Source organism: Micromonospora sp. AMSO1212t (assembly GCF_008868145.1).
Taxonomy (GTDB): Bacteria; Actinomycetota; Actinomycetes; order Mycobacteriales; family Micromonosporaceae; genus Micromonospora; species Micromonospora tulbaghiae.
The window spans coordinates 1-49,503 of the sequence record NZ_WBKS01000031.1; the positions used below are offsets into that span (position 1 = coordinate 1).

General features: G+C 73.6%; 47 protein-coding genes and 2 pseudogenes. 23 read left to right on the forward strand and 26 right to left on the reverse strand.

All coding sequences use genetic code 11. The features are described 5' to 3' along the window. Both F8279_RS11090 and F8279_RS11095 read left to right on the forward strand, forming a co-directional pair. Nucleotides 1-207 (forward strand): annotated as a pseudogene (locus F8279_RS11090) (DUF308 domain-containing protein); the annotation flags it as partial. A gap of 174 nt (nt 208-381) precedes the next feature. Continuing rightward, nucleotides 382-1,800 carry a trehalose-6-phosphate synthase gene (locus tag F8279_RS11095; RefSeq protein WP_091421981.1) on the forward strand — a complete coding sequence of 473 codons (1,419 nt, stop codon included), beginning with the start codon at nt 382-384 and terminating at the stop codon, nt 1,798-1,800. 15 nt (nt 1,801-1,815) lie between these two features. On the opposite strand, the gene F8279_RS11100 is transcribed toward F8279_RS11095, so the two are convergent. The 6 genes from F8279_RS11100 to F8279_RS11125 form a co-directional block, all read right to left on the reverse strand. Then, nucleotides 1,816-2,640, reverse strand: coding sequence for an alpha/beta hydrolase (locus F8279_RS11100; protein WP_091420967.1), 825 nt, complete (start codon nt 2,638-2,640; stop codon nt 1,816-1,818). 114 nt (nt 2,641-2,754) lie between these two features. Then, the gene (locus F8279_RS11105) at nt 2,755-4,164 is read right to left on the reverse strand and encodes an NAD(P)/FAD-dependent oxidoreductase (protein WP_151499880.1); all 1,410 of its coding nucleotides are present in this window, start codon (nt 4,162-4,164) and stop codon (nt 2,755-2,757) included. A gap of 427 nt (nt 4,165-4,591) precedes the next feature. Next, nucleotides 4,592-5,290, reverse strand: a complete 699-nt coding sequence (locus F8279_RS11110; protein WP_091420975.1) for an endonuclease/exonuclease/phosphatase family protein — start codon at nt 5,288-5,290, stop codon at nt 4,592-4,594. A gap of 1 nt (nt 5,291) precedes the next feature. Beyond that, complete coding sequence (locus tag F8279_RS11115) at nt 5,292-6,239, reverse strand: ROK family glucokinase (protein WP_091421984.1); 948 nt, start codon at nt 6,237-6,239, stop codon at nt 5,292-5,294. A 73-nt stretch (nt 6,240-6,312) separates the two neighbouring features. Then, on the reverse strand, nt 6,313-6,948 hold the full coding sequence (locus F8279_RS11120) for a hypothetical protein (RefSeq protein WP_151499881.1): 636 nt from the start codon (nt 6,946-6,948) through the stop codon (nt 6,313-6,315). A gap of 21 nt (nt 6,949-6,969) precedes the next feature. Then, on the reverse strand, nt 6,970-7,446 hold the full coding sequence (locus F8279_RS11125; protein ID WP_091420982.1) for an SRPBCC family protein: 477 nt from the start codon (nt 7,444-7,446) through the stop codon (nt 6,970-6,972). 165 nt (nt 7,447-7,611) lie between these two features. Between F8279_RS11125 and F8279_RS11130 the strand changes: the two genes are divergently transcribed. The 5 genes from F8279_RS11130 (at nt 7,612) to F8279_RS11150 (ending at nt 14,563) form a co-directional block, all read left to right on the forward strand. Beyond that, nucleotides 7,612-9,414, forward strand: coding sequence for a long-chain fatty acid--CoA ligase (locus tag F8279_RS11130; RefSeq protein WP_151499882.1), 1,803 nt, complete (start codon nt 7,612-7,614; stop codon nt 9,412-9,414). A gap of 14 nt (nt 9,415-9,428) precedes the next feature. Further along, nucleotides 9,429-11,123: a GAF domain-containing sensor histidine kinase gene (locus F8279_RS11135; protein ID WP_091420985.1), complete on the forward strand. Its 1,695-nt coding sequence runs from the start codon at nt 9,429-9,431 to the stop codon at nt 11,121-11,123. Nucleotides 11,124-11,130: 7 nt separating this feature from the next. After that, complete coding sequence (locus F8279_RS11140; protein WP_013287678.1) at nt 11,131-11,799, forward strand: response regulator transcription factor; 669 nt, start codon at nt 11,131-11,133, stop codon at nt 11,797-11,799. Nucleotides 11,800-11,997: 198 nt separating this feature from the next. After that, a complete protein-coding gene (locus tag F8279_RS11145; RefSeq protein ID WP_151499883.1) occupies nt 11,998-12,810 on the forward strand; it encodes an SAM-dependent methyltransferase in 813 nt (270 codons plus the stop codon). 76 nt (nt 12,811-12,886) lie between these two features. Then, nucleotides 12,887-14,563 carry a bifunctional diguanylate cyclase/phosphodiesterase gene (locus F8279_RS11150; RefSeq protein WP_225853227.1) on the forward strand — a complete coding sequence of 559 codons (1,677 nt, stop codon included), beginning with the start codon at nt 12,887-12,889 and terminating at the stop codon, nt 14,561-14,563. 65 nt (nt 14,564-14,628) lie between these two features. Here the strand turns inward: F8279_RS11150 and F8279_RS11155 are convergent, their stop codons facing one another. The 4 genes from F8279_RS11155 to F8279_RS11170 form a co-directional block, all read right to left on the reverse strand. Then, complete coding sequence (locus F8279_RS11155) at nt 14,629-15,753, reverse strand: glycosyltransferase family 4 protein (protein WP_091420996.1); 1,125 nt, start codon at nt 15,751-15,753, stop codon at nt 14,629-14,631. Beyond that, entirely contained in the window at nt 15,750-17,009 is a 1,260-nt protein-coding gene (locus tag F8279_RS11160; protein ID WP_091421000.1) for a M48 family metallopeptidase, read from the reverse strand. The genes F8279_RS11155 and F8279_RS11160 overlap by 4 nt, the downstream gene beginning before the upstream one ends. A 351-nt stretch (nt 17,010-17,360) precedes the next feature. Then, nucleotides 17,361-17,594 (reverse strand): hypothetical protein, encoded by a 234-nt coding sequence (locus F8279_RS11165; protein ID WP_091421003.1) that lies wholly within the window; start codon nt 17,592-17,594, stop codon nt 17,361-17,363. Between the two features lie 130 nt (nt 17,595-17,724). Continuing rightward, on the reverse strand, nt 17,725-19,122 hold the full coding sequence (locus F8279_RS11170) for an NYN domain-containing protein (protein ID WP_151499885.1): 1,398 nt from the start codon (nt 19,120-19,122) through the stop codon (nt 17,725-17,727). Between the two features lie 127 nt (nt 19,123-19,249). Here F8279_RS11170 and F8279_RS11175 point away from each other — a divergent pair, with 127 nt between their 5' ends. The 5 genes from F8279_RS11175 (at nt 19,250) to F8279_RS11195 (ending at nt 24,700) form a co-directional block, all read left to right on the forward strand. After that, nucleotides 19,250-21,004 (forward strand): DEDD exonuclease domain-containing protein, encoded by a 1,755-nt coding sequence (locus F8279_RS11175; protein ID WP_151499886.1) that lies wholly within the window; start codon nt 19,250-19,252, stop codon nt 21,002-21,004. Nucleotides 21,005-21,133: 129 nt separating this feature from the next. Continuing rightward, nucleotides 21,134-22,921: a bifunctional (p)ppGpp synthetase/guanosine-3',5'-bis(diphosphate) 3'-pyrophosphohydrolase gene (locus tag F8279_RS11180; RefSeq protein ID WP_091421992.1), complete on the forward strand. Its 1,788-nt coding sequence runs from the start codon at nt 21,134-21,136 to the stop codon at nt 22,919-22,921. 39 nt (nt 22,922-22,960) lie between these two features. Next, nucleotides 22,961-23,488 (forward strand): NUDIX domain-containing protein, encoded by a 528-nt coding sequence (locus F8279_RS11185; protein WP_091421012.1) that lies wholly within the window; start codon nt 22,961-22,963, stop codon nt 23,486-23,488. Beyond that, the gene (locus tag F8279_RS11190; protein ID WP_151499887.1) at nt 23,485-24,360 is read left to right on the forward strand and encodes a sugar phosphate nucleotidyltransferase; all 876 of its coding nucleotides are present in this window, start codon (nt 23,485-23,487) and stop codon (nt 24,358-24,360) included. The genes F8279_RS11185 and F8279_RS11190 overlap by 4 nt, the downstream gene beginning before the upstream one ends. A gap of 52 nt (nt 24,361-24,412) precedes the next feature. Next, nucleotides 24,413-24,700 (forward strand): Lrp/AsnC family transcriptional regulator, encoded by a 288-nt coding sequence (locus tag F8279_RS11195; RefSeq protein ID WP_013287689.1) that lies wholly within the window; start codon nt 24,413-24,415, stop codon nt 24,698-24,700. 61 nt (nt 24,701-24,761) lie between these two features. Here F8279_RS11195 and F8279_RS11200 read toward each other — a convergent pair whose 3' ends face one another. From F8279_RS11200 to F8279_RS11220, 5 genes are all read right to left on the reverse strand, one after another. After that, the gene (locus tag F8279_RS11200) at nt 24,762-25,430 is read right to left on the reverse strand and encodes a DUF4142 domain-containing protein (RefSeq protein ID WP_091421019.1); all 669 of its coding nucleotides are present in this window, start codon (nt 25,428-25,430) and stop codon (nt 24,762-24,764) included. A 209-nt stretch (nt 25,431-25,639) separates the two neighbouring features. Next, on the reverse strand, nt 25,640-27,271 hold the full coding sequence (locus F8279_RS11205; RefSeq protein WP_151499888.1) for a cytochrome b N-terminal domain-containing protein: 1,632 nt from the start codon (nt 27,269-27,271) through the stop codon (nt 25,640-25,642). Next, on the reverse strand, nt 27,268-28,356 hold the full coding sequence (locus tag F8279_RS11210) for a ubiquinol-cytochrome c reductase iron-sulfur subunit (protein WP_091421026.1): 1,089 nt from the start codon (nt 28,354-28,356) through the stop codon (nt 27,268-27,270). Before F8279_RS11210 ends, F8279_RS11205 begins: the two co-directional genes overlap by 4 nt. 67 nt (nt 28,357-28,423) lie before the next feature. Continuing rightward, nucleotides 28,424-29,257 (reverse strand): cytochrome c, encoded by an 834-nt coding sequence (locus tag F8279_RS11215; RefSeq protein WP_091421029.1) that lies wholly within the window; start codon nt 29,255-29,257, stop codon nt 28,424-28,426. Between the two features lie 72 nt (nt 29,258-29,329). Continuing rightward, nucleotides 29,330-29,929, reverse strand: a complete 600-nt coding sequence (locus F8279_RS11220) for a heme-copper oxidase subunit III (protein ID WP_091421033.1) — start codon at nt 29,927-29,929, stop codon at nt 29,330-29,332. Nucleotides 29,930-30,055: 126 nt separating this feature from the next. Here F8279_RS11220 and F8279_RS11225 point away from each other — a divergent pair, with 126 nt between their 5' ends. The 4 genes from F8279_RS11225 to F8279_RS11240 all read left to right on the forward strand — a co-directional run bounded on the left by F8279_RS11225 (nt 30,056) and on the right by F8279_RS11240 (nt 32,974). Continuing rightward, the gene (locus F8279_RS11225) at nt 30,056-30,991 is read left to right on the forward strand and encodes a cytochrome c oxidase assembly protein (RefSeq protein WP_225853228.1); all 936 of its coding nucleotides are present in this window, start codon (nt 30,056-30,058) and stop codon (nt 30,989-30,991) included. A gap of 104 nt (nt 30,992-31,095) precedes the next feature. Then, nucleotides 31,096-31,494 carry a hypothetical protein gene (locus tag F8279_RS11230; protein ID WP_091421042.1) on the forward strand — a complete coding sequence of 133 codons (399 nt, stop codon included), beginning with the start codon at nt 31,096-31,098 and terminating at the stop codon, nt 31,492-31,494. Nucleotides 31,495-31,574: 80 nt separating this feature from the next. Then, complete coding sequence (gene trpD, locus F8279_RS11235) at nt 31,575-32,621, forward strand: anthranilate phosphoribosyltransferase (protein WP_091421045.1); 1,047 nt, start codon at nt 31,575-31,577, stop codon at nt 32,619-32,621. A gap of 146 nt (nt 32,622-32,767) precedes the next feature. After that, entirely contained in the window at nt 32,768-32,974 is a 207-nt protein-coding gene (locus F8279_RS11240) for a hypothetical protein (RefSeq protein WP_151499889.1), read from the forward strand. A gap of 424 nt (nt 32,975-33,398) precedes the next feature. On the opposite strand, the gene F8279_RS11245 is transcribed toward F8279_RS11240, so the two are convergent. Beyond that, complete coding sequence (locus tag F8279_RS11245; protein ID WP_091421051.1) at nt 33,399-33,827, reverse strand: cytochrome c oxidase subunit 4; 429 nt, start codon at nt 33,825-33,827, stop codon at nt 33,399-33,401. A gap of 10 nt (nt 33,828-33,837) precedes the next feature. After that, nucleotides 33,838-34,809: a cytochrome c oxidase subunit II gene (gene coxB / locus F8279_RS11250; RefSeq protein WP_151499890.1), complete on the reverse strand. Its 972-nt coding sequence runs from the start codon at nt 34,807-34,809 to the stop codon at nt 33,838-33,840. Between the two features lie 171 nt (nt 34,810-34,980). Here coxB and F8279_RS11255 point away from each other — a divergent pair, with 171 nt between their 5' ends. Continuing rightward, nucleotides 34,981-36,132 (forward strand): cysteine desulfurase family protein, encoded by a 1,152-nt coding sequence (locus tag F8279_RS11255; RefSeq protein WP_151499891.1) that lies wholly within the window; start codon nt 34,981-34,983, stop codon nt 36,130-36,132. Beyond that, nucleotides 36,129-36,353, forward strand: a complete 225-nt coding sequence (locus F8279_RS11260) for a sulfurtransferase TusA family protein (protein WP_091421062.1) — start codon at nt 36,129-36,131, stop codon at nt 36,351-36,353. Before F8279_RS11255 ends, F8279_RS11260 begins: the two co-directional genes overlap by 4 nt. On the opposite strand, the gene F8279_RS11265 is transcribed toward F8279_RS11260, so the two are convergent. The 4 genes from F8279_RS11265 to F8279_RS11280 form a co-directional block, all read right to left on the reverse strand. Continuing rightward, nucleotides 36,350-36,889, reverse strand: coding sequence for an ATP-binding protein (locus F8279_RS11265; RefSeq protein WP_151499892.1), 540 nt, complete (start codon nt 36,887-36,889; stop codon nt 36,350-36,352). The two genes, F8279_RS11260 and F8279_RS11265, sit on opposite strands and share 4 nt — an antisense overlap. After that, on the reverse strand, nt 36,886-37,860 hold the full coding sequence (locus F8279_RS11270) for a carbohydrate kinase family protein (protein WP_091421069.1): 975 nt from the start codon (nt 37,858-37,860) through the stop codon (nt 36,886-36,888). The genes F8279_RS11265 and F8279_RS11270 overlap by 4 nt, the downstream gene beginning before the upstream one ends. A 176-nt stretch (nt 37,861-38,036) precedes the next feature. Further along, nucleotides 38,037-38,405, reverse strand: coding sequence for an iron-sulfur cluster insertion protein ErpA (gene erpA / locus F8279_RS11275; protein ID WP_091421072.1), 369 nt, complete (start codon nt 38,403-38,405; stop codon nt 38,037-38,039). 140 nt (nt 38,406-38,545) lie between these two features. Beyond that, nucleotides 38,546-39,706 carry a glycerate kinase gene (locus F8279_RS11280; protein WP_151499893.1) on the reverse strand — a complete coding sequence of 387 codons (1,161 nt, stop codon included), beginning with the start codon at nt 39,704-39,706 and terminating at the stop codon, nt 38,546-38,548. Nucleotides 39,707-39,749: 43 nt separating this feature from the next. Between F8279_RS11280 and nadA the strand changes: the two genes are divergently transcribed. The 3 genes from nadA to F8279_RS11295 all read left to right on the forward strand — a co-directional run bounded on the left by nadA (nt 39,750) and on the right by F8279_RS11295 (nt 43,213). Then, nucleotides 39,750-40,925, forward strand: coding sequence for a quinolinate synthase NadA (gene nadA / locus F8279_RS11285; RefSeq protein WP_175438735.1), 1,176 nt, complete (start codon nt 39,750-39,752; stop codon nt 40,923-40,925). Nucleotides 40,926-41,139: 214 nt separating this feature from the next. Further along, the gene (gene murA, locus F8279_RS11290) at nt 41,140-42,495 is read left to right on the forward strand and encodes a UDP-N-acetylglucosamine 1-carboxyvinyltransferase (protein ID WP_091421084.1); all 1,356 of its coding nucleotides are present in this window, start codon (nt 41,140-41,142) and stop codon (nt 42,493-42,495) included. A gap of 112 nt (nt 42,496-42,607) precedes the next feature. Beyond that, nucleotides 42,608-43,213 carry a DUF3043 domain-containing protein gene (locus F8279_RS11295; RefSeq protein ID WP_091421087.1) on the forward strand — a complete coding sequence of 202 codons (606 nt, stop codon included), beginning with the start codon at nt 42,608-42,610 and terminating at the stop codon, nt 43,211-43,213. Between the two features lie 76 nt (nt 43,214-43,289). Here the strand turns inward: F8279_RS11295 and F8279_RS11300 are convergent, their stop codons facing one another. Next, the gene (locus F8279_RS11300) at nt 43,290-43,598 is read right to left on the reverse strand and encodes an AzlD domain-containing protein (protein WP_091421090.1); all 309 of its coding nucleotides are present in this window, start codon (nt 43,596-43,598) and stop codon (nt 43,290-43,292) included. After that, nucleotides 43,592-44,338 carry an AzlC family ABC transporter permease gene (locus F8279_RS11305; RefSeq protein ID WP_151499894.1) on the reverse strand — a complete coding sequence of 249 codons (747 nt, stop codon included), beginning with the start codon at nt 44,336-44,338 and terminating at the stop codon, nt 43,592-43,594. Before F8279_RS11305 ends, F8279_RS11300 begins: the two co-directional genes overlap by 7 nt. A gap of 67 nt (nt 44,339-44,405) precedes the next feature. Here F8279_RS11305 and F8279_RS11310 point away from each other — a divergent pair, with 67 nt between their 5' ends. Then, entirely contained in the window at nt 44,406-44,966 is a 561-nt protein-coding gene (locus F8279_RS11310; protein ID WP_091421096.1) for a helix-turn-helix domain-containing protein, read from the forward strand. On the opposite strand, the gene F8279_RS11315 is transcribed toward F8279_RS11310, so the two are convergent. From F8279_RS11315 to F8279_RS11325, 3 genes are read right to left on the reverse strand one after another with little or no spacing between them, the layout of a single operon-like run. Continuing rightward, complete coding sequence (locus tag F8279_RS11315) at nt 44,950-45,942, reverse strand: ATP-binding cassette domain-containing protein (protein ID WP_091421099.1); 993 nt, start codon at nt 45,940-45,942, stop codon at nt 44,950-44,952. The two genes, F8279_RS11310 and F8279_RS11315, sit on opposite strands and share 17 nt — an antisense overlap. After that, nucleotides 45,939-46,739, reverse strand: coding sequence for an ABC transporter permease (locus F8279_RS11320; RefSeq protein ID WP_151499895.1), 801 nt, complete (start codon nt 46,737-46,739; stop codon nt 45,939-45,941). Before F8279_RS11320 ends, F8279_RS11315 begins: the two co-directional genes overlap by 4 nt. Nucleotides 46,740-46,758: 19 nt before the next feature. Then, nucleotides 46,759-47,610 (reverse strand): ABC-2 family transporter protein, encoded by an 852-nt coding sequence (locus F8279_RS11325; protein ID WP_091421107.1) that lies wholly within the window; start codon nt 47,608-47,610, stop codon nt 46,759-46,761. A gap of 162 nt (nt 47,611-47,772) precedes the next feature. Here F8279_RS11325 and F8279_RS11330 point away from each other — a divergent pair. Next, nucleotides 47,773-49,503 (forward strand): annotated as a pseudogene (locus F8279_RS11330) (hypothetical protein); the annotation flags it as partial.

The following is a 49,503-nucleotide window of genomic DNA, read 5'->3' on the forward strand; positions in this document are numbered from 1 at the left end:
TTCTCCAAGTACGCGGTGCTCGGCGTGGCCTGCATAGTGCTCGGCTTCCTGCTGTTCCTGTCCCCCACCGTGGTGTCGCTGGTCGACCCGTCGGTGGTCACGCTGCTCGGCTTCACCGGCATCCTGGCCGGCTTCGTGATGCTGATCTGGCGGCTGCGCCCGGGCGACCGGGACGACCACGACCCGGACGACGGCGCCGTCGTCTGACACCGTGTCCCCGGGCGCCGCCCGGATGGCGGGACGCCGCCCGCCCTGGGCGAGGGCGTAACAAGCGTGTAACTTACAGTCAGTAGGAATAGGCCGAACGTCACGTCCCGCACCGGCTGTCCGGCTTGCGTCTCCTTCCGGGTCGCCGGTCCCCTGCTGAGCGGAATGCCCGAGATGCGACAGAGCCCCCTCGTGGTGGTGGCCAACCGCCTCCCCATCGACGACAGCGTGGCGCCGGACGGCGCCTTCGAGTGGCGCCGCAGCCCCGGCGGCCTGGTGAGCGCCCTGCACCCGCTGCTACGGCACACACCCGCGACCTGGGTGGGCTGGGCCGGCGGCACCGGTCCCGCGCCCGAGCTGCCGGACGTGGACGGCGTCCGGATGCACACCGTGCCGCTGAGCGCCGAGGACGTCCGCGACCACTACGAGGGCTTCGCCAACGCCACCCTCTGGCCGCTCTACCACGACGCCGTCGAGCAGCCGGAGTACCACCGCCGCTGGTGGGAGGCGTACCAGCGGGTCAACCAGCGCTTCGCCGAGGCCGCGGCCCAGGTGGCCGAGCCCGGCGGCCTGGTCTGGGTGCAGGACTACCACCTCCATCTGGTGCCCGGGCTGCTCCGCGAGCTGCGCCCGGACCTGCGGATCGGGTTCTTCCTGCACGTGCCGTTCCCGCCGCCGGAACTGTTCATGCAGCTGCCCCGCCGGGCCGAACTGCTGCGCGGCATGCTCGGCGCCGACCTGGTCGGCTTCCAGCGCGCCCAGGCCGCGCACAACTTCGCCCAGCTCGCCACCAAGGTGCTCGGCCTGCCCGCCACCGACCGGCGGATCGGCGTGGACGGCCGGGTGGTGCGCATCGGCGCCTTCCCGGTCGCCATCGACACCGCCGAGATGTCCGCGCTCGCCGCCCGCCCCGAGGTCGCCGAGCGGGCCCACCGGCTGCGGCAGGATCTCGGCCGGCCCGAGCAGGTGATCCTCAGCGTCGACCGGATGGACTACACCAAGGGCATCGAGCAGCGCCTCAAGGCGTACCGGGAGCTGCTCGCCAACGGCGACATCAAGGTCCGCGACACGGTGCTGATCCAGGTGGCGGTGCCCAGCCGTGACCGGGTGGCGCAGTACCAGATCCTGCGCGACCGGGTGGAACACCAGGTCGGCCGGATCAACGGCGAGTTCGGCCGGGTCGGCGAGCCGGCGATCCACTACCTCACCCAGCCGTTCGACCGCGCCGAACTGGTCGCGCTCTACCGGGTCGCGGACGTGATGGCGGTGACGCCGCTGCGCGACGGCATGAACCTGGTCGCGAAGGAGTACGTGGCGGCCCGGGTCGACGGCACCGGCGCGCTGCTGCTGAGCGAGTTCGCCGGCGCCGCCTCCGAACTGGAGCAGGCGTACCTGGTCAACCCGCACGACCTCGACGGCCTCAAGCAGGGCTTGCTGGCCGCGCTGCGCGCCGGCCCGGAGGACGTCGCGGCCCGGATGCGCGCGATGCGCGAACACCTGGCCCACAACGACATCCACGCCTGGGCGGCGTCCTACCTCAGCGCGCTGGAGGAGAGCGGAACGCTGGTCGGCCGCCGCCCCGCCACCCGGTGACCGGTGTCCCGGCGCTCACCCGAGTGCGGGCGCCGGGTCCTTGTCCAGCCAGTCCAGGATCGCGTCGATCGGCTCACGCCAGCGGGCGTCGAGCATCAGGTCGTGCCCCATGCCGGGGAACAGCAGCGGCGCCGAGGCGTACCGCCGGGCAGCGCTGGTCAGCGCCGTTGCCGGCAGCACCCGGTCGTCCGGGCTGCCGAGCACCAGCACCGGTGGGCGGCCCACCGCCGGCTCCGGCGACCGGCCGGTCAGCAGCTGCCACTGCGCCCGCCGCCCGGCCCGGCCCAGCCGGGCCAGGTGCCGCCGCGCGTCGGCGTCCGGCAGCTCCCGGCTGAACAACTGCCGCCGGTTGAGCCGCAGCCCGGCGCCGAAGACCGCCGGCACCGTGCCGACCGGGTTGCGCCGCAACGCCGTCCCGAACGTCCCCCAGCCGCCGAGCACCGGCGCCACCAGCACCGCGGCCCGCGCCGGGTAGCGGGCCATCGCGTGCGCCACGACCCGGGCGCCGGCGCCGTGCCCCACCAGCACCGCCTGCCGCGGCAGGCTCGCCGCCACCTGCGTCACGTCGTGGGTGTACGACCGCAGCGTCGCCTCCGGCGCCGGCTCGCTGTCGCCGTGCCCGCGCAGGCTCAGCGCGTACGCCGGGAAGCCGCGACCGGCGGCGTGCCCCAGCCAGTGCTCGGCGAACGCCCACGCGCCGTGCCCGAACCCGGGCACGAACAGCAGCGGCGGCTTCGCCTCGTCCCGCTCCGGCACGGCGGCGAGCACCTCTCGGCGGGCGGGCCGCTCCGGCCGGGCCCACTCCCAGGACCGGACCACCCGCACCCGCTCGGCCGTCACCGTGCCCGCCTTTCGTTCGCGACTGCGGGACTCCGCTGCGCTACGTTCCTCGCGCTCACCGTGCCCGCCTTTCGTTCGCGACTGCGGGACTCCGCTGCGCTGCGTTCCTCGCGCTCACCGGGTGCCCTCCTCCAGCTCGTGCAGCGCCCGCTGGAGCGCGCGCAGGTAGTCGGCGTGCCCGACCTCGAACCAGTGCCGGGTGCTGTCCTTGACCTTCGCCGAGTACCGCTCGCCGAGGCCGGCGCGGACCTTGCGGTCGAACGCGGCGGCCCGGTCCGGCCGGGTGGCGCGCAGCGTGAGCAGCCGGGCGAACAGCACGCTCTGCCAGTGCGAGATCGGGAAGATGCCGGAGTCCGGCTGCACCAGGCCGACCACGGCGAGCGTGGGATGACCGGCGGTGAACGCGTTGAGCCACAACCGGGGCCGCCCGGATCCGTCCTCGTCGCCGAGCACCTGCCCCTTGAGGAACTCGAAGCGCGGCAGGTAGCCGGTGGCGAAGACGACGAGTTCCGGGTCGATCCGGCGGCCGTCGGTCAGCTCCACCGCGCGGTCGTCGAAGCGGGCCACGTCCGGCACCGGTGTGACCTCGCCGTGGCCGACGTAGTAGACGAGCTGACTGTTGGCGATCGGGTGCGTCTCGTAGACCCGGTGGTCCGGCTCGGGCATGCCGAACCGGGTCAGGTCACCGACGGTCAGCCGCAGCGTCCAGTGGTAGAGCCACTGCCGTACGCGCAACGGCACCCGCAGCGCCAGCAGCGTGTCGTTGACCTGGTCGGCGGGGCGGCCGAGGACGTACTTCGGGGCGTACCAGTAGCCGCGGCGGGTGGAGTGCCAGCAGTGCGACGCCTGCTGGGCCGCCTCCACCGCGATGTCGCAGCCGGTGTTGCCGGCCCCGACCACGAGCACCCGCTTGCCGCGCAACTGCGCCGGGTCCTTGTAGGACGAGGCGTGCATGACCTCGCCGCGGAACTCCTCCAGCCCTTCGTAGCGGGGCAGCTTGGGCGACCAGTTGTGGCCGTTGGCGAGCACCACCGCGGCGTACCGGGAGGTGCGCTCGGGGCCGTAGCCGCCGGTGCTGCGCGTGGTCACGTCCCAACGGTCCCCCTCGACCGGCTCGACACGGACCACCTCGGTGCCGAACCAGACGTGCTGGCGCAGGTCGAAGTGGTCGGCGTACCGCTCGAAGTAGGACAGCAGCTGGCTGTGGTGCGGGTAGTCCGGCCAGTCGTCCGGCATCGGGAAGTCGGGGAACTGGGTGAACGGCCGGGACGAGATCAGGTGGGTGCTGGCGTACACCGGGCTGCGGTCGTGCCGCCAGTTCCAGGCGCCGCCGACGCCCGTCTCCCGCTCGTAGCAGTCCACGCCGAAGCCGGCCTCGCGCAGGTTCTTCACGGCGGTCAGGCCGCTGGCGCCGGCGCCGATGACGCAGACCGTGTCGCCCCGGTCGGAGACCGGGCGGTCGTCGCGGATCGGGACGTCCGTCCGGTCCGGATCGGGGCGGCCGGGGTCGGTGGAGGAGGACACCGCGAATTCTCCTTTGTGCGGCACGCGTGCCGGGTCGGAGCGAAATCCTGCCGAGAATGCCCGCCGTTGTCCAGCCACCGGATCCGGCGCCGCGCCCACCCGTCCGGTCCCCCTGACACAGCGTCACGCAGGGCCGGTCACCGAGCGTGGCTGGACCGGCCGCCCCGGAGGCGTACCCTCGTGTGCCCTTTGCTCTGCCGCCACGGACGCAGCACCGCCGCGGGCTGCGCTTTTGTCTCGCGGCCGTCCGGCCGGGACGCGGCCCGCCGGTCACGGCGGGTAGCTGATGCACATATGGCGGCAGAGCAAAGGCGGCGAGGGGATGGTCCTTCCGGCCGGCGGGCACCTGACCGTGTGTCACGGCCCCAGGCGGGCGTGACGCCGCTGGACCGCCGGGTCCGGGTACTCCCCCGGCGGTCCGCTCCGGTCAGGCGGTGGGCAGCAGCAGGTCGACCAGGACCGGGAAGTGGTCACTGGCCCGGCGGGCCGCCGGCGTGTCCACCACGTCGTAGTCGACCACTGCGATCCGGGGGTCGACGAACAGCGCGTCGATGCGGCGGCGCGGGTCGGAGCAGGAGAACGTGAGCCGGTCGGCCCGGTCGGCGGCGAGCGCCGTGTCGGTGAGCCCTTCGGCGAGCGTCTGCCAGGCCGGCCCGTCCGGGCCCTCGTTGATGTCCGCGCCGGCCACCACCGGTAGCGTGGACGCGGCCAGCTCCCGCTTGAACGCCGCCGCCTGGGCCGGACGCTCGGCCGGGTCGGTGGACAGGTGCGAGCCGGCCAGCAACACGTCGACGCCGCCGACGCGGCACTGCGCGTACGCGGCGCCGCGCATGTGCCGTCCCGGCGTCAGCGGGTACCGCTGGCACCTGGTGTCGACGACCCGCACGCGCAGGCTGGTCAGCAGCACGTTGCCCAGCGACGGCAGGCCACCGGCGGCCACGACCATGCCGAACGACTCGGCCAGCGCGGCGGTCTTCTGCCGCCACCGGAACCGGCGCGGGCCCTCCTGGACGATCACCACGTCCGGCGCCGCCGTCCGGACCACCTCGGCCAGCGCGGCGGTGTCGTCGCGCTGGCTGTGGATGTTGTACGACACCACCCGCAGCGGCACACCAGCATCCGTCACGTCAGATCCGCCGGGCCAGGTCGGCGGCGCCGATGACGCCCGCGGTGTTGCCCAGCTCGGCCGGGCGCACCTCGGCGACGGGCAGGCGGCTGCGCTGGGCCAGCGCGTCGGCGAACGACCGCCGGGTCGGGCCGAGCAGCAGGTCACCGGCGTCGATCACGCCGCCGCCCACCACCAGCACCTGCGGGTCGAGGATCTGCGCCATGTCGGCGAGGCTGGTGCCGAGCCAGCGGCCGACCTGGGCGAACGACTCGGTGGAGACCGGGTCGCCGCCCTTGGCCGCAGCGGTCACCATCGGGCCGGTGATCGTCTCGGCCTCGCCCCCGGCCAGCTCCAGCAGCGCGGTCGCCCGGTGCGGCTCCTGCCGGGCGGCGGCGCGGGCGAAGCGGACCAGGGCGCTGCCGCTGGCGTACTGCTCGATGCACCCCAGCCGGCCGCAGCCGCACTGGTGGCCGTCCGGCACCGTGAGCATGTGGCCCAGCTCGGCGGCGATGCCGTTGGCGCCGCGGACCAGGTCACCGCCGAGCACGATGCCGCCGCCGACACCCGTGCCGATGGTGAACATGACCATCGAGTCGTCGGCGTCGCGGGCCGCGCCGTAGCGGAACTCCGCCCAGGCGGCCACGTTCCCGTCGTTCTCCACGATCACCGGCAGGCCGGTGGCGTCGCCGACGTACGTCCGCAGCGGCTCGTCACGCCAGGCCAGGTTCGGGGCGAACAGCACGGTGGAGCGGGAGGCGTCGATCCAGCCGGCGGCGCCGATGCCGACCGCTTCCACGGCGTGACCGGCGGCCAGTTCGGTGACCACCTCGATGATGACGTCGCGGGTCTTGGCCACGTCGTCGGCGGGGGTGTCCCGTCGCGTCTGCACGAGTACCGTGCCGGCGTCGTCCACGACACCGCCGGCCACCTTCGTGCCACCGACGTCGACTCCGATGGTCAGCGTCACCGCTGCCACTCCCCTCTGCTGTGCTGCCCGGGGACCGGCCGAACCGGCCGTACGGTCCCGGGATGTCCGGTGGTCAGGCCCCGTCGCCTGGTGCGTCCTCGCCCACCTCTCCGGACGCCCGCGAGGCGGGCACCACGGGACGGCCGGCCGGTGGCCGGCTCGTCGCCGGCTCCGGCGGCCCGGCGGCGTCGGCGGCGGCACCCGAATCGGCAGCGCCCTCCCCCCGGGTGGCGGCGGACCACACGTCCTGCTCGGGTGCCGGCTGAGAATCATGCCCGGTACGGGTCGCCTCGCGCCACACGTGGTCCCCGGATCCGTCCGGCGCGGCGGCGGCGCCGTCGGCGGGGCGCTCCGGTTCGGCCGGGGTGAAGGCGCGCAGCAGGCTGGCCACCCCGGCCGCCAGGTCCCCGGCGCCGGTGGCGAGCCGCTCGGCGAATTCCGGACTCGGATCCCGCAACGCGGCGATACCGCGACAGACGGGGCACACACAGCATTCCGGCGAGCCGGTGGCGAAACCGGCGGGCGCGGGCACCTGCGGAGCAGGTCCGGCGCCCGGCGGGGTGTGACCGAGGACACCGGAGAGGATCCCACCGAGCGGACCCCAGGCACCGGAGCCCGGTGCGGCGGCGGCCATCTTCGCGCCGGCGAGCAGTGTGGCGACGAGGCGCTCGGCCTCTTCCCGGGCCGAACCCGGATCAGTGGTGCCCATGGTTCGGCTCCTCCAGCGTGACTACCGGGACGACGGTCGGGTCTCCTGCGCCGCACCGGGTGCTTCTACCCGGCGCTTGAGCTGCTTCAACGCCGCGTCCATGATCATTTTCTCGGCCTTGCGGCGGAACATGCCGAGCATCGCCACGGACAGCTCCACCTCGAGGGTGTAGGTCACCGTGGTCGTCCCGTCCGGGTTGCCCGCCAGGTCGTACGACCCGCGCTGGGAGCGCTGCATCTTCGACGGGGCGACCAGGTGCCATTCGATCCGGGAGATGTCCTCGGCGTACTCGTAGGCCAGCACGTACTCGTCGGCCATCACGCCCGCGTCGAGGGTGAACCGGACCTGGCTGGCGTAGCCGTCCTCGTACTCCTCGATCACCTCGGCCCGGCGTACCGCCTCGGCCCACTCGGGATAACTCGGGAAGTCGCAGATGACGGCCGCCACCCGGTCCGGTGACGCGCCGATGATGATCGACTGGGTGGAGGAGTCCGCCATGGGGGGAGGCTACCCGGCCGACTCCCGGCCGGTCCCGCTCCACCCGCCGGACGGCGTCCCACCAGCCGGGCGGGCAACCTCCCTGGCAGACCCCCCGGGGTGTGCGGGTAGGTTTCGACAGAGCCGACCAGGCCGGCCCCGCCGGTAGAGCACGAGGGAGTGCAGGTGCGCGAGTTCTCCGTCCCGCCGATCGTCACCGTCGGCGACGCGGCCAACCTGACCGACCCGGTCTGGGAAAACGCCGAGGTCGCCCCGGACACCGTGCAGTTCGTCCGCCCCGCCGCGGGGACGGACGCGCGCGAGGATGTCACCTGCCGCCAGTTCCGCGACGAGGTCGTGGCGGTGGCGCAGGGCCTGATCGCGGCCGGCGTCTCCCCCGGCGACCGGGTCGGCCTGATGAGCCGCACCCGCTACGAGTGGACGCTGCTCGACTACGCGATCTGGGCGGCCGGCGCGGTGACCGTGCCGATCTACGAGACCTCCAGCGCCGAGCAGGCCGCCTGGATCCTCGGCGACTCCGGCGCCGTCGCCGTCGTGGTGGAGAGCACCGCGCACGCCACCATGGTCGCCGGCGTCCGCGACCGGCTGCCCGAGCTGCGCGAGGTCTGGCAGATCGAACTGGGCGCGGTCGACGACCTGGTCGCCGCCGGCGCGTCGGTCGACCGGGCCGAGGTGGAGACCCGCCGCTCGCTGTCGAAGGCCGACGACGTCGCCACGATCATCTACACCAGCGGCACCACCGGCCGGCCCAAGGGCTGCGTACTGACCCACCGCAACATCTACTCCGACATCGCCAACGCGGTGCCGGTGCTGCCGAACCTGTTCCGCCAGGGCGCCTCCACCCTGCTGTTCCTGCCGCTCGCGCACGCCTTCGCCCGGCTCATCCAGGTCGGCGTGGTGCACGCCCGGGCCACCATGGCGCACTGCGCGGACCCCAAGAACCTGGTCGCCGAACTCCAGGACTTCAAGCCGACGTTCGTGCTCTCCGTCCCCCGGGTCTTCGAGAAGGTCTACAACGGCGCGCGGCAGAAGGCCGAGGCCGAGGGGAAGGGCAAGATCTTCGACCGCGCGGAGAAGGTCGCCATCGCGTGGAGCGAGGCCCAGGAGCTGCCCGGCGGTCCCGGCCTGGGCCTGCGCGCGCAGCACGCCCTCTTCGACAAGCTGGTCTACCGCAAGCTGCGGGCGGCGATGGGCGGCCGGTGCCGCGACGCCATCTCCGGCGGCGCGCCGCTGGGCGCGCGGCTCGGGCATTTCTTCCGCGGCGTCGGGGTGACCATCTGCGAGGGCTACGGCCTCACCGAGACCTCGCCGGCCGCCGCCGCCAACCTGCCCACCGGCACCCGGATCGGCACTGTCGGCCGCCCGCTGCCCGGCGTCACCATCCGGATCGACGACGACGGCGAGGTCCTGATCGCCGGCGACATCGTCTTCCAGGGCTACTGGCACAACGACGCGGCCACCGCCGAGGCGATCACCACCGACGGCTGGTTCCGCACCGGCGACCTCGGGAATCTCGACGAGGACGGCTACCTGAGCATCACCGGCCGGAAGAAGGAGATCATCGTGACCGCCGGCGGCAAGAACGTCGCCCCGGCGGTGCTGGAGGACCAGGTACGGGCGCACCCGCTGATCAGCCAGTGCGTGGTGGTCGGCGACCGGCAGCCGTTCATCGCCGCCCTGGTCACCATCGACGAGGAGGCGCTGCCGAAGTGGCTGGCCGGGCAGGGGCGCCCGGAGACCACGAGCATCGCCGAGCTGCGCGAGGACGCGGCGCTGCGCGCCGAGGTGCAGTCCGCGGTCGACCAGGCCAACCAGGCGGTCTCCAAGGCCGAGGCGATCAAGGTGTTCCGGATCCTGCCGCAGGACTTCACCGAGACCACCGGTGAGCTGACCCCGTCGCTCAAGGTCAAGCGTCAGGTCGTGCACAAGACGTACGCCTCGGAGATCGCCGAGATCTACCGCGGCTGACTACCATCCGTCACGTGCCCGCCTCCACATCCCGCCAGCCGTCGACACAGCCGCTCGCGGCGGCGGCTCGCGCGGTCCTCCTCGCGCTGGTCGCCACCCTGACCCTGTTCGCCACCCGCGACGCCGCCCAGCTCTGGTGGATCGCGCTGCTGGGCGTCGCCGGCCTGCCCGCCGTGCTCGCCCCACAACACCGGTTGCTCGCACCGATCAGCCGCTTCGCCGAGGTGGTGGTGCTCGGGCTGGCCGCCAGCCAGGTCGCCGCCGACACCCATCTGTCCGGCGTGACCGGCGGGCTGGGCGCCTCGGCGGTGCTGCCGTACCTCGCCGTGCCGGTCACCGTGACCGCGCTGAGCCGCCGGTTCCGCGAGGGCGCCGCGCTGCTCGCCGTGGCGGCGGCGACACTGCTGGCCAGCGCCGCGTTCACGCAGGTCGACGGCGGGCCACAGCTCGGCCAGGTCGGCTACCTCGCGGTCTGCGCCCAGTGGCTGATCCTGGCCGGTCTCGGCCTCTACACCGCGGGCACGCTCCAGCGCGTCATGCGGGTGCGCGGCGAGGGCAAACCCCAGCCGTACGCCGAGGCGACCCGCCTGCTCACCCAGCTGCGTACCGTCGCCCGCCAGCTGCCCGGCGCCACCCTGGACCCGGGCGGCATCTCCGAGCACCTGCTGGAGGAGCTGCGGGTGGTGGCCAAGACCGACCGGGGCGCGGTGCTGTCCGCCAGCGGCGGCGGCCGGCTCGTGGTGCTCGCGCAGATCGGCGCGGACCGGGTCGACTGGGAGACCACGCTCGACGCCGACTCGGCCATCGCCGACGCCTGGGCCACCCAGCAGCCGACCGTCTCGGCCCGCTCGCAGGCCCGGTCCCGGCACTCCGGCGAGGTCTCCGCGCTGATCGTCCCGCTGGTGGCGGGCGTACGCACGGTCGGCCTGGTGGTGATCGAGGCGGACACCGCCGCCGCGTACCCGCCGCCGGTGGTGTCCCGGGTGACGGCGCTGACCGGCCCGGCGGCGCTGCGGCTGGAGGCCGCGCTGCTCTTCGACGAGGTGCGCTCGCTGGCGACGAACGAGGAACGGCAGCGGCTGGCCCGGGAGATCCACGACGGGGTCGCCCAGGAACTGGTCATGGTCGGGTACGGCATCGACAACGCGCTGGCCACCGTGCACGAGGACGCCGAGGAGACCGCCGACTCGCTGCGTACGCTGCGCCAGGAGGTCACCCGGGTGATCACCGAGCTGCGGCTGAGCCTGTTCGAGCTGCGCAGCGAGGTGGACCGCCACGGCGGCCTGGCCGCCGCCATCGCCGAGTACGCCCGCACCGTCGGCGCCTCCGGCGGCCTGCGGGTGCACCTGTCGCTGGACGAGTCCACCGCCCGGCTGCCGGCCGCCACCGAGGCCGAGTTGCTGCGCATCGCACAGGAGGCGGTGACCAACGCGCGCAAGCACGCCGGCGCGTCGAACCTGTGGGTCACGTGCGAGGTGGATCCCCCGTACACCCGAATCGAAGTGTCGGATGACGGTCACGGCATCGGTGACCAGCGCCCGGACGGGCACTATGGCCTTGCGATCATGGCCGAGAGGGCGGAACGTATCCGAGGCCGGTTGGAGATCAGGCCGCGACAGCCTAGTGGGACGACTGTGGCGGTGGTGCTCGGTTCGTCGCCCCGGCGCGATAAGGTGCGCGGCAGCGCCGCAGCAGCAGAAGGGGAGTAACCCGAGGATGACCAGCAGTCCGACACCGGCCACCCGTACCAAGGTTCTCCTGGTCGACGATCACGACCTCATCCGCAAAGGGCTGCGTCACGCGTTCGAGCGCGACCGCCAGTTCGAGGTCGTGGGCGAGGCGGCGACCGCGGCGGAGGGTGTGCGCCAGGCCGGCGCGCTCCAGCCCGACGTGGTGATCATGGACCTCCGTCTGCCCGACGGCAGCGGCCTGGAGGCCACCCGCGCCCTACGCAAGTCCAGCGCGTCGATGGGCATCGTCGTGCTGACCATGTACGCCGGCGACGACCAGCTCTTCGGCGCCCTGGAGGCGGGCGCGAGCGCGTTCGTGCCGAAGACCGCCCCGGCCGACGAGGTGGTGGCCGCGGCCCGGCACGCCGCCTCCTCCCCCAGCGCGTTCACCGCGGCCGACCTGGCCGAGGCGATGAAGCGCCGGCTGGCACCGTCCGGCCCGCAGCTGTCCCCCCGTGAGGGCCAGGTGCTGCGGCTCCTCGCCGACGGCATGAGCGTGGCCGGCATCGCCAAGCAGCTGTTCGTCAGCGAGTCGACCGCCAAGACCCACATCTCGAAGCTCTACGAGAAGCTGGGCGCGGCCAACCGGGCGCAGGCCCTGATGACCGCGCTGCGGCTGGGCCTGCTGGAGGCCCCGGACGCCCCGAAGTTCTGAAGGCGTACCGCCGGAAGAGGCCCCGTCCGTCACGGACGCGGGCCTCTCGGCGTTCCCGGCCACCGCGTGGTCGCGTACGGTGAGCGGCCGGACGCATAGCGACGGTGGTCTTTGCACCGCGACGGCGGAGGGGCAGAATACCCGGGTGATCCGCGCGGCGGTGACGACCGCGTGTCGCCGACATCCGAGGGGCAGGACATGCAGCGGCCGGACTGGGCACCCGAGACGATCGACATCGAGCGCCCCAGCGTCGCCCGCATGTACGACTACTACCTCGGCGGCTCGCACAACTTCGCCGCCGACCGGGCGGCCGCCCGCGCGATGGTGGAGGCGGTGCCGGAGGCACCGCTGATGGCCCAGGCCAACCGCGCGTTCCTGCGCCGGGCGGTGCAGTACCTCGCCCAGGCCGGCGTCCGCCAGTTCCTGGACATCGGTTCCGGCATCCCGACCGTCGGCAACGTGCACGAGATCGCCCAGCGGATCGATCCGGAGTCGCGGGTGGTCTACGTCGACGTGGACCCGGTGGCGGTGGCGCACAGCCACGAGATCCTGGCCGGCAACGAGCACGCCACGGTGCTCCAGGATGACCTGCGCAACCCGGAGGCGATCCTGGCTCACCCGGAGGTCACCCGGCTGCTGGACTTCACCCGGCCGGTCGCCGTGATGATCGTGGCGGTGCTGCACTTCGTCCCGGACGCCGACCGCCCCGAGGAGGTCCTGCGGACGCTGCGCGGGGCGCTGGCGCCCGGCAGCCACCTGGTGCTCTCCCAGGCCAGCGAGGAGGGCCGCGACGGCACCGGCGAACGGGCCGAGGCGGAGCGGGTCTACCGGCGTACCGACAGCCAGCTCTGGATCCGCAGCCGGGCCGAGCTGACCGCGCTGTTCGACGGCTTCGAGCTGGTCGACCCGGGTGTGGTGTGGGTGCCGCAGTGGCGGCCGGACTCCCCCGACCAGGCGGAGAACGCCGAGCGGGCCGTCTTCATGGGCGGGGTCGGGCGGCTCGGTGGGTGACGACGCGACCCGCTGCCGGCCCGGCGTGTTCGCCCGGGCCTGGGCCAAGGCGGTGTCCGGCACCAGCTACCTGCCGATGGCGCAGGCGCAGCTGGAGGAGATGCTGCAACGGCTCACCGAGCGGCTGGCCCAGGCGCTGCGCGCCGAGCCGTTCGACCTGCGGATCGGCCAGCAGGTCGGCGCCGAGCTGGTGCAGGCGCACATCGCGTCCGCGGAAGGGCTGGGCCGCACCGTCGAGGTGATCCAGCTGCGCCTGGTCCGCGACCTCGACCTGGTCGTCGACGACGTCGAGGACCGGATGGCGCGGCTGCTCGCCACCGTCGCCACCGGGTACGCCCGCGCGCTGCGCGACCGTACGCTCGACGAGCAGGAGTCCATCCGCCGCGCCGCCATGATGGCCCGTGCGCAGGCCGAACGGGCGCTGCGCGACAGCGAGGCCCGGTTCCGGCACCAGGCCACCCACGACCCGCTCACCGGCCTGCCGAACCGCACGCTGTTCACCGAACGACTGACCGACGCGATCACCGCGCCGGGCCGGGGCGCCGACCGGGTCGGTGTGTGCTTCCTCGACCTGGACCGGTTCAAGGTGGTCAACGACTCCCTCGGCCACCAGGTCGGCGACTCGCTGCTGGTGACTGTGGCCCAGCGCCTGCACCGCGCGCTCGGCGAGCACCTGGTGGCCCGGCTCGGCGGCGACGAGTTCGTGATCCTGGTCGAGCGCACCGCCGGCACCGACGACGCGGTGAAGGTCGCCGAGGCGGCGCTCGCCGCGGTACGCGAGCCGGCGCTCGTCGACGGCCACGAGCTGACCGTGTCCGCGAGCATCGGCATCGTGGAGCGCCCGGTCGCGGGCACCTCGCCGATGGACCTGATGCGCGCGGCCGACAGCACCCTGCACTGGGCCAAGGCCGCCGGCGGGGCGCGCTGGTCGCTGTTCGACGCCGACCGCAACCGCCGCGAGCTGGCCCGGTACGCGCTGTCCGCGGCGATCCCCGCCGCGCTGGACCGGGGCGAGTTCTACCTCGACTACCAGCCGCTGACCTCGTTGCGCGACGGGCGGGTGCTCGGCATGGAGGCGCTGGTGCGCTGGCGGCACCCGGAGCTGGGTGTGCTGCGGCCGGACAGCTTCATCCCGCTGGCCGAGGAGACCGGGTTGATCGTCCGGCTGGGCAGCTGGGTGCTGGCCGAGGCGTGCCGCGAGGCGGGCACCTGGCCGGGCCCGGACGGCGACGCCCCGTTCGTCAGCGTCAACCTCGCGGTCCGGCAGTTGCACCGCACCGACCTGGTGACCGAGGTGCGCGGCGTGCTCGGGCGCACCGGCCTGCCGCCGCACCGGCTGCAACTGGAGATCACCGAGAGCACGATGATGAGCACCGTGGTCGAGCCGGTGCGCGCCCTGCGGGTGCTCGGCGACCTCGGTGTCCGGGTCGCCATCGACGACTTCGGCACCGGCTACTGCAACCTCGCGTACCTGCGGGACCTGCCGGTCGACGAGCTGAAGGTGGCGGGCGAGTTCGTGACCGGCCTGCGCGCGCCGGGCAGTGGCACCGACGAGCGGATCCTCGCCTCGCTGGTGTCGCTGGCGCACGCGCTGGACCTGACCGTCACCGCCGAGGGCGTGGAGACGGCCGACCAGGCGGACCGGCTGCGCGCGATCGGCTGCGACGCCGGGCAGGGCTGGCACTTCGGCCGTCCCGGCCCGGCCGCGCCGCACCTGGGCCGGGTGCCCGCCCACGTCGACGCGGCCCCCTGACCCGGCCGGCCCGCGGCCTTCTGAGCCTGGTCGGCCCGCGGCCTCTTGACCCGCTCGGCGCGCGGTCAGCCGGCCAGCAGGGCAGCCATGCGCTGCGCCTGCGTCTCCCAACGCCACTCCCGCTCCACCCAGGCGCGGCCGGCGGCGCCGAACTGCCGGGCCAGGTCCCGGTCGGCGAGCAGCGTGGCCACCCGGTCGGCGAGCTGGGCCACGTCCCGGCCGCCGACCACGTACCCGGTCTCCCCCTCCCGGACCGCGTCCGGCGCGCCGCCGGAGTCACCGGCCACCACCGGCAGACCGGTCGCGCTCGCCTCCAGGTAGACGATGCCGAGCCCTTCCACGTCCAGCCCACGGTTGCGGGTGCGGCACGGCATCGCGTAGACGTCACCGGCCGCGTAGTGGGCGGGCAGCTCGGCCGAGGGCACCGAGCCGGTGAAGACCACGTCGCGTTCCAGCCCGGTCTGCCGGGCCAGCTTCTCCAGCGTCGAGCGGTACGGGCCGCCGCCGACCACGAGCAGCGCGGCGTCGGGCACCCGGCGGCGGATCTCCGGCAGCGCGCGGATCAGCATGTCCTGGCCCTTGCGGGGCACCAGCCGCGACACGCACACCACCACCGGCCGGTCGGCCAGCCCGAGCCGCGACCGGACCCGCCCGCCGTCGACCTCCGGGTGATAGGCGTCCACGTCCACGCCGGGCGCGAGCCGCCGCAGCTCGGTCAGCCCGTCCAGCACGCGGGCCAGCCGCGCCCGGGTGTACTCGCCGAGGTAGGTGGTCACGTCCACGCCCCGGCCGATCCGGCGCAGCGCCGACCGGGCGCCGGGGAGCGCCGCCCAGCCGACCTCGTGCCCGTGGGTCAGCGCCACCGCCCGGCGGATCCCGGCCCGCCGCCGCAGGCCCGCGGCGAGCAGCCCCAGCGGGGCCGCCGCGCCGAACCACACGGTGTCGCAGTCGTACGCGCGGGCCAGCCGCGCCGCCCGCCGGGCGATCAGCGGGGTGGGCAGCAGCACCCGGGTCCGCTCCCGCACCACCTCGAACGGCTGGTCGGCGTCGAACTTCTCCGCCCCGCGCCAGCTCGACGCGTACACCACCACCGAGCCGGGCTGCTGGCGCACCGCGAGGTTGTGCACGAACGACTGGATGCCGCCGGGGCGCGGCGGGAAGTCGTTGGTGATCAGCAAGGTGCGGCTCATCGGCCCGGCTCCCTGGCGTAGGCGCGGGCGGCTGCCATCCGCTCGACGGTGGACGGGTGGGTCGCCGACCAGAGGCGCTCCCAGCGCGGCGGGTCGGGGTCGGCCAGGTTCACGCCGGCCAGCCGCCGCTGCATCGCCTCGAACGTCGCCGGGTCGCCGGTGAGCGCCAGCGCGTGGGCGTCGGCGCGGGCCTCGATCCGGCGCGAGACGAGCGCCTGCGCCGGGGTGGCGAGCAGGCCGGCGACCGTGACCAGCGCGATCAGCAGCGGGAACGCCCGGGGCTGGGCGATCGAGTCGACGCCGGCGAGCCGCAGCAGCGGCGTCCAGGATCCGATCAGGTAGAGCGCCACCACCGCGGCGGCGGCACCGAGCGCGCCGAGCACCGTGCCGGTCCACACGTCCCGGTCCTTGGCGTGCCCCAGCTCGTGGGCGACCACGCTCGTCACCTCGGCCGGCTCCGCCTCGCGCAGCAGCGTGTCGTAGACGACCACCCGCCGCGTCGGACCGAGTCCGGAGACGTACGCGTTGACCGCACTGGTACGCCGGGACGCGTCGGCGACGAGCACGTCGCGCACCGGTACGCCGTCCCGGGCGGCCATCGCGGTCAGCTCACTGCGCAGCGGACCCGGCTCCATCGGCGTGAACCGGTTGAACACCGGCTCGACCAGCACCGGCAGCACGAACGACAGGACCACCACCAGGGCCGCCGCGCCGGCCGCGCCGAACGCCCACCACCAGCGGGGGGCGAACCGGACCACCGTGTAGAACCCGAGCAGGACCAGCGCGCCGATCACCGCGCTGACCGCGTACGACTTGAGCAGGTCGACCGCCCAGCCGCCCCAGCTCTGGGTGCTCAGTCCGTAGCGGACCAGCACGGTGCGGCGCCAGGCCGCGAACGGCAGCGTGAGCAGGTCGGCGAGGAACATGACGGCCAGCCCGCCGAGCACGGCCTGCGCGATCCAGTGCCCGCCGAAAGGCCGACCGACCAGTTCGACCAGGCGCCCGCCCAGCGGGGTCAGCCCGAGCAGCAACGCCACCACCAGCCCGACTGCCAGCGCCGACCAGGCCGCCGGGCGCAGCGCGCCGTGGAACGCCCGGCCCCGGGTCACCTGCTCGGCCGGGAGATCCCGCAGCGCCGCGAGCTGGTCGGCGCGGGGTGCCGGCGGCCGGCTCCACGGCACCAGCAGCGCCACCGCCACGAGCAGCGCGACCACCAGGCCGCCCAGGGTCAGCAGCGCCCAGGCGCGCGGGGTCACCGACCCACCCCGCCGTCGTGCCCCGTCCGCGTCATGCCGCTCCCCTCCCGCCGTGACCGCCCATCCTATTGCCCGGCCCCGATCGCGGCCGCCATGGCCGGAGCACAGCCCGGCGACGCGGCCGGATACGACTCCGGCAGTTTCCCCGCGCGGTGGCCGACACAGCTCACACATCGAGCTGGGCGGTGGCGCCCGGGGTGGACAGGTGGCCGTGAGCGTCGGCGGGCGGGCGGCTTCGGCTGATCCTTCACGAGGCGTGCGAGCCGACCGGAGCGGCGGGTGACAGGGGAACCAAGAGCGGCGCGCGTGGAGCGCCGAGCAGACAGGCGCCCCCGGGCGGCAGCAGACGTGTCAGGCGATCCGGCGACGGGCGGTACGGCGGGGCGCCGGTGCCCGTGCCGGCGCGGGAACCGCGACGGGCGCGGGTGGCAGCACCTCCACCTCGAATCCGGCCCGCGCGAACACCTCGATCGCCCGGTGCTCGGCCGGGCCCAGGTCGGCCGGGTCTGAGTCGAGCAGTGCGGTCACCAGGCAGCCGGAGCAGCCGGCGCCGCGGTTGCCGCAGGTGTCGCAGTCGATCAGCATCAACGCCTCCTGACGGGTCGCCGGTAGCGGTCGGGGAAGGGACCACCACCGTCGGTCACCGCAAGGCTATGCCGCGGGTATGACAGAACCGGACAACGAGGCAGCAGCCGGCCTGAAAACGATCAACCGGTCAGGACCGGGCCAGGCGCCGCAGCAGCGAGTCGGCGCCCAGCGGGTACGCGCCGTGCCGGCGTACCCCGTCGGCGACCTCGCGGTCGGAGGAGACGACGACCACCGGCCGCCCGGCCGGCTCGGCGCGGACCAGCCGGCGGATCAACTCGTCCGCCGTCTCGCCCTTGCGGGAGAACAGCACCCGCACGCCGCGCGGCGCCGGGGGCAGCCCGTGGATCCGCTCGGCGCCGTCGAAGACGACAGTGACCTCGTCCCCGGTCTGCGCGGCGATCCCGCCCAGCCCGGTGATCAGCCGCTTGCGCTGCTGCTCCAGCGACATCTCACCGAAGCCGCGCTTGGTCACGTTGTAGCCGTCCACCACCAGGTGCGCCCGCGGCAGCGCGAGCAGCTGGTCGAGGCGGGCCGGGTCGTCGGTGTCGCGGGCCCGCGTCGAGGGGCCGGCCGCAGCGGCGCCCGGCTGCTCGGCGAACGCGTCGGCGACGAAGTCGGCGGGGAGCTTGTCCACCGGGTCGAGCGCCAGCTCCCGGCGCAGCCCCACAGCGGCCTGGCCGATCGTCTCCAGCAGCAGCCACAGCCGCGCGTCGTCGACCGAGCGGGCCTCCTTGGCGCTGGCCCGGGCCACCCCGGCCGCGGCCTCCGCCTCGGCCAGCCGGGCCCGGGCGCGGCGCAGCTCGGCGTCCGCGTCGGCGGCGGCGCGGGCCGCCCGCCCCCGCTCGGTGGCGAGCGTCTCGGTGGCCTTGCGCTCGCGGGCCTGGGTCTCCCGGAGGGTACGGGTCAGCTGGCGGGCCTCCTCGCGGAGCTGACCCAGCTCCTCGCGGACCCGGGCCAGTTCGTCGCGCAGCTTCTCCGCCTCGACCCGGGCCACCGCCCGGTCGTGCTCGGCGCGAGCGGCCCGCTGCTCGGCCTCGCGTACCAGTTCGGCCACGACCGCGCTGTCGGCCTCGGCGCGTACCGCCTCGCCGCTGGCCTCGATCAGGTCCCGCCAGCCGCGGGGCCGGGCCAGGTAGGCCAGGGCGGCCACCTCGACCGGGTCGGCGGCGGCCGGCGCGGTGCCCTCGACGACCGCCGCGCCCAGGTCGCCGGCGTCGACGAGCACCCGGGCCGTGATCCGCTGGCGGAACAGCGGGTCGGCGGTGAGCTGGGCGGCGATCGCGGGCGCGCCGAGGCGGGCGCGACGGTTCGGGGCGAACTTGGCGACCCGCCGCAGCGGCACCGGCACCTCGTCGGCGGGCAGGCCGGGCAGCACGGCGGCGGTCAGCGTGACGATCCGCTGCCGGACCGGCTCGGGCAGCACGGGCTCGGGCTCGACCGGTGGTGGCGCGTCCTCACCCGCGGGCACGCCGACCACCGGCTCCTCCACGGAGGAGCGGTCGTCGTACGGCTCGGTGAGGGGCATGAGGCAAGTCTCCCACCCCGAACGGGCCCACCGCCCGGTGAGTGAGCCGATCTCTCATCGTACCCCCGTGGTATCTCCTGGGACGGCAGTGACAGGAGTGTCGGACCGTGCCGCTAGCGTCCCGCGGGTGACACGAGCGGAGTACGTCCAGGAGTCGCTGGCCGGCCTGGACCCGGCGGGCAGCGGCGTCGACCCGGCGCTGCCGCTCTACGCGACCACCTTCGTGGTGGTCGACCTGGAGACCACCGGCGGCGCTCCCGACGGCGGCGGCATCACCGAGATCGGCGCGGTGAAGGTCCGCGGCGGCGAGGAACTGGGCGTGCTCGCCACGCTCGTCAACCCGGGCGTGCCGATCCCGCCGTTCATCACCGTGCTCACCGGCATCACCCAGGCCATGCTGCTGCCCGCGCCGCCGATCGAGCAGGTGCTGCCCAGCTTCCTGGAGTTCGTCACCGACGCCGTGCTCGTGGCCCACAACGCGCCGTACGACGTGGGTTTCCTCAAGGCCGCCTGCGCGAAGCACGGCTACCGCTGGCCCAACCCCCGGGTGCTGGACACGGCCGCGCTGGCCCGGCGGGTGCTCACCCGCGACGAGGTGCCCAACCGCAAGCTGGGCACGCTCGCCGCCTACTTCCGCACCGCGACCCAGCCCACCCACCGGGCGCTGGACGACGCGAAGGCCACCGTCGACGTGCTGCACGGGCTGATCGGCCGCCTCGGCGGGCACCGGGTCGACACGGTCGGCGAGGCGATCGAGTTCGCCCGCGCGGTCACGCCCACCCAGCGCCGCAAGCGGCACCTCGCCGACGGGCTGCCCAAGGTGCCGGGCGTCTACATCTTCCGCGCCGCCGACGACCGGCCGCTCTACGTCGGCACGTCCGGCGACATCGCCACCCGGGTCCGCAGCTACTTCACGGCCGCGGAGAAGCGGGCCCGGATCTCCGAGATGCTCGCCGCCGCCGAGCGCGTGGAGGCGGTCGAGTGCGCCCACTCGCTGGAGGCGGAGGTCCGCGAGCTGCGGCTGATCGCGGCGCACGCGCCGCCGTACAACCGCCGGTCGAAGTATCCGGAGCGTCAGGTGTGGCTGAAGCTCACCGACGAGGCGTACCCCCGGTTGTCGATCGTGCGTGCCCTCGCGCCCACCGACACGGCCTACCTGGGGCCGTTCCGGTCCCGGCAGGCGGCGGAGCTGGCCGCCGCGGGCTTCCACGACGCGGTGCCGCTGCGTCAGTGCACGCACCGGCTCTCCCGGCGCACCACCATGCCGGCCTGCGCGCTGGCCGAGCTGGGCCGCTGCCCGGCGCCCTGCGAGCACAAGATCACCCCCGAGGAGTACGACGACCGCGCGGCGACCCCGTTCCGCACCGCCACCAGCGACGACCCCGCAGTGGTGGTGGACGCGCTGCTCGCCCGCATCGAGGTGCTGTCGGCTGCCGAGCGGTACGAGGAGGCGGCCGTGGTACGCGGCCGGCTCGTCGCGGTGCTGCGCGCGGCGGTCCGGATGCAGCGGCTGGCCGCGTTGACCGGCATCGCCGAGCTGGCCGCCGCCCGTCCGGCCGCCGGGGGCGGCTGGGAGCTGGCGCTGATCCGGCACGGCCGGCTCGCCGGGGCCGGAGTGTCCCCGCCGGGTGTCCATCCGCGACCCACGATCGCCGCGATCCGGGCCACCGCCGAGACGGTGCTGCCCGGGCACGGTCCGGTGCCGGCCGCGACCGCCGAGGAGACCGAGCGGATCCTGTCCTGGTTGGAACGACCGGAGACCCGGCTGGTCGAGGCGACCGACGGATGGGCCTCGCCGGTGGCCGGCGCGGGGCGTTTCCGCGACCTGCTGACGAAGGCGGAGAACGGCGGATCCGCCAAACTCTCGACCGAACGCTCATGACCAACTGACCGATCGGACTACCTCGACTCCCTTAGTCTGTTAAAGGAGTGCAGACCTGCCCGATTCGCGGGCTCTGCTCCCGGTCGCCGGTTCCCGGTGGCCGAGGGCCGGGGTGAGGAGGTGTCCCAGGTGGACGTCGACGCCGGACACGGCGCCGCCCTGGGTGGCGCGCTCCCGACCCAGGGCGAACTGCCGCTCACCCGCCGCCTGCGTTCCCTGCTCACCTGGCCGACCGCGGACGGCGACCCGGTCACCACACTGGTCCGGGCCCACCGCGGCATCCACGCGAGCGCCGACGCCTCGGTGCTGCGCCGGGCCTACACGATCGCCGAGAACATGCACCGCGGCCAGTTCCGCAAGAGCGGCGAGCCGTACATCACCCACCCGCTGGCGGTGGCGCAGATCTGCGCCGACCTCGGCATGGACACCATCACGCTGGTCGCCGCCCTGCTGCACGACACGGTGGAGGACACCCGCTACACGCTCCAGGCGCTCCAGGAGGACTTCGGCCGTGAGGTCGCCCACCTGGTCGACGGCGTGACCAAGTTCGACAAGGCGTTCTACGGCAAGGCCGCCGAGGCGGAGACCGTCCGCAAAATGATCGTGGCGGCCGGCAAGGACGTCCGGGTCCTGGTGATCAAGCTGGCCGACCGCCTGCACAACATGCGTACGCTCGGCGTCCGCTCGGCCGCCTCCCGGGAGCGGATCGCCCGCAAGACCCAGGAGGTGCTGGTCCCGCTCTGCGACCGGCTGGGCATCCAGACGCTCAAACGCGAGCTGGACGACGTGGTGCTGCTGCACCTGCGGCCCGAGGAGCACGCGCGGATCGCCCGGTTCGTGCACGACCGGCCCGGCTGGGACGCCTACCTCGCCGACGTGGTCGCCCGCACCCGGGCGGCGCTGCGCCGCAACCGGGTCGACGCCGACGTCTCCCCCCGCCCCCGGCACCTCTACTCGATCTGGAAGGACACCGTCGCCGGCGACCACGCCGCCCCGTACGACCTGCCCCGCATCGCGATCGTGGTGGACGGTCCGGCGACCGACTGCTACGCCGCGCTGGGCGCCGTGCACGGGCTCTGGCGGCCGGTGCCGGGCCGGTTCAAGGACTTCATCGCCTCCCCGAAGAACAACCTCTACCGGTCCCTGCACACGAGCGTCTGCGGCCCCCAGGACCGCACGGTCGAGGTGCTGATCCGCACCACCGAGATGCACCGCTCCGCGGAGTACGGCGTGGCTGCCCACTACCGCTTCCCCCGGGCCGCGGGCCGGGGCGCGGACCGGGCGGACGAACTGGCCTGGCTGCGCCGGGTGCTCGACTGGGAACAGGAGACCGTCGACCCGACCCAGTTCATGGAGTCGCTGCGCTGCGACCTGTCCGAGGCGCAGATCCAGGTGGTCGCCGACGGGCGGCAGTTGGTGCTTCCGGCCGGGGCGACCCCGGTCGATCTCGCGTACGAGCTGGGCGCCGAGCGCGGCGACCACTGCCTGGCCGCCCGGATCAACGGCCGGCTGGCGCCGCTCTCCTCCGAACTGGAGGAGGGCGACGTGGTGGAGATCTTCACCGAGAACGACGCGGAGAGCGGCTTCGAGGCGGACGCGGCCCCGCGCGGCCCGCGCCGGGAGTGGCTGGGCTTCGTGAAGTCCCCGCACGCCCAGATGCAGATCAACCGCTGGTTCGCCGAGCACACCGAGCCGGGCATCTCGATCGCCGACAAGGTCCGGCTCGGCCGGGCCTCGATCGGCCTGGCGTTGCGCAAGCACAACCGGGGCCTGGCCAGCGACCTGCCACTGCTGCGGCTGTCCGAGGAACTGGGCTACCCCGACCTGGAGACGCTGTTGGTGGCGGTCTTCGACCGCACGGTCGAGCCGGACACCGTGGTCCAGCAGTTGATCGATCTGGTCGACCACCGGCAGTAGACGGAGCCGGCCCGCGCCGGGACCACTAGCCTGGACGGCATGATCCCCCGCGCACGTGCCACCGGACGGGCCCTCGGCTACAAGCTCTTCTACCGGCTGCCGGTCCCGCTGCGGCGACGGCTGGTCCGGCTGGCCGTGCCGAAGTACATCGTCGGCGCGGTCACGCTGCTCCGGGACGCGGAGGCCACCGGCGCGGGCCGGATCCTGCTGCTGCGCCAGCCGCCGGGCTACAGCTGGACGCTGCCGGCCGGGCTGCTGCAACGCGGCGAGGCCCCGGTGGTGGGCGCGGCCCGCGAGCTGTACGAGGAGTCCGGCGTCCGCCTGTCCCCCGACGTGCTGCGCCCGGCGGTGCCGAACGCGGTGGTGCACGCCAAGGGCTGGGTCGACGTGGTCTTCGAGGCGGAGGTGCCGGCGTCGACCACCGAACTGAAGGTGGACGGCGCCGAGGTCCTCGAGGCCGCCTTCCATCCGCTCGACGACCTGCCCCGGCTCAGCCGCGCCACCGCCAACCTGCTCGGGTATTACGGCATCGGCCCGCGCGCCGGCGAGAACCGACCGGCCGCGTGAGCACCCCGCACGCGGGCACTCCGGCCGCGGGTGTCGAGGTGTGCGCGGTGGTGCTGGCCGCGGGTGAGGGCACCCGGCTGCGCCCGCTCACCGAGCGGGTGCCGAAGGCGCTCTGCCCGGTCGGGAACGTCCCCCTGCTGGACCGCGCGCTGGCCCGGCTGGCCGGGCTCGGCCTGACCGGCCCGCAGCGGGTCGCGGTGAACGCCTGCTACCTGGGTGACCAGGTGGTCGCGCGGGTGGGCGGACGGGCCCACCTGTCGGTCGAGCCGGACGCTCCGCTGGGCACCGCCGGGGGCGTGGGCCGGCTGCGGGACTGGATCGCCGGCCGGGGCGTGCTCGTGGGCAACGCCGACGCGTACCTGGCCGACCCGCAGGCACCCCCCGGCCCGGACATCGCCGCGCTGCTGGACGGCTGGGACGGGCACGGCGTACGCCTGCTCGGCCGGCCCGCCGACGACCCGGACGCCCCCGGCACCTTCGACGGCCACGACTTCGTGGGTTTCTCGCTGCTGCCGTGGCGGCTGGTCCGCGACCTGCCGGCCACGTTCGGCGACCTGGTCCGGGCGGTGTGGCGCCCGGCGGAGGCGGCCGGCGCGCTGACAGTGGTGCCGTACCGGGGCACGTTCTACGACACCGGCACCCCGGCCGACTACCTGGCGGCCAACCTGCACGCGGCCGGCCCGGGAGGGCTGGTGGACCCGGCCGCGACGGTGGACGGCCGGGTCACGGCCTCGGTGGTCGGCGCGGGCGCGCGGGTGCACGGCGACGTCGACCGGTCCGTGGTGTGGCCGGGCGCGACCGTCGCGGCCGGGGAGCGCCTGCGTGAGGTGATCCGGGCCGGGGACGACCTGACCGTCCCGGCGGCGCGGTGAGGGGCTCGGGCTCTAGCATGGGCCTCGTCGCCGACGAACGGAGAACCGTCCCGTGATCACCGCGATCGTGCTGATCGACTGCGCCACCGACTCCATCCCCGAGGTGGCCGAGACCCTGGCCAACCTGCCCGGCGTCAGCGAGGTCTACTCGGTGGCCGGGCACGTCGACCTGATCGCCATGGTCCGGGTCCGGGAGTTCGAGCAGATCGCGCAGGTCATCGCCGGCAGCATCTCGAAGGTGCCGGGTGTGCTCAACACCGAGTCGCACATCGCGTTCCGCGCCTACTCCCAGCACGACCTGGAGGAGGCGTTCGCGATCGGGCTCGCGAACGCCGACTGACACGAGCCGGTGACCGGCCCGCCCTCGCGGGCGGACCGGCCACCGTCGACCGTGCGGTACGTCAGCTCTGGCTGGGCACCGGGGTCTCCGTGGTGCCCGGAGCGGGCTCCTCGGTCTCGGTGCCGCCCGGAGCCGGCGACTCGGTGCCACCCGGGGACGTGGTGCCGCCCGGGCTGGGCGTGCCGCTGGCGCTGGTCTGCGGAACCGGGACACCCAGCGTCTGGGCCAGGGCCACGAGCGCGTCGTAGTGCGCCTGCAGGACCGGCAGCGCGTCCTGGGCGATCTGCACCACCGACTGCTCCGAGCCCTGCGAGATCTCGGTCTGGGTGGCCTGGATCGCCTGCACGTGACCGGCGAGCTGCGCGGTCACCCACGCCTTGTCGAACTCGGCCCCGTTCAGGTTGTTCAGCTTGTCGAGGACCTTCTGCTGGTCGGCGGTCGGATCGGCCGGCAACTGGACGTTGAGCTGCTGCGCGGTCGACTGCACCGTCTGGTCCAGCTGGGTGTGGTCCGTCACGAACATCTTGCCCAGGTCCTTGACCTGCTGGTTCTGGCCCTTCTGCTGGGCCAGGTTACCGGCGGTGATCTCGAACAGGTTGACCTGGTGCACCGCCTGCAGGTACTGCGTGTCCTGCGTCGACGGCTGCGCCGCAGCCTGCGACGCGGCGGCGGGCGCCAGCCCCACGACCACCAGCGCGGCCAGCAGGCCCAGGCGTTTGATTCCCAACATTCGTTCCTCCCCCATGAGACGTCGGACCGCACGGATACCCGGCTGACCGGGGTTATTCCTGCGATTCCACCCGTCCGTGTCGGGGGCGACGGCCGTCGGCGCACCGGTCGCCCGGCGTGAGCGGGGGGCAACGGGACGACCGGGCGGAAACGGCAGTGGCGCCCGCCGGAAGATCCGGCGGGCGCCACTGTCAGTCGTACCGGGGAGGGTCAGCGACGGCTCTCGCCGCTGCCGATCTCCTCCCGCTCCGGCCGGGCCTCGACCGGCGGGTGTCCCGGCGAGACCGGCGCCTCGGCCGGCTTCTCGATCGGGTAGAAGAAGCCCCGGATGGCCGGGCCGAGGGCACCGAGCCGGTTCATCTTCTTCGGCACCACCCAGCCGACGTAGTCCAGCGCCGGCGGGTGACCGTCGTGGCCCTCCGCCGAGGTGAGCGGCTGGTGGACCTCGACGAACCGGCCGTCGGGCAGCCGCTTGATGATGCCGGTCTCCACGCCGTGGGCCAGCACCTCCCGGTCGTGCTGCTGCAGACCCAGGCAGATCCGGTACGTGATGTAGTACGCGATCGGCGGCAGGAGCAGCAGGCCGATCCGGCCACCCCAGGTCATCGCGTTCAGGCTGATGTGGAACTTGTCCGCGATGACGTCGTTGGCGCCGGAGAGGGTCAGCACGACGTAGAAGGCGAGCGCCATGGCGCCCACGGCGGTCCGGGCCGGAACGTCCCGGGGCCGCTGGAGCAGGTTGTGGTGCTTGTAGTCCTTGAGGCGGCGCGCCTCCAGGAACGGGTACATCGTCGACAGGCCGACCAGGATTCCGGGTAGCACCACCGTCGGCCAGAACAACGGTGGAATCACGTACCCGTTGCCGATCGGGATGTGGATCTCCCAGCCCGGCATGAGCCGGGTCGAGCCGTCGAGGAACATGACGTACCAGTCGGGCTGGCTGGCCGCCGAGACCACCCATGCCTCGTACGGGCCGAACAGCCAGATCGGGTTGATCTGGAACAGGCCACCCATCAGCGCGATCACGCCGAAGACGACCATGAAGAAGCCGCCCTGCTTGAGCGCGTAGCGCGGGAACATCCGCTCGCCGACCACGTTCTCGTTGGTCCGGCCGGGGCCGGGCCACTGGGTGTGCTTCTGCTTGAACACCAGGCCGAGGTGCACGCTGATCAGCGCCACCAGCAGGCCCGGGACGAGCAGCACGTGGGCGATGAAGAAGCGGCTGATGATGATGGTGCCGGGGAACTCCCCGCCGAAGATCGACGAGCTGACCCAGGAACCGATCACCGGGATCGACAGGATGATCGCGGAGGCGATCCGCAGACCGGTGCCGGACAGGCCGTCGTCCGGCAGCGAGTAGCCGGTGAAGCCGGCCAGGAAGCCGACCCAGAACAGCAGCGAGCCGATGATCCAGTTGGTCTCACGCGGCTTGCGGAACGCCCCGGTGAAGAAGACCCGCAGCATGTGGACCACGATCGCGGCCATGAACAGCAGGGCCGACCAGTGGTGCATCTGCCGCATGATCAGACCACCCCGGACATCGAACGAGATGTCCAGGCTGGAGGCGTAGGCGGCCGACATCGGGGTGCCCCGCAGCGGCGCGTAGCTGCCGTTGTAGATGACCTCGGTCATCGCCGGCTCGAAGAAGAACGTCAGGAAGACGCCGGTGAGCAGCAGGACGATGAACGAGAACAGCGCGATCTCGCCGAGCAGGAACGACCAGTGGTCGGGGAAGACCTTGTTCAGCAGCTTGCGCAGGGGCGTGGCCACCTGGAAGCGGTCGTCCACCGCCCGCGCGCTCTTGGCCGGCAGCGCGGCCGCATCAAACTTTCGGCGCTTCATGGCCGCTCCCAGAAGTCGGGACCGATGGTCTCGGTGTAGTCGGACTTCGCCACGAAGAAGCCCTCCTCGTCCACCTCGATCGGCAGCTGCGGCAGCGGCCGGTTCGCCGGGCCGAAGATCGGCTTGGCGTTGTCGGTGATGAGGAACTGGGACTGGTGGCAGGGGCAGAGCAGCCGGTTGGTCTGCTGCTCGTAGAGGCTGGCCGGGCAGCCGGCGTGCGTGCAGATCTTGGAGAACGCGACGTAGTTGCCCCACATGTAGTCGCCGTGGCCCTTGCGCTCGTTCGCGGCGCGCGACTTCTGCGCGTCGTCCTCCCGCAGGTGGATGAGCAGGGTGGGCGAGTCGGCGTGCAGGTTGCTGACGCCGCCGTCGATGCCCGGGAACACGGTGAGCTGGCCGCCGACGCTGACGTCGGCCGGGCGGATCGGGCGGCCGTCCTCACGGATGAGCCGGATCTTCTTGCCGCCCTCGGCCGGCTGGAAGCCGGTGGTGAACATCTGGTTGTTCTTGTGCGGCTGCTCGATCAGGCCACCGATCAGCGGGGCCGCGGCCACCGCGCCCACCGGCGCAAGGCCGGCGAGCAGCGAGATGCCGAGCAGCGGCCGGCGGCGTACGCCCATCTCGTCGGCCAGGTAGAGCATGGTCTCGCCGGTGATCTTGCGACCCTCCGGGTCGTCGGCCTGGTCGTGCCGGTCCTGGATCGAGACCTCCTTGGGCAGCAGCTTCTTGCCCCAGGTCAGGATGCCGAAGCCGATGCCCAGCAGCGCCAGGCCCAGCGTCACGCCGAGCAGCGGCGTGTAGAGCTTGTCGCCACCGGTACCCGGCTCCCACTGCCACGGCCACCAGATGTAGACCACCAGGAAGGCGGTCGCGAAGACGCCGGTCAGCAGGAACATCAGGGCGACCGTACGGGTCAGCCGGCGCTCGGCCTTGCTGCCCGGGACCACCTGCGGCTCGTAGTGGACGATCTCGATGTCGTCGCGCCGCGCGCCCTCCTGGACGATGTCGAACCGGGAGAGCCGGGGGTCGTTCACGTCGAGCGGCTCCGGGCCCTGCTGGGCCTGGTGCTCGGTGTGGGTGCTCATGCCGTCACCTCGCTACGGGTGACGCCGGGGGTCGGCGCCACAGCACTGGAAGCATTGATCCGTCCGGTCACGACTTGCCCGCGATCCACAGGCTCGCGAAGACCAGCGCGACGATGCCGACCAGGAAGATCGCGAGACCCTCGGTCGACGGGCCGTAGCGGCCCAGGTTGAAGCCGCCCGGGTCGCCGTCGTGCTTCAGCGTCTCCTGGATGTAGGCGATGATGTCCGCCTTCTCCTCGGGCGTGATCTGGTTGTCGCCGAACACCGGCATGTTCTGCGGGCCGCTCAGCATCGCGGCGTAGATCTGCCGGTCGCTGGCCGGCGCCAGGCTCGGCGCGTACTTGCCGGAGGACAGCGCGCCGCCGCCGCCGCTGAAGGCGTGGCACTGCGAGCAGTTGATCCGGAACAGCTCACCACCGGTGGACAGGTTGGCGCCCTCACGCAGGTCCCCGTTGGGCACCTCCGGGCCGCCGCCGAGCTCCTGGATGTACTGCCCGAGCTGGCGCACCTGCTCGTCGGTGAACTGCGGCGGCTTGCGCATGGCCTGGGCCTCCTGCCGGGCCATCGGCATGCGACCGCTGCTGACCTGGAACTCGACCGAGGCCGCTCCGACGCCGATCAGGCTCGGACCACGGCCCTCGACGCCCTGGGCGTTGCGACCGTGACAGGTCACACAGCTCACGTCGAACAGCGCCTTGCCCTCGTTGCCTGCGGCGGTCAACGGAGGGTTGTCCTGCGCCTGCACGCCGGGGGCGAAGACGGTGTAGGCACCGCCGGCCAGCATCAGCGCGGCGAACAGCCGGACCGCGGCGCCCAGCCGGCGGCGGCCCCTGCTGCGCACTACGGGCCGCCCGCGCAGCCGCGCGAGCAGACCGCGTCGGCGGTCGTTGTCAGAAGTCATGACCTGTGTCCTTAACCGGTTGGACCTTGTCTCAGGGGACGGAGCAGCGGCGCGGTTCGTGACGCGCCAAGATCACTGGAGCCAGTAGATCATGGCGTAGAGCGCGATCCACACGACGTCCACGAAGTGCCAGTAGTAGGACACGACGATCGCCGAGGTCGCCTGGGCTGGGGTGAACCGGCCCATCGTGGTACGGACCATGAAGATCACGAAGGCGATGAGACCGCCGGTCACGTGCAGACCGTGGAAGCCGGTGGTCAGGTAGAACATCGACCCGTAACCGTCTTCGTTGATCTTCACACCCTCGTGCACCAGGGTCCGGTACTCGTTCAGCTGACCGAGCACGAAGATCAGACCCATCACGAAGGTGATCGTGAACCACCGGCGCAGAGCGTGGACGTCACCGCGCTCGGCCGCGAACACGCCGATCTGGCAGGTGATCGAGGAGAGCACCAGGATCACCGTGAACGTGGTCGCGTACGGGATGTTCAGCACCTCGGTGTGCTTCTCCCACTGCTCCGGCGCAGCCGCGCGGATGGAGAAGTACATCGCGAACAGCGCCGCGAAGAACATGAGTTCGCTGGAGAGCCACACGATCGTCCCGACGCTGACCATGTTGGGTCGGGTCAGGGAGTGGATCCGGCTCTTGTCAATGGCTGGGGCCGCAGTCACGCGGTCATTATTGCCCCTGACCGGGACCGACGATCAGCGGGGTGCCAAACCGAGCCCTTCCGTGGCCCGATAGTGGAGGTCCGCTTCGCCTGACCTACCCTGAAAAGCGTGCTGCACGTCGATCAGATCCGCGCCGTCACCTCGGCTGTTCCGGCGACGCTGGCGGCGGGAGGCGAGGGCGCCCCGCCGCCGTTCACCGTGGCCCGGGTCCTCACCGAGACCCGGCTGGACAGCTGGCTCACGCTGGGCATCGTCCTGGCCGCCGGTCTCTACCTCTACGGGGTGCACCGGCTGCGGCTGCGCGGGGACCGCTGGCCGGTCATCCGTACCGTGTCGTTCCTCGGCCCCGGCCTCGGCGGCATCGCCCTGGTCACGCTCACCGGCCTCGGCGCCTACGACACGGCCCTGCTCTCGGTGCACATGGTGCAGCACATGGTGCTGTCGATGATCGCGCCGATCTTCCTGGCGCTCGGCGCGCCGGTGACGCTGGCGCTGCGCACGCTGCCCGTGCGGCCCCGGAAGCGGCTGCTCGCGATCGTGCACAGCAAGGTGATCCGGATCTACAGCTTCCCGCTTGTGGCCTTCGCCATCTTCGTGGTGAACCCGTTCGCGCTGTACTTCACCGACCTGTACGAGTTCACGCTGCGCCACGAGTGGGCGCACGAGCTGGTCCACGCGCACTTCATCGCCACCGGCTGCGTCTTCTTCTGGCCGCTGCTCGGCCTGGACCCGCTGCCCGGCCGCTGGCCGTACCCGGGGCGCGCGCTGCTCATGCTGCTCTCGGTGCCGTTCCACACCGTCCTCGGCCTCACCATCATGCAGAGCACCACGCTGTTCGGCGGCGACTGGTACCCGTCGCTCAACCTGTCCTGGTCCGACCCGTGGAACGACCAGGTGGTGGCCGGGGGCATCCTGTGGGCCGGCGGCGAGTTCGTCAGCGTCACCATGCTCGCCGTCCTGGTCGTCCAGTGGGTCAAACAGTCCGAGCGCGAGGCCCGCCGGCTCGACCGCGAGCTGGACCGCCAGGAGGCCCGCGAGCGCGCCGCCGAGGCGAGCGCCTGAGGCCCGTTCCGGGGTACGCCCCGAGCCCGCCCGGGCGGGGCGACAGGCCGGATGTGACGCCCGCTACGATCAGCGGGCAGCTACGAGGTGGGAGCCACGTCACGATGAGCGATCGTCTTTGCACCGTCCTGCTCTACAGCGACGACCCGAAGGTCCGCGACCGCATGCGGCTCGCCGTGGGCACCCGGCCGGCGCCCGGCATCGAGATCGAGTTCGTCGAGGCCGACGAGTACAACGCCTGCATCCGGCTGGTCGACGACTACGAGATCGACCTGATGCTGCTCGACGGCGAGGCGAGCCCGGGCGGCGGCATCGGCATCGCCCGCCAGATCAAGGACGACCGGGACGACGCGCCGCCCACCTGCGTGGTGCTGGCCCGCGCCGCCGACCGCTGGCTGGCCGCGTACGCCGAGGTCGACGCCACGCTGACCCACCCGCTGGACCCGGTGGTCGCCGGCAGCACCGTGGCGGAGCTGCTGCGCCGCACCCACGCCGCGGCCTGATCCCCCGGCCTTCGCGCGCCACGGCGACGCGGCCGTGGCGCGCCCCAACCGCTTTCCTCACGCCGCTCGGGAGGCCCGCCATGGGCGAACGGACCTGGCCGCTTCTGCTCAACGCGCTGCTGCGCGGCGAGGAGCTCTCCACCGCCGACACCGCGTGGGCGATGGGTGAGATCATGGCCGGCTCGGCCACCCCCGCGCAGATCGCCGGGTTCGCCGTGGCGCTGCGCACCAAGGGTGAGACCCCCGCCGAGCTGGGCGGCCTCGTCGAGGCCATGCTGACCCGCGCGGTGCCGGTGCACCTGCCCGAGGACGTGCGCGCCACCGCGCTGGACGTGGTCGGCACCGGCGGCGACCTCGCCCACACGGTGAACATCTCCACCATGGCGGCCCTGGTGGTCGCCGGGGCCGGGGTCCGCGTGGTGAAGCACGGCAACCGGGCCGCCTCCTCCTCCTGCGGCACCGCCGACGTGCTGGAGCAGCTCGGCGTACCCCTTGACCTGGCGCCCGAGCAGGTCGCCCGCTGCGTCACCGAGGCCGGCATCGGGTTCTGCTTCGCCGCCCGCTTCCACCCCGGCATGCGCCACACCGGCCCGGTCCGGCGCGAGATCGGCGTACCCACCGCGTTCAACTTCCTCGGCCCGCTGACCAACCCGGCGCGGCCCCGCGCGGGCGCGGTGGGCTGCTTCGACAAGCGGATGGCCCCGGTGATGGCCGCCGTCTTCGCGGCCCGGGGCGACTCCGCGATCGTGGTACGCGGCGAGGACGGCCTGGACGAGTTCAGCACCGGCGCTCCCACCCGGATCTGGGTGGCGCAGCAGGGCACCGTCACGGAGGCCGTGCTGGACGCGACCGAGCTCGGCGTGCCCCGGGCCACCCTGGCCGACCTGCGCGGCGGGGACGCGGTCTACAACGCCGACGTCGTGCGCCGCCTGCTGGCGGGCGAGACCGGCCCGGTGCGGGACGCGGTGCTGGTCAACGCCGCTGTGGCGCTGGCCACCCAGGGCCCGCTCGACGGCGACCTGTACGAGGTGCTCCGGGCCAACCTGGACCGGGCCGCCGAGGCGGTCGACTCGGGCGGCGCCGCGGCCGCGCTGGAGCGCTGGCTCGAGGTGGCGCGCGCCGCCTGACGGCGGCCTGGCGCGGGTGTTGTCGTACCCGCGTGCCAAACTACACGGGAGTTATTTTCCGTTTTCGGTCTTTCCGTTTTCGGTCTTCGGTCCGCCGGCCGGCGCCTCCCCGCCTCGGCCGGTGCCCGGAGCGAGAGGAGCCACCCGTGTCTGACCGCGAGCTGCACTGTGACACCTGCGAAGGCGTCGTGCTGTTCGAGGCGCCGCCGTGCGGCGACGGGCACGGCGCCGACTGCCCCGAGCTGATCTGCACCGGTTGCGGCGCTGCAGTGGTGATCGCCACGTTCACCTTCCGCGAGACCCGCCTGTCCGGCCGCCGCGCCCGCCGCCCGTCCCACCCTCAGGCCGCCTGACCTCCCCTCCCCTCCCCTGCGGCGCCTTCCCACGCCGCGCCCTCCCCTGCCGCACCGCGCCGCACTCCTTCCGCGCTGCGCCGCACCCTCCCGCATTCCTTCCGCGCTGCGCCGCCCCGCCGCGCCGCGGCATCGTGCGCGGCTATCTCTCTTCCCGCCACGTCCACCCGAGTCCGCCGCCCGTGAGAGGGAGCGGACCGCGATCCCGCCCATCGGGGCAAGCCGCGCGGTGAGCGAGATCTTGGTAAGTGGAACGGCGCTCCCGACCGCACGGGCGGTGATCATGAGGTTGACGGGGACAAAAAGGACCGCCGATGCCGTCAACTTCATGATCAACGCATGCAGCGGCGGGCCCCCCGGGGGGAAAAGCAGCAGGCCCGCGGCCCCCGGGAAGGGGGTGCGGGCCTGCGGCTGGTGCTTCGGGTCAGTGCTCGGCGGTGCGGCGGGTGCCCGAGTAGTACTCGAACAGCAGCCCGCAGGTGGCGAAGACGACCGCCACCAGGCCCAGCCCCAGCAGCCAGAACTGCCAGAACACCAGGCCGAGACCGGCGATCGCGGCGGCCAGCGCCAGACCGAACGGCCAGTAGCTGCCCGGGCTGAAGAAGCCGACCTCACCGGCGCCGTCGGCGATCTCACCATCCGGCCGGTCCTCGGGGCGCAGGTCGATACGGCGGGAGACGAACCAGAAGAAGCCGCCGCACATCGCGCAGAGCAGGAAGGACAGCAGCAGCGCCACAGTGCCGATCCACTCCACGTGACCGCCGCTGTCGGCGTACGTCCAGGCGCCGTAGAGGATCGTCGCGCCGAGGAGGAACGTGGCGATGGTCAGGAAGATCTTCCACTCGGTCTTCATGCCGGACCCCTCAGCTTCCCGCGCCGGCCGTCGCGTCGGACGGGTTGAAGTTGTTCACGTCGCGCCGGGTGTCGAACGGCTTGGTCTCGGTGGCGTACTCCGGCTCGCCGATCGCGCTGAGCGCCTCCTGGGTCGACTTGCCGGCCTTCTTGGCCGCCAGGAACTGCTCGTACTTCTCCGGCGAGACGACCCGCAGCTCGAAGTTCATGAAGGCGTGGTAGCTGCCGCACAGCTCGGCGCAGCGGCCGACGAACGCGCCCTCCTGGTCGATGCTGGAGACCTCGAACGTGTTGCGCACGTTGCCCGGCATGACGTCCCGCTTGAACAGCAGCTCCGGCACCCAGAACGAGTGGATGACGTCGCGGCTGGTCTCCTCGAAGCGGATCGAGCGGCCGCTGGGCAGCACCAGCACCGGGATGACCTCGCTGGTGCCGAGCACCGAGGCGACGGTGTTGGCGTCGCGGCCCTGGCCGTCGCGGTAGTTGAACTGCCAGTTCCACTTGAACGCGACGACCTCGACGGTGACGTCCGGGTTCTTCGACTCCTTCACCACGTCGGTCTGCACGACCGCCGTGTAGTAGAAGAGCACGGAGACCACGAGGATCGGCGCGATGGTGTAGAGGAACTCCATCGGCAGGTTGTAGCGGGTCTGCACCGGCAGCTCGTTGCCGCGCTTGCGGTAGCGGACCACGCACCAGAAGATCAGGCCCCACACGAACACGCCGACGGCGAGCGCCGCGATGCAGGACGCGATCCACAGGTCGTACATGCGGTGCGACTCGGGCGTGATGCCGCCCTGCGGCCAGCCGAACCCGCCGAACGCCTTGCCGACGTCACAGCCGGTGAGCGAGAGCAGCAGCGCCGCCGCGCCGAGACCGAGCCCGGCGATTCGACCAGCACCACGCCGCCGGCGTCCACCGGCCCCCGGGGAAGCGCTGTCCTGTACGGCCGAGCGCCGTACCTCCGAACTCCTTGCGACCACCTGGTCCTGCCTCCCTAGCGCGCCGCGGCGGTTGTTCTCCCTGACACCGACGGCAAAGGCGTCACCGACGGTCGCAGATTACTCGACCATGACCGGCCAGGCCGTCTTGGGGTCGCTGTCCACCCCCATCGGGGGGATCTTGGGCGTAACCGGGCGATAGCGTGGAGCGTCATGAGCGTCTCCCCGGTCTACCTGGACGCCGCCAGCGCGGCGCCGCTGCATCCGGTCGCACGGCAGGCGATGCTGGCCGCCCTGGACGACGGCTGGGCGGACCCGGCCCGGCTGTACTCGGCGGCCCGCCGGGCCCGACAGCTTCTCGACGCCGCGCGGGAGGCCGCCGCGCAGACGCTCGGCGTCCGTGCCGACGAGCTGTCCTTCACCCCCAGCGGTACGGCGGCAGCGCACGCCGCAGTGCTCGGCGGCCTGGCCGGGCGGCGGCGGGCCGGGGCGACGCTGGTGCACTCGGCGATCGAGCACTCGGCGGTGCTGCACGCCGCGCAGCGGCACACGGCCGCCGGCGGCGCGGCGGTGTCCGTACCCGTGGACCGGCTGGGCCGGCTGGACCTGGACGCCTGGGCGGCGGCGGTGGCCGCGCCCGGCGTGGCCACCGCGGCGCTGATCGGGGCCAGTCACGAGGTGGGCACGGTGCAGCCGGTGCCCGCGGCGGCGGAGCTGTGCGCCGAGGCGGGCGTGCCGCTGTACGTGGACGCGGCGCAGCTGGCCGGCCGGGCGCCGCTGCCGGCGGGCTGGTCGGTGCTGACCGCCAGCGCGCACAAGTGGGGCGGGCCGCCCGGCGTCGGGCTGCTCGTGGTGCGCAAGGGCACCCGCTGGGAGTCGCCGTACCCGGCCGACGAGCGGGAGTCGGGGCGTACCCCCGGGGTGGTGAACCTGCCGGCGGTGGTCGCGGCGGCGGCGAGCCTGCGCGCGGCGGCGGCCGACGCGGCGGCGGAGGCGGCCCGGCTGGGTCCGCTGGTGGACCGGATCCGGGCGCGGGTGGCGGCGGAGGTGCCGGACGTGGAGGTGGTCGGCGACCCGGTGGACCGGCTGCCGCACCTGGTGACGTTCTCCTGCCTGTACGTCGACGGCGAGGCGTTGCTGCACGCGCTGGACCGGCACGGGTTCGCGGTGTCCTCCGGCTCGTCGTGCACGTCGTCGACGTTGCGTCCGTCACACGTGCTGGAGGCGATGGGGGTGCTGTCGCACGGCAACGTGCGGGTGTCGCTGCACCGGGAGACCACCGAGGCGGACGTGGAGCGGTTCCTGGCGGAGCTGCCCGGGATCGTGGCGGACCTGCGGGCGGAGGCGGGGGTGACGGACCTGTGAGTGAGCCGGACGAGGTGCTGGACTGCCGGGGGCAGCGCTGCCCGCTACCAGTGATCAATCTCGCCCGGCTGGTGCCCGGCCTGCCGGCCGGCGCGGTGGTGCGGGTGCTCGCCGACGACCCGGCGGCGGCGGTGGACATCCCGGCGTGGTGCCGGATGCGCGGCCACGAGTTCGTCGCCGAGCGCCCGGGGCCCGCCTACGACGTCCGGGTGAGCGGCTAGCGCAGGTAGGCGAGGATGCCGGGCAGCGGGTCGGCTGCCACCGCGGTGTCGACCACCAGGCGCGGGCCGATCAGCGGCTCGTACTCGGCGCGGCGGCGCAGCGTCAGCTCCCAGGTGCCGTCCTCGGGCGGGCGCGCGTCGACCCGGCGGCGGTGCTCCGCCTCGTCGCCGCAGTGCACCTCGATCACCCGCAGCGGCACGCCCGCGCGTTCGGCCACGTCGTGCCAGAGGCCCCGGGCGCTGGCGACCGGGTTCACCGCGTCGACGACCACGCTGAGCCCGAGGCCGAGTTGCACCTCGGCCAGCCCGGCGACCGCGCCGTAGGCGGCCATGCCGGGTACGTCGCCGGTGAGGCCGTAGCGGTGCAGGGCCCGTTCGACCGGGTCGACCGGCAGCACCGGGGCGCGCAGGGCGGCACCGACGCGGGCGGCCAGGGTGGTCTTGCCCACGCCCGGCAGCCCGGCGAACGCGACGAGCACCGGACCGCCGGAGCCGGGGCGGACCTCCGGCTCCACCCCGCCGGCCGGGGCGGTCACAGCAGGTGCGGCCGGACGTCCTCGGCGGCCGCGTCACCGTACGACTCGGCGAGTCGCTTCACGAACAGGTCCCGGCGGACCTCGTACTCCTGGCCGCCGAAGTTCTCCAGCACGAGCGTGGCCAGCAGGCAGCCGACCTGGGCCGCCCGCTCCAGGCCGACGCCCCAGTCGAGCGCGGCGAAGAAACCGGCCCGGAAGCCGTCGCCGACGCCGGTCGGGTCGACCGCCTGGATCTCCCGCGCGATCGGCACCCGGATCGTGCCGATCTCCCGGCCGGCGATCTCCACGCCCTGCTTGCCCAGCGTGGTGACCCGCACCTTGACCCGGTCGAGCAGCTGCTCGTCGGTCAGGCCGGCCTTGCTCTGCAGCAGCGACTTCTCGTACTCGTTGGTCATCAGGTAGTCGGCGCCGTCGATCAGGCCGAGCACGTCCTCGCCGTCCATCCGGGCGAGCTGCTGCGACGGGTCGGCGACGAAGGAGTAGCCGCGGTCCCGGCACTCGCCGGAGTGCCGGATCATCGCGGCCGGGTCGTTGGCGCTGACCAGCACCAGGTCCAGACCGCCGAGGCGCTGCGCCACCGGGGCCAGCTCGATGTTGCGGGCCTCGCTCATCGCCCCGGCGTAGAAGGAGGCGATCTGGCACATGTCGGTGTCGGTGGTGCAGACGAAGCGTGCCGTGTGCGCGACCTCGCTGACGTGCACCGAGTCGCAGTCGACGCCGTGGCGCTCCAGCCAGGAGCGGTAGTCGGCGAAGTCGGCGCCGACCGCGCCGAGCAGCACCGGGCGCAGCCCGAGCTGGGCCATGCCGAAGGCGATGTTCGCCGCGGTGCCGCCGCGCCGGAGCACCAGTTCGTCGACGAGGAAGGACAGCGAGACCTTGTCGAGCTGGTCGGCGATGAGCTGGTCCGCGAAGCGGCCGGGGAAGCTCATCAGGTGGTCGGTCGCGATCGAGCCGGTCACGGCGATCTTCATGTCAACCCTCGGGGTCGGGAGCACGGCGCGGTCAGCCTACCGGCCCCCGCACCGGCCGGACGGCGGTCGGTCGGCAACCGGTCGATCGGCGCACATCCGGACGTCAGGCGCGGGTACGACGAAGCGGCGGGCCGCCCCACTCGGGGGCGGCCCGCCGTTTCCGGTCGGCCGTCGACTCAGCTGAAGGAGTCGCCGCAGGCGCAGGAGCTGCCGGCGTTCGGGTTGTCGATGGTGAAGCCCTGGGCGTCGATCCGGTCGGCGAAGTCGATGGTGGCGCCGGCCAGGTAGGGGGCGCTCATCCGGTCGACGACGACCTCGACACCGTCGAAGTCGGTGACGACGTCACCGTCGAGCGAGCGCTCGTCGAAGAACAGCTGGTACCGCAGGCCGGAGCAGCCACCCGGCTGCACGGCGACCCGGAGCCGCAGGTCGTCGCGGCCCTCCTGCTCGATCAGGGCCTTGACCTTCTGCGCCGCGACGTCGGTGAGGACGACGGTGCTGGGGGCCTTGGCCTCGGTCGACTCGGTCTGCGCTGGCGTGGTCACGTGGAAGTCTCCCTGCGCGGTATGAGGTCCGGACGTCCTGGCCAACGCCGCACGTCCGCCAGTGATTCCCGGTGTGGTCCGTCTTTCGATCGTACGCCGCCTCCGGCGTCACCACCCGGCGGCGTGACCAGCGCAGCCGGTCAGCGGCTCCACTGCCGCGCCAGGCGGGCGCCGAGCGCGCGCAGCCCCTCGACCGGGCGGGTCATCGCCGTGTCCACTCCCCCGTGCTCCTCGCCGCCGAAGTGCTCCACCAGGCTGTACGCGTCGGTGACACCGGCCGCTGCCGCCTCCCGCCGCCCGGTGCTCACCCGTCCCGCCAGCACCACGCAGGGCACGCCCCGGTCCCGGGCGGCGCCGGCCACGCCGGCGACCACCTTGCCGCGCAGCGACTGGTGGTCGAACGAGCCCTCACCCGTGATCACCAGATCGGCCGCGTCGAGCGCGGCGTCCAGCTTCACCGCGCGGGTGACCAGACCGATGCCCGACTCGCACCGGCCGCCCAGCGCCAGCACGGCCGCGCCGAGGCCGCCGGCCGCGCCGCCGCCCGGCAGCGCGCCCAGCCCGGGCGGGCAGCCCGGCAGCCGCTCGGTCAGCACCTCCGCCCAGCGCTGCAACGCGGCGTCGAGCAGCAGCACGTCGGCCCGGTCGGCGCCCTTCTGCGGGCCGAAGACGCTGCTCGCGCCGTGCAGCCCGAGCAGCGGATTGTCCACGTCGGTGGCGGCGACGAGCGTCACGCCGCGCAGCCGGGGCTCGCCGTCGAGCGCGGCCACCGCGGCGAGCGCCGCGCCGCCGTACGGCAGGGCCCGGCCGGCGCCGTCCAGCGGAGTGACGCCCAGCGGGACGAGCATCCCGGCGCCGCCGTCGTTGGTGGCCGAGCCGCCCAGCCCCACCACCACCGTCCGCGCGCCCGCCTCGACCGCGGCGGCCACGAGCAGCCCCAGCCCGTACGAGGTGGTCGCCTTCGGATCGCGTTCGGCGGCGGTGAGCAGGTGCAGTCCGCACGCCTGCGCGCTCTCCAGGTACGCGGTTCCGTCGCCGGTGAGCAGGATCTCACCGGCGGCCGGACGGCCCAGCGGGTCGACGGTGGGTACCGGCACCCGGCGTCCGCCGAGCGCCCCGGCGAGCACGTCGACGAACCCCGGCCCGCCGTCGGCGAGTGGCCGGAGCAGCAGATCGTCCCCGGGGGCGGCGTCACGCCATCCGTCGGCCACCGCGGCGGCCACGTCGGGGGCCGACAGCGTGCCGGCGAACTTGTCCGGGCAGAGCAGCACGCGCATGCGCAGCAGTGTGGCAGGCCACATCGGGGACGGCTGCGCCGTGGTCGCGCTGTGGGACCATGGGGGCGTGACTTCGACCTGGGTTGAGCCGTCCAACACCGCCACGGCGCTGCTGCTCCTCGGCCGCGGCAGCGACCCCGCCACCGAGCGTGGCGTGGAGTGTCCGGGTGATCTCCCCGCGCCGAGCGACCCCGGCCTGGTGGCCCGCGCCGCCGCCGCGAAGGCCGCGCTCGGCACGAAGGTGTTCGTCCTGGGCCACCACTACCAGCGCGACGAGGTGATCCAGTTCGCCGACGTGACCGGCGACTCGTTCAAGCTGGCCCGGGAGGCGGCCGCCCGGCCGGACGCGGAGTACATCGTCTTCTGCGGCGTGCACTTCATGGCCGAGAGCGCGGACATCCTCACCTCGGACGCGCAGAAGGTGATCCTGCCCGACCTCGCCGCCGGCTGCTCGATGGCCGACATGGCGGTGCTGTCGCAGGTCGAGGCCGCGTGGGACACGCTCACCGACCTGGGCATCGCGGCGGACACCGTGCCGGTGACGTACATGAACTCCTCGGCCGACATCAAGGGCTTCGTCGGTCGCAACGGCGGTGTGGTCTGCACCTCCTCGAACGCCAAGCGGGCCCTGGACTGGGCTTTCGAGCAGGGCCGCAAGGTGCTGTTCCTGCCCGACCAGCACCTCGGCCGCAACACCGCGGTGCTGGAGATGGGCTTCTCGCTGGACGACTGCGTGCTCTACGACCCGCACAAGCCGAACGGCGGGCTGGCCCCGGAGCAGCTGCGGGACGCGAAGATGATCCTGTGGCGGGGTCACTGCTCGGTGCACGGCCGCTTCACGCTCGACAGCGTCTACGACGTACGCGAGCGGGTGCCGGGCGTGAACGTGCTGGTGCACCCGGAGTGCCGCCACGAGGTGGTGAACGCCGCCGACCTGGTCGGCTCGACCGAGTTCATCATCAAGACCATCGAGGCGGCCCCGGCCGGCTCGGCGTGGGCGGTGGGCACCGAGCTGAACCTGGTACGCCGGCTCGCGCTGGCCCACCCGGACAAGCAGATCATGTTCCTCGACCGGGCGGTCTGCTACTGCTCGACGATGAACCGGATCGACCTGCCGCACCTGGTCTGGGCGCTGGAGGAACTGGTCGCCGGCCGCGTGGTCAACCAGATCACGGTCGACCCGGAGACCGCCCGGCACGCCCGGTCGGCGCTGGACCAGATGCTCGCCCTTCCGGGAGCCTGATCACCGTCGGTGACACCGCTGGCACGGAAACGCACCGGACACCCCGGTTCGTGCCCTCGCTGGCGATGTGACCGATTCCATTCCCGTCACGGAGGGCTATGCTGCCGGGGCGACGACACACGCGGCCCGTTTTCCCATGACCGCGTTCCGGGTAGCGATGAACTTCGTGCACCCATCACTAGACACGGCAACACCCAACGCGCTGGAGGTTGCGTTGACCGACGACGTCCTGGTCGTACACGGAGGCACTCCGCTTGAAGGGCGGATCCGCGTGCGCGGCGCGAAGAACCTGGTGTCCAAGGCGATGGTGGCCGCCCTGCTGGGCGACACACCCAGCCGGCTGTTCGACGTGCCCCGCATCCGTGACGTCGAGGTGGTCCGCGGTCTGCTCGGCCTGCACGGCGTCAAGGTCAGCGACGGCGACGAGGAGGGCGAGCTCGTCTTCGACCCCACGAACGTCGAGAGCGCCAGCACCGACCAGATCAACGTGCACGCCGGGTCCAGCCGGATCCCGATCCTGTTCTGCGGCCCGCTGCTGCACCGGCTCGGCCACGCCTTCATCCCCGACCTGGGCGGCTGCCACATCGGCCCGCGCCCGATCGACTTCCACCTCCAGGCGCTGCGCGAGTTCGGCGCCACTGTCGAGAAGACCCCGGAGGGCCTGCACCTGTCCGCGCCGAACGGGCTGCACGGCACGAAGTTCTCGCTGCCGTACCCGAGCGTGGGCGCCACCGAGCAGGTGCTGCTCACCGCGGTGATGGCCGAGGGTGTCACCGAGCTGCGCAACGCGGCGGTCGAGCCGGAGATCATCGACCTCATCTGCGTGCTGCAGAAGATGGGCGCGATCATCAAGGTGCACACCGACCGGGTGATCGAGATCCAGGGCGTCAAGAAGCTGCACGGCTACACCCACCGGCCGATCCCGGACCGGATCGAGGCGGCCAGCTGGGCGGCGGCGGCGCTGGCGACCCGCGGTCACGTCGAGGTGCTGGGCGCCCAGCAGGCCGACATGATGACCTTCCTGAACATCTTCCGGTCGGTCGGCGGCGAGTACGAGGTCACCGACCTGCGCCCGCCGCGCGGCGGCAGCGCGGGCCAGGAGGGCGGCATCCGGTTCTGGCACCCGGGCGGCGAGCTGAACGCGGTGGCGCTGGAGACCGACGTGCACCCCGGTTTCATGACCGACTGGCAGCAGCCGCTGGTGGTCGCGCTCACCCAGGCCCGGGGCCTGTCGATCGTCCACGAGACGGTCTACGAGCAGCGGCTCGGCTACACCGAGGCGCTGAACACGATGGGCGCCAACATCCAGGTCTACCGGGACTGCCTCGGCGGCACCCCGTGCCGCTTCGGCCGGCGCAACTTCAAGCACTCCGCGGTGATCGCCGGGCCGAGCAAGCTGCACGCGGCCGACCTGGTCATCCCGGACCTGCGGGCCGGGTTCAGCCACCTGATCGCGGCGCTCGCCGCCGAGGGCACCTCCCGGGTGTACGGCGTGGACCTGATCAACCGTGGCTACGAGGACTTCGAGGCCAAGCTGGCCGACCTCGGCGCGCACGTCGAGCGTCCCTGACCGTCCCGTTCCGCGCCGCGACAGCGCCTCTGTCGCGGCACCGCAAGACGGAAGCCGCGCCCGGTGCACCCGTGATGTGCACCGGGCGCGGCCGGTTGGCTACCCTTGCCGCGTGCCGTCGCTGTTTCGCCGCAAGTCCGCCGACCTCGTCGAGGAGTCCGTCACCACTGTGACGACCGACGAGGAGTCCGCCGACCGCCCCCGGGGCTACACGCCCAGCAAGAAGGAACTCGGGCAGGTCACACCGAAGCGCCCGGTCGCCGGTCGCCGGCCGACCGCGCCGGCCAAGCCGCTGACCAAGGAGGAGGCCCGCGCGCAGCGCCGCGCCGCCCGCGCCGAGGCCGCCGCCGAGTTCCGCCGCGAGGGCGGCCCGCGTGACCGGGGCCCGGAGCGGCTGCTGGCCCGCAACGTGGTCGACTCCCGCCGGACGATCGGCACCTGGTTCTTCGGCGGCGCGCTGATCGTGCTGTTCGGCTCCAACCAGGCCATGCCTCCGATCGTGCGGCTGCTGTCGAACGTGCTCTGGGGCGCGCTGGCGCTCGGTGTGCTGATCGACTCGGTGCTGATCTCCCGGAAGATCAAGCGGCTGGTCCGCGAGCGCTTCCCGAAGAGCACCGAGAAGCTCGGCTCGCTCTACTTCTACGCGATCATGCGGTCGATCACGTTCCGCCGGATGCGCGCGCCCGCGCCCCGGGTGAACATCGGCGACAAGGTCTGACCGGGGCGACCCGGGCCGATCGGCCCCTCCCCGCCCCGGCGGGCAGGGGCCGTTCTCGTGCGGGTCGATGCCGCTCTCAGGCCACGCCGAGCAGGCGCAGCACCGCGGTGGTGGCCGCCGCCGCGACCACTACCAGCACGAACGGTGCCCGGCGCCAGGCCAGCAGCAGGCCGACGAGCACACCGGCGGGCCGGGCGTAGCCGGCGAAGCCCCCGGCCTCGGTGAGCGCAGCGGTGGCGGCCAGCGCGGCCAGCAACGTCGCGGCGCCGACCGGCAGCAGGTGACGGGCCCACTCAGGCAGGTCCAGCCGGTCCCGCAGCAGCACCCCGGCGACGCGGAAGCCGTAGGTGCCGGCGGCCAGCGCGAGGATCACGGCGATCAGCACGAGACCTCCCCCGCCCGCACGCTCCGGCCGTCAGCCGCCTCGTCAGCGGTCTCGGACGGCGCGGCGGGTGGGCGACGGCGGGCCAGCAGGGGCAGGGCCAGCGCGGCGAGCGCGAGCAGCACCGGCAGCCCGGCCGGCAGCAACGGGGTCGCCAGCACGGCGAGGCCGGCGCCGACGAGCGCCACCCGGCGGGTCTCCCGGTCGCGCAGGCTGGGCAGCAGCAGGGCGGCCAGCCCGGCGGGGAAGGCGGCGTCGAGTCCCAGGGCGGCCGGGTCACCGGCCGCGCCACCGGCGAGCACGCCGAGCGCGGTACCGGCGTTCCAGGCCAGGAACAGAAGCACCCCGGCGAGCCAGAACGCCCGGCGCCGTTCCGGCCCGGCCGGGCGGGCCAGCGCGAACGCGGTCGCCTCGTCGGTCATCAGGTGGCTGCCGAGCAGCCGCTGCGCGCGCCGGGAGCCGAGCGCGCCGCCGAGGGCCAGACCGAACGGCAGGTGCCGGGCGTTGAGGAGCAGGCCGGCGAGAACTGCCGCGAGCGGACTGCCGGCCACGACGAGGCCCACTGCCATGAACTGGGCGCCACCGGCGTAGACGAACGCGGACATGGCGAGTGTGGCCCAGGCGGGCAGGCCGGCGGCCACCGCCACGGCGCCGAACGACGCGCCCACGGCGAGCATCGCCGCGCCGATGGCGGCGACGTCGCGGAGCACCCGGGCGTCGCCCGTTCGGTATGCCGTACGCATGTCCATTATCCTGAACGGGAGCACGCTGGTTCGTCAAACCGAACAAACCGACCGATGGAGCGAACAGATGGCGATCGACCCCGCTCCCCCACTCGCCACCATCGCCGCCGCGCTGCGCCGCGAGCGCGAACGGGCGGGCCTGACGCTCACCGAGCTGGCCCGCCGCGCCGGAATCGCCAAGTCCACCCTGTCCCAGCTGGAGTCCGGGTCCGGCAATCCCAGCGTGGAGACGCTCTGGGCGCTCGGCGTGGCACTGGACGTACCGTTCAGCCGCCTGGTCGAACCGCCCACCGCCGCCGTCCGGGTGGTCCGCGCCGGGCACGGGCCCCGGATCCGGTCCGAACACGCCGACTTCTCGGCCACCCTGCTCGCCGCCGGGGCGCCGCACGCCCGGCGGGACGTCTACGTGATGGAGCTGGAACCCGGCGCGGTACGGCTCGCCGAGGCGCACACCCCGCGCAGCGTCGAGCACGTCGTGGTCGCCGCCGGGCGGATGCGCGTCGGCCCCGAGACCGACCTGGTCGAGCTGGAACCGGGCGACTACGCCACCTTCCCCGGCGACACCCCGCACCGGTACGAGGCACTGGCCCCCGGCACCTTCGCCGTACTCGTCATGGAGCACCCGTGACCGCGGACGCGGCACCCCCGGCCGGCGCCCGGTAGAGCCGGGTCACCACCTCCTCGATGTCCGGCTCCACGATCGAGATGTCCCGCAGCGTGGTCAGGCCGGCCAGCCCGGCCACCACCTCGGCGACGCTCGCCCGTTCCAGCGCGAAGACCAGCCGCCGCCCGTCCGCCTCCACCCGCTGCACCGGCGCCCCGGGCAGCACCGGCGGCTCGGGCAGCGCCACGTCCAGCTCGGCGACCACCATCCGGCGCGAGCCGTACCGGCGGTGCAGCTCGGCGATCGACCCGTCGTGCACCACCCGCCCGTGGTCGATCACCACGAGCCGCCGGCACAGCCGCTCGATGTCGGCCAGGTCGTGCGTGGTGAGCACGAGCGTGGTGTCCCCGGCCCGGCCCAGCTCGGCCAGGAAGCCGCGCACCGCCTGCTTGCTCACCACGTCCAGGCCGATCGTCGGCTCGTCCAGGAACAGCACCTCCGGGCCGTGCAGCAGCGCCGCGGTCAGCTCGCCGCGCATTCGCTGGCCCAGCGAGAGCTGCCGTACCGGGATGTCCAGGAACCCGTCCAGGTCGAGCAGCTCCCGGCAGCGGGCCAGCCGGGCCGCGTGCGCGCCGGCCGGCACCCGGTAGACGTGCCGCAACAGGTCGAACGAGTCCCGCAGCGGCAGGTCCCACCACAGCTGCGAGCGCTGCCCGAACACCACCCCGATCCGCAGCGCCAGCCGGGTCCGGTCGGCCACCGGGCGCAACCCGCACACCCGGGCCCGCCCCGCCGACGGCGTCAGCACCCCGGTGAGCATCTTCAGCGTGGTCGACTTCCCGGCGCCGTTCGGGCCGATGTAGCCGAGCATCTCGCCGCGCTCCACCCGCAGGTCGACCCCGTCGACGGCGGTCACCGTCCGCTTCTCGCGCCGCAGCGGCCCGGCCTTCACCCGTACCGTGAACTCCTTGCGCAGCCCGTCCATCTCGATGACGCTCATGACCCCGTACTCCGGTAGTGACGGACCCCGACGCGCCAGGCCAGGGTGGCCAGCGCCGCCGCGACCACCGCGACGCCCGGCGCGGCCCAGCCCGTCCAGTGCGGCAGGCCGAGCGGGTCGGCGCGGCCCAGCAGCGCCAGCGCCGGGTGGTAACTGACGAAGGCGAACCCCATCCCGTACGCGAACAGCGCGCGGAACCACCCGCCGTAGACGGTGACCGGGTACGAGGTGAAGTCGCGCCCGCCGTACGTGACCGCGTTGGCCAGCTCACCCGAGTCGACCCAGTAGAACGACACCGTGGCGGTCAGCACGAAGACCGAGCCGAAGAAGACCACGGCGGCCAGCGGGGCGACCACCGCCAGCGCGACCCGGCCCGGCGTCCAGTCGATGCCGGCCGAGACGAGTGCGAAAAGCAGCACTGCGAGCCCGAACACGGCCCGGGACAGCTTGCGCAGCGGCAGGTCCATCAGCAGCAGCTGCGGCAGCGCCCCGAGCGGGCGTACCAGCACGGCGTCGAAGAGGCCGGTGCGCACGTACCGGGGAAGCCGTTCGATGTTGCCGACCAGCAGGTCGGCGGTGGCGAAGCCGCACGACGACAGGCCGACCACGACGAGCGTCTCGCGCAACGTGAAGCCGCCCAGCTCCCGCGTCACGCCGAAGATCACCAGGACGGTTACCACGTCGAACACGGTGGCGCCCACGTTGCCGACCAGGTCCACCACGAACGAGGTGCGGTACGCGGCCTGCGAGCGCGCCTGCGCACCGAGCAGCGCCCGGTACGCCCGTAGTTCAGCCACCCTGGACGCGCTGCCGCGCTCAGCCACCCTGCACCACCAAGCGGCGCTCGGCTCGGCGCTGCACCAGCCGGCACAGCGCCAGCAGCAGCACCGCCCAGCCGGCCTGCACCCCGACCAGCGTGAGACCGGTGGACATCGGCTCCCGCTCGACGAGCACGTCCAGCGGCACCTGGAGGATGCTGGGGAACGGGGTCGCGTACCGCAGGACCGCCTCCAGCGGGCCGGGCAGGAAGCCGAGCGGGAAGTAGAGCCCGGCCAGCACGCCGGAGCCGAGCGTCCACAGGATCATCGGGCCGCGGACGTCCTGCAACCAGTACGCGGTGGCGTTGACCAGGTAGCGGCAGCCGAAGCAGACCACCACCGCGAGCAGCGCGGAGAGCAGGAACAGCGGCACCGTGGCCCAGTGCCGGGGCACGTACACGGCGAAGAAGAACGGGCCGACCACCAGCGGCGGCACCAGCCGGGCCAGCGACGCGAACCCGGCCCGGCCCAGGTCGGTGGCGAGGTAGCTGGTCACCGGATGCACCGGCCGCAGCAGGTCCGCGGCGACCTCGCCGGTACGGATCCGGTCGGCCAGATCGGTCCAGCCCCAGATCGCGATGACCGCCAGCAGCCCCTGTCCGGCCCAGACGAACGTGGCGAGCTGCGCTCGGTCGTACCCGGCGACGGTGCCCGCCGCACCTGCCGCCGCGAGGAAGATGTAGCAGCGCAGGAAGCCGAACACGGTGTTGGTGCACAACCCCGCCACGGCGGCCTGACGGTACGTCGCGTGGCGCCGGAACCCGGCCGCCGCGATCGCGCCGAATGTCCGAAACCATGGGGTAACGTGTGCGCCGGTGGGTGGTGCCACAGTGGCGGTGACCGAGCCCACGCCGTTACCCTCCTTCCGCAGCCACGACGTGCTGGACCGGGCGACTGTACCGGCATGTCCGGCGCCCCAGCGCGAGAATTTCCAATGAGGTGACACCGCCGTGAGCGAGCGACGCGAGCCGGCCCCGGGGCCGTCCCGCGCGAGCGGCGGGAGGGGTTGCCGATGAGTGGCTGGGGCAGCTGGCGCGAGCCGGCCGAACCGGCCTGGGCCGCCGAGCCCACCCACGAGTGGCAGCCGCAGTTCCCCGGACAGCGCTACCCGGGTGACATCGGCATCGAGAACCTGACGCCGCGTCCCCGCGCCGTGGTCGGCCGGGCCGAGGTACGCCCGGTCAGCCCCGCGCCCGACGTGGACACGTACCCGGTGAGTCCGGCCGGTCCGCACGGCGCCTACCCCGTCAGCGCCGGTCCACGCGATGCGCATCCGACCAGTCCCGCCGGTCCACGCTGGGCGGGCCCGGTCAGCCCGGCAGGCCCGCACGACGCGCACCGGCCCGGCCCGGACGGGTACCCGGTCAGCCCGGCCGGCGCCCGGGACGGGTACCCGATCAGCCCGGCCGGCGCATACCCGACCAGCCCGGCCGCCCCACGCGAGGCGTACCCGATCAGTCCCGCGGTCCCGCCCGGCGTCCACCCGACCAGCCCCGCCGGGCCACGTGGCGCGCACCCGACCAGCCCCGCCGGGCCACGTGGCGCGCACCCGGACGGACCGGCAGGACCACGCGGCACGTACCTGGACGGGCCGGCCGGCTCGCGCGGGGCGTACCCGATGGGTGCCGCCGGGCCCGGCGGACAGCGCCTCGCGGGGCCGGACGAGCGGCGCGGCCATCCCGACGGCCCAGGCGCGGACGGCCGTCGGCCCCACCGCACCGGTCCGCCGCCGGAGCGGCTCGACCAACGCTGGGTACACCCCGACGGCGCGCCGCGCCGGGGCGCCCAGCCGGGCTGGATGCCGGAGCCGAACGAGAGCCCGCACCCCGCCCCCCGCCGGCCCGACCGCCCGGCGGACGGCAGGCGCGCCCCGGCCGACGGTCGTCCGGCGGCTTCCGGCGACCGATGGGGCACGCCACCCGACACTCGCCACGACCACTCCCCCGGCGGGCGTCGCGAACCCCTGCCCGACGGACGTCGCGGCCCCTTCCCGGAGCCGTCACCGAACGATCCCGGCCGTGGTCGGCGCGGTCCCGGCGTCGACCGGCGCGACGACGCGGTGCCACCGTCGGAGCGGAGCGCGGCCGGATGGAGCGATCCGGGCCGGCGTGAACCCGGCTGGTCCGAGCCGAGCCGGCGTGAACCAGGCCGGGGCGGGCCGGGCCACGACGGACGGCGTGAGCCCGGCCGTGACGGCTGGCGCGAGCCCGGCCGTGACGGCTGGCGCGAGCCCGGCCCACCTCCCCCGGCGGACCGGCGCGAGCCGGCGGGTGGCCGGTGGGACGACCGGACGCCGGGTCGCGAGGCCGCCGCGTACCCGGACACGCAGCGCCGGGCACCGGAGAACGGGCGACCCGCGCAGCAGGGCGAGCCCGACCGGTACGGCGCACAGCCGCACCGTCCGGCTGACCCGCAAGCCGCCGCCCCGGCCCGGCCGGGCGCCGACCAGCGTTGGGAGCGCCCGCCGGCCGACCGGTCCCGCCCCCACCAGGGCGAGTGGCCGATCATCGAGCCGCGCCCCCGGCCGGAACACGACGTGCACCGGCCGGACGAGCGGGACCGGCCACCCGCGGATCGGCCGGCACCCTCCCGGCACCCGATGCCGCCAGCCGACGGCCCGCGCCTCGACGCGCGCCGCCCGGCCCAGGACGGTTCCGTCCGCCCGGACTCGCGCGACGCTCGGCCTGCCGGTGCCGGCGGACAGCCCGACGGCGCCGGTCCGCGTACCCAGCCCCACGCCACC

Excerpts from the sequence above, each read along its gene's own strand:
- F8279_RS11095 (WP_091421981.1), top strand. The coding sequence starts at position 382 with ATGCGACAGAGCCCCCTCGTGGTGGTGGCCAACCGCCTCCCCATCGAC.
- F8279_RS11120 (WP_151499881.1), bottom strand. The coding sequence starts at position 6,948 with ATGGGCACCACTGATCCGGGTTCGGCCCGGGAAGAGGCCGAGCGCCTC.
- F8279_RS11125 (WP_091420982.1), bottom strand. The coding sequence starts at position 7,446 with ATGGCGGACTCCTCCACCCAGTCGATCATCATCGGCGCGTCACCGGAC.
- F8279_RS11140 (WP_013287678.1), top strand. The coding sequence starts at position 11,131 with ATGACCAGCAGTCCGACACCGGCCACCCGTACCAAGGTTCTCCTGGTC.
- F8279_RS11145 (WP_151499883.1), top strand. The coding sequence starts at position 11,998 with ATGCAGCGGCCGGACTGGGCACCCGAGACGATCGACATCGAGCGCCCC.
- F8279_RS11150 (WP_225853227.1), top strand. The coding sequence starts at position 12,887 with ATGGCGCAGGCGCAGCTGGAGGAGATGCTGCAACGGCTCACCGAGCGG.
- F8279_RS11155 (WP_091420996.1), bottom strand. The coding sequence starts at position 15,753 with ATGAGCCGCACCTTGCTGATCACCAACGACTTCCCGCCGCGCCCCGGC.
- F8279_RS11165 (WP_091421003.1), bottom strand. The coding sequence starts at position 17,594 with ATGCTGATCGACTGCGACACCTGCGGCAACCGCGGCGCCGGCTGCTCC.
- F8279_RS11170 (WP_151499885.1), bottom strand. The coding sequence starts at position 19,122 with ATGCCCCTCACCGAGCCGTACGACGACCGCTCCTCCGTGGAGGAGCCG.
- F8279_RS11185 (WP_091421012.1), top strand. The coding sequence starts at position 22,961 with ATGATCCCCCGCGCACGTGCCACCGGACGGGCCCTCGGCTACAAGCTC.
- F8279_RS11200 (WP_091421019.1), bottom strand. The coding sequence starts at position 25,430 with ATGTTGGGAATCAAACGCCTGGGCCTGCTGGCCGCGCTGGTGGTCGTG.
- F8279_RS11205 (WP_151499888.1), bottom strand. The coding sequence starts at position 27,271 with ATGAAGCGCCGAAAGTTTGATGCGGCCGCGCTGCCGGCCAAGAGCGCG.
- F8279_RS11210 (WP_091421026.1), bottom strand. The coding sequence starts at position 28,356 with ATGAGCACCCACACCGAGCACCAGGCCCAGCAGGGCCCGGAGCCGCTC.
- F8279_RS11215 (WP_091421029.1), bottom strand. The coding sequence starts at position 29,257 with ATGACTTCTGACAACGACCGCCGACGCGGTCTGCTCGCGCGGCTGCGC.
- F8279_RS11230 (WP_091421042.1), top strand. The coding sequence starts at position 31,096 with ATGAGCGATCGTCTTTGCACCGTCCTGCTCTACAGCGACGACCCGAAG.
- trpD (WP_091421045.1), top strand. The coding sequence starts at position 31,575 with ATGGGCGAACGGACCTGGCCGCTTCTGCTCAACGCGCTGCTGCGCGGC.
- F8279_RS11245 (WP_091421051.1), bottom strand. The coding sequence starts at position 33,827 with ATGAAGACCGAGTGGAAGATCTTCCTGACCATCGCCACGTTCCTCCTC.
- F8279_RS11255 (WP_151499891.1), top strand. The coding sequence starts at position 34,981 with ATGAGCGTCTCCCCGGTCTACCTGGACGCCGCCAGCGCGGCGCCGCTG.
- F8279_RS11270 (WP_091421069.1), bottom strand. The coding sequence starts at position 37,860 with ATGAAGATCGCCGTGACCGGCTCGATCGCGACCGACCACCTGATGAGC.
- F8279_RS11280 (WP_151499893.1), bottom strand. The coding sequence starts at position 39,706 with ATGTGGCCTGCCACACTGCTGCGCATGCGCGTGCTGCTCTGCCCGGAC.
- F8279_RS11305 (WP_151499894.1), bottom strand. The coding sequence starts at position 44,338 with ATGCGTACGGCATACCGAACGGGCGACGCCCGGGTGCTCCGCGACGTC.
- F8279_RS11310 (WP_091421096.1), top strand. The coding sequence starts at position 44,406 with ATGGCGATCGACCCCGCTCCCCCACTCGCCACCATCGCCGCCGCGCTG.
- F8279_RS11315 (WP_091421099.1), bottom strand. The coding sequence starts at position 45,942 with ATGAGCGTCATCGAGATGGACGGGCTGCGCAAGGAGTTCACGGTACGG.